The sequence below is a fragment of the Comamonas sp. CAH-2 genome, from assembly GCF_009668305.1.
Taxonomy (GTDB): domain Bacteria; phylum Pseudomonadota; class Gammaproteobacteria; order Burkholderiales; family Burkholderiaceae_C; genus Comamonas; species Comamonas aquatica.
In genome coordinates, this window is sequence record NZ_VSWF01000020.1 from 1 (window position 1) to 56,368 (window position 56,368).

Here is a 56,368-nt window from a genome sequence, read left to right on the forward strand (position 1 = left end):
CCGCCGCCTGCCTGGCCTACGACGGCTTCTGCGCCGGCTGAGCCAGAGCCAGAGCCAGAGCCAGAGCCAGAGCCAGAGCCAACCTGTGGACATGCATGCGGCATGCGCAAAAAACAGAGCTGTTCACGCCTGTCGTTGCTGGGCTAGGCCACGAAAAGAAGGGTGGTGCGGTGATGCTGCGCACAGCGCACAGCGCACAGCGCACAGCGCACAGCGCACAGCACACAACGCAGAACGCAGAACGCAGAACGCAGAACGCAGAACGCAGAACGCACGGCGTCTGTCTGCATGGGGGCTGCCGCAATGGCGTCGCGGCAGGCGCAGCAGCGGAGGGGGAGGGATGCCCCGCTGCGCGCTCTGCAGCGGCTTGCTGCACATGACCGAGGTCTCGGCGTGGTGGTCGTGGTGGTGCAACCCATGTGCGCTTGAAGGCTGCAGTGCTGCGCCGCCGGGTGCTTGGGGCTGTCGTCCGCTGTGGGACCATGCGCATCGTTGGGCAGGCTGCCAGGCCGCAGTTCCTCGCCTTGGTGCGTGGAACCCATCGCCAGCGATGCGGTATGCCCGCCAGCCGGGCTGGAGGTTTCGCAGCAGGGAAAGCCTTCAGATCGTCGAACCGGGGATTTCTGGCGTTTGTGCTGCGCCTGCAGGTCGCGCTCTTTCAAAGGTCGGGGTGGGGGCGAAGGTCCACTGGGTGTGATCGCCCTGCAGCCCCGAAGGTGGGTTGCGCGGGTGCTGGAGCGGCCTGGCGCTGGCTCAGCCGGCGCAGAAGCCGTCGTAGGCCAGGCAGGCGGCGGCCAGGTCCTCCAGTGCGCTGCCCACGGATTTGAACAGGGTGATCTCGTCCGCGCTGCGGCGGCCGGGGTGCTGCTGGCGGCACAGCTGTTCCAGCGTGGCGGCCAGCTGGTTTGTCGACCAGGCGCCTTCGGCGATGGCGCCCAGCAGGTCGCCGGCCTTGAGCAGGGCTTCGGTGGTGTCGGTGAACACGGTGGCGCGGCGCAGGCACTCGCCATCGCTTTCGCGCATGGCGGGGGTGAAGCTACCGATCAGATCCAGGTGCGTGCCCGGCTGCAGCCAGGCGCCCTGGATCAGCGGGGCGGTGGACAGGGTGGCGCAGCTGACGATGTCGGCGCGGCGCACGGCGGCTTCCAGGTCGGGCGCGTGCTGCGCCGGCAGACCCTGGGCACGCAGGTCGTCGACCAGGGCCTGGGCGCTGGCGGGGCTGCGGCTCCAGACCTCCACCGTGTCCAGCGCGCGCACGCAGCGGTAGGCCGCAGGCAGCAGGCGGGCAACGCGGCCGCTGCCCACCACCAGCAGGCGGCGCGCGTCCGGGCGGCTGAGCCAGCGTGCCGCCAGGGCCGAGGCCGCGGCCGTGCGGCGCGAGGTGATGGTGTCGCCATCCAGCACGGCCAGCGGCTGGCCGGTGCGCGCGTCGTAAAGGATGTAGACCGAGTGCAGGCCGGGCAGGCCCTGGCGGGCGTTGCCGGGGAAGATAGACACGGTCTTGACGCCCAGGCGCTGGCCGGTCTGCCAGGCGGGCATCAGCAGCAGGATGCCGTCTTCGTCGGCGCTGCGCCCGGGGATGGCGTGGTGGTGGCGCAGCGGCACTTCGCAGCCGGTGGTGAACATCTGCTCCAGCGCCGGCAGCAGGGCGGTGAAGGGCAGGTGGTGCTCGGTCTGGGGCTGGGTGAGGATCAGCATGGCGGTGGTGCGGTAAATTTTCGTTTACGAAATATTAGGTGGCATGGCGCGCTGGGGGCAGGGGACTTACCCGGTGCGCACGGCGGGCTTCGCCCTACACTGGGGGCGCCCGCGCCGGGTTGCTGCCGCCGTCCTGCCATGACCTCACCCCACCCCGAAGCTGCCGCCCCTGCCGGCACGACCAGCACCGCGGTGCTGGCGCACAAGCTGCGCCTGCTGCGGCGTGCGGCGCATCTGACCTTGCAGCAGCTGGGCGCGCGCAGTGGTATCGCCACCTCGACCCTGTCGAAGATCGAGAACGGCCAGCTCTCACCCACCTACGAAAAGATTGCCGCCCTGGCCCAGGCGCTGCAGGTGGAGGTGGGCGAGCTGTTCAGACCCAGTCCGCCGGACGCTGGCGGCCCGCGCCGCAGCGTGACCCGGGCCGGCCAGGGGGTGGTGCACCGCACCGATCCGTATGTCTACGAGCTGCTGCACACCGACCTGGCGGACAAGCGCTTTGTGCCCCTGCTGGCCACCCTGCGGGCGCGGGAGGTGGCGCAGTTCCCGCAACTGCTGCGCCACGCGGGCGAGGAAATGGTCTATGTGCTGCGCGGCACGGTGCACCTGCACACCGAGGGCGAAGCGCCGTTGGTGCTGCAGCCGGGCGATTCCTGCTACTTCGACAGCCGGCTGGGCCATGCCTGCGTGGCAGGCAGCGAGGGCGAGGCCCAGGTGCTGTGGGTGTCCTCGCACGGATTGACGCCGGACGCGGGCTGAGCGCCGGCGGCCTTGGCGGTGGGGCACTAACGCCCGGATGGGGCGCACTTCAAGCTTGCCACTACAGGATCTGTGCGCCTGATGGTGGTCAGGGCCGCCTCTGGCTGGGCGCTGCGGGCCAGGCGGTTGGCGTGCCGTTTGGCGATGGGCGGCCTGGGCGCCAGCGTGCAAAACGCCCGCAGCGTGCGGCGTTTTAGCAATGCCCGGCCCGGAACTTGAAGCACTGTGGTGCCGCAACCCGCGCTGGGGGGGGCGCGCCAGACCAGGAGGTGGTCTGTGTTCCGGCTGCCCCCCGCAGGTGCTGCCGGTGCGGGCTTGGAGCGGCCCTGCCAGCCGCGTGGCCCACCCGGCCCAGGCTGCGTGCAGCGTGAACAGCACGGCGCGGCAGGCGCGGTGACACAGCTGCGTGTAGGAACCAAGGCCCATGCTGGGGACCGTGCGAGAGGTTTTAAAAGCAGAGCTGCCAGCGCTTGCAGGGCAAGGGCTGGCAGCGTTTTTGGGCAAAAACCTGGATCAGAAGCTGCCGCGGTGCACGGCCAGTCCGCCAAAGGACTGTTGCACCGGCATGATCTCGATGGCGTTCACGTTCATGTGTTTGGGCGCCTGGGCCACCCACAGCGCGGTGTTGGCGATGTCTTCGGGGGTGATGAAGTCCACGCCCTCATAGACCTTGGCGGCCTTGGCATCGTCGCCAAAGCGCACGTTGGAGAACTCGGTGCCGCCGCACAGCCCGGGCTCGATGTTGGTCACGCGCACGGGGGTGCCGAACAGGTCGGTGCGCAGGTTGCGGCTGAACTGCTGCACAAAGGCCTTGCTGGCGCCGTAGACGTTGCCCCCGGCATAGGGCCAGTTGCCAGCGGTGGAGCCGATGTTGATGACGTGACCACGCTTGCGCTCGACCATGCCGGGCAGGAAGGCGCGGGTCATGTGGACCAGGCCCTTGCAGTTGGTGTCGATCATGGTGTCCCACTGCGCCAGATCGGCCTGCTGTGCGGGGCCCAGGCCCAGGGCCAGACCGGCGTTGTTGATCAGCACGTCCACCTGCGCCCAGTCGGCGGGCAGTTGGGCGGGCAGGGCGGCCACGGCGGCGGCATCGGTGACGTCCAGTTCGATGGGCAGCAGCTGCGCGCCCAGCTCGGCCGCCAGGCTGTCCAGCTTGGACTTGCGGCGGGCGGTGGCGATGACGCGGTGACCGGCCTGCACGAAGCTGCGGGCCATGGCGGCGCCGAAACCGGCCGAAGCGCCGGTGATTAAAACGATCATGGTGTGGTTCTCTCTCATCAATGCCAGGGATGGGACATTGTCTCCAGTGGACCCCGGTTTGGGCAAGCGCGCCGCGTCGCGATGGGGGTATGGCGCAGATGCGAGGGGGCTCGTCAGGTGCCGAAGCGCGTACCAGGACTAGGGGTCAGCAGGTGCACGCGGTTGCGGCCGTCGGCCTTGGCGTGGTAGAGCGCCTGGTCGGCCTGCAGCACGATGTCCTCCAGCGTCTGCCCGTCGCCCGGCAGGCAGACATGCAGGCCGACGCTGATGGTGATGGGCCAGGCACTGGTGTCGTGGTGGGCCGAGACGGCGCTGCGCACCTGGGCGCACAGGCGCTCGGCCAGCACCTGGGCCTCGGCGCTGGCGGTGTGCGGGCAGGCAATCACGAACTCTTCGCCACCGTAGCGGCCGACGATGTCGCTGGGGCGCACATGGGACTGCAGCACACGGCTGATCTGGGCCAGCACCTTGTCGCCCTCGGGGTGGCCGCAGGCGTCGTTGACGCGCTTGAAGTGGTCCACGTCCACCATCAGCACGCTCAGCGGCGTGTGGCAGCGCTGGCATTGCTGCCAGACATGCTCCAGGCTGTGCATCAGGGCCCGGCGGTTGGGCAGCTCGGTCAGCACGTCCACGTTGGCCATGCGGTCCAGCAGCACCTGCTTGCGCTCGTGGCACATCATCAGAAAGCCGGTGGACTTGAAGTGCATGGCGATGCTGAGGATGACGAAGGACAGCAGCAGCGGCGGGGTGGAGGCTGCCGTGTCGCGCAGCGTGAGCGACACCACCGGGGTGTGCAGGCGCAGCAGCAGGGCTGCGGCAAACATCAGGGTGCCCACGATCAGCACCATGGTGCCGCGGTTCATGGCTTCGGCGCGGCGCACGGTCAGCAGGTACAGGGCCCAGACTTCGTAGCCCAGGAACAGGCTGCTGATGAGCTGCACGCGCAGCGACGCGGAGATGCTGTCCAAGGACAACCCCAGCACGGAAACGATGGGCAGCACCACCAGCAGCGCGTACGGTGGGCGCAGTTGGTGGAAGCGGTGCAGGGCCCAGATCCAGCAGCTTTGCCCGCAGGCAAAGAAGCCGTAGGCCGCCAGAAACCAGCGCACGTGCCCGGCCGACGCCATCAGGCTGATCGACAGATAGGTCATGCCGTAGCACACCAGGGTGGCGGCCGTCTGCGGAGCGCCCTCGTGCCGGTGGGTGCGCCCCACGAATGCCACCATGCCGGCCGCAGTCACCGAGGACAAGGCGATCATGAAGGCAATGGTCATCAGATCCGGCATTTGCAACTCCCTGGCGCCGCAGACGCCAGCAAGGGTGGGGTGACACGCGTGTTCCGGCCATATCCAGGGTCAGGGCGTTGCCGGTCCGGCCTCCGGCGGCGCCAGGGAACTGCCAGCGCTTTGACGGCCTGGCCTGGGATCCCGTACCGCATGCTCAGGGTCCAACTGCGGTCGCAGGGCCCTTCATCCCGTCGACGGCTGGTGCTGCACGCCTTTCACCACAGACCCCGCAGTTCAGAAACCGAATGTGAACACGCACTACGCGATGTTTCCAGATTAGATTTTGTTTCTAAATGTGTCAATCGATGCGATGTAGTGAAAAGTCTTGACTTCACATCAGCCAGCACAGCGATTTGCCTCTGTGGCCTTGAACTGCACCGCCCACCCACCGCTCACCGGCAGGCGCGCGGCGTGGCAGGTTGGCCTGGCTGCGGCCCGCGTTGCCGTTGTCCATAGCCGGGCTTACTGCGCCTGGGCCACAAAGATGTCGATGCGGCGGTTTTTGGCACGGCCCCAGGCGGATTCGTTGGAGGCCACAGGCTCGCGGGCGCCCCGGCCTTCGGTCTGGATGCGCGGGCCGCGCACGCCCTGGTTGAAGATGTAGTCGCGGGCGGCGTTGGCGCGATTCAGGGACAGTGGGTCGTTGATGTGCGCGCCGCCCGTGCTGTCGGTGTGGCCGACGATGACGACGTGGGTGCCGGGATTGCGCCGCAGGCTGTCGGTAAAGCTGTTGAGCACCGGGCGGAACTGGCTCTTGATGGTGGCGCTGTTGCTGTCGAACGAGATGTCGCTGGGAATGGCCAGCTGCAGCTGGTTGTCCGCCGTGCGCGACACCGTCACGCCGGTGCCGCGCGTGGCAGCTTCCAGTTCCTGGCGCTGGCGTTCCATGTTGGCCGACCAGATGTAGGTGCCCACGCCCCCCACGGCCGCACCGATCAGCGCGCCCGTACCGGCCTTGCCGCCCGTGGCCTTGGCGATGCCGGCGCCTGCCAGCGCGCCAATGCCCACGCCCAGGGCGGTGTTGCGCTGGGTGTCGGTCATGGTTTCACACCCGGTCAACGCAACGGCGGTGGCCAAGGCCAGAACGGCAGCGGTGGTATTTCGCAATGTATTTCTCCCTGTTACAAAATCGAAGAATCAAAATGTATAGCAATTCACTTCGAGCCAATAACAAAAAACCGCGGATTGACCAGGGGTTGGATGGGCCTCGGTGGCGCAGGGAATCGGTTTGACGGCGGGCAATGCGCTGACATACATTGCTTTCAAACCTCGCTAGAGGGGGGAAGGGAGGCCGTGCATGCACAAGCAACATGAACACCATGTCCAGCCCGAAATGGCCTGGACCGACCTGTGGCCCGTGAATGCGCCTGCCAGGGCCACGGGCTGGAGCGAAACACTGCCTCCGGGGCTGTGCGTGGTGGTGGACGACACCGGCGACGAAGCCGCGCGCTGGATGCCGGTGCTGGCCGGCTATGCGCTGCCCGCCCACGGCCAGGTGCGCTGCGCCGGCGTCTGCAGCCAGGAAGACCCCCAGGCCTACACGGACCAGGTGTACTGGCACAACCCGCGCCAGCCGCTGCACGACCGTGAGATGTCCGCCCAGCAATGGCTGCAGACCCTGGCCAGCCACTGGCCTAACTGGAGTGATGCGGACTGCCGCCAGCATTGCGAAGGCTTTGCCCTGCAAGCCCACCTGTCCAAACCGCTGTGGCACCTGTCGACCGGCAGCCTGCGCAAGCTGGGGCTGGTGGCGGCCCTGTGTTCGGGCGCGCGCCTGACCCTGATCGAAGAGCCGATCGCTGGTCTGGACAGCGACGGCATCCACTACCTGTGCCAGGCCCTGGACGCGCTGGAAGACCGCCTGGCCGATCCGGCACAGCCGCCGCGCTGGGTGCTGGTGGCGCACTGGGAGCCACTGCCACATGTGCTGTGGGACGAGGTGCTGGCTTTCCCGCTGCTGCCCGAGGCGGACAGCTCCCCGCAGGCCGGGCCGGGCGATCTGCACCGGCAGCAGAACCTGTTGTTCGACGAAAACCCCTGAGGAACCAACCGCCGCCTGCGCTGCGACCTCAGCCGCAGGCTTGGGGCGTCATGGCACGACGTAGCCCAGCACCGCGACGTAGTGGGCTAGGCTGCCGGCAATCACGAACAGGTGCCAGATGCCATGGAAATGGCGCACGCGCCCATCCAGCACGAAGAACACCACGCCGACGCTGTACAGCGCCCCGCCAGCGGCCAGCCAGGCAAAGCCCGCAGGGCCCAGCGCCTGCAGCAGCGGGCCGGTGGCCACCAGGGCGACCCAGCCCATCACTGCATAGATCACCAGGGAGCGCACGCGTGCCGCGTTGCGGGGCTTGATTTCCTGCAGCATGCCCAGCACGGCCAGGCCCCAGACCACGCCAAACAGGCTCCAGCCCCAGGCCCCGCGCAGGCTGATGAGGCAAAACGGCGTGTAGCTGCCGGCAATCATCAGGTAGATGCTCAGGTGGTCGCACTTGCGCAGGATGCGCTTGGCCCGCCCGCGCACGCTGTGGTAGACGGTGGAGATGGCATACAGCAGCACCATGGCCGTGCCGTAGATGGCCACGCTGGTGATGGCCTGGGCGTCGGCACGCAGGCTGGCGGTGACGATCAGCCACGTCGCCCCCGTCAGCGCAAACACGGCGCCGACCAGGTGGGACCAGGCGTTGAAGCGTTCTCCGGGGTACATGCCTGCCATCTTGGCGGCGGCTGCCAGAAATGCAAGCCGGGCAAGAGACCATCACGCTGTCAGTGTTAGGCCAGGGCGCTTGGCCGTGCAGGCATGACAGCCGCACAAAAAAGCCCGTGCAAGGCACGGGCCGTGTCAGGGACGGATGCGGGTCTTAGAGGCTGAGGGCCAGCACATCGCTTTCCACGCAGACACCGTTGTCCAGGCTGGCGCGCACGACGAAGCCTTCGTCGATGGCCACCAGCTGTGCGCTGTCGACGTGGAAGCCCTGGTGGCCCTGGGCACTTTGGAATGTGAAGTGGCCGCGCAGCGGCAGGTCGGCGGCGCATTCCATGTCGACCTGGGCATGCTGCCCGGCCAGCCACTGGCGGGCGGATTGCAGCGTGGCAGCCACGGGCAGGCAGTCGGCAGGGATGTCGATGTGGGCGGTGCGGGTGGTGGCGTCACCGCTGAGGCCCTCGAGTTCGCCGATGGTGAAGAACGCCAGTTCAAAGCTTTGCGTGGACATGGAGGCAATCAGATGCTATTAAAAAGAGTGCATTGTGCGTCCACTGAATGCGCGCTGCAGCCTGGTTGGAGTGAAATTGCTAGGTCCACAAAGCACACAGCCCCGGCGCAAGCGCACGGGGCTGTGGGGCGGCCCAGGCTGGTGGCCTGGGCTAGGAAGCGGCGGACGCTTAGGCGCCCAGCTTCAGGACACCCTTCATGATGAAGGAGTGACCGGGGAAGGAGCAGAAGTAGGTGTAATCGGTACCGGCCTTCAGCTTGGCCACGTCGATGGTCATGCTGGTGGTCTCGCCGCCGCCGATCACCTTGGTGTGGGCGATCACGCGGGTGTCACCGGCCTTCACGTAGTCGGCTGCAGCGCCGGCCTTCATGCCGTCGGCGGCCGTGGCGGTGGCGTCGGCGGTGGTGGTCAGTACCATGTTGTGGCCCATGGAGGACTTGGGCATCTTGCCCACGTGCTTCAGGGTCACGGTGTAGCTCTTGCAGGACTTGGGCACTTCAATGTTCTTCACATTGAATTGCATTTGGTCGTTACCTTCGACGGTCACGGCGCAGTCGGCAGCCATGGCAGGTGCAGCAATGCCACCAGCGGCCAGCAGGGCCAGCGTCATCAGAGTCTTTTTCATAGCGCGAATCCTTCCGAATCAATCAGTGAAGTGAGAGGTGCTCGGCAGACGTGAAGCCAGGGCTCCAGCTGTCCAGTCAACACTTATTTTGATGCTGAATTTACAGGTTTGGGTGAAATAGCCGCCTGCAGACTTAGATCGGGTCGATTTTTACCCCGGGACATGACGCGGATCAATAAATGCCGACCCCAGGGTGTCGAATCGCCGGTGTGGGGTATTGATAAGTGAGCGTGCTGCGCTTACCCATTCAAGGTTTGGCAGCATTTCGTCAGTGAAACCAAGGTTTTGAATGCGCTAAACGCTCATCTTTTTAATAGCCTTTATGCGAATGCTGTTTCTGCACGGGCTTCCGGGGTGGTGCGGGCGCGGGCCAGGGCCTGGATGCGCGCCTGGGTGGAGGCGAGGTCGAAGGGCGGGGCATCGGCGCCATCGCTGCCGCTGTCGGGCTGGCAGGTGTTGCGACCGTCCAGGCACAGGGGCAGGTTGCCCAGCGCTTCGGGGCCGGACAGCGGGGTGCAGGCTTCCAGCTTGATGCGGTGCAGCCATTCGTCTGCCAGGTTGTAGACGTAGCGCATGGGCAAGGCCTGGCCTTGCAGCAGCTGGCCCAGGCTGTAGCGGCGGGCGTCCATGGTCGGGTCTTCGGGCCAGTCGGGGTTGGGCTGGCCGTAGCGCTGGTCGGCGATCTCGAACAGGTAATCGTGGCGCGGGCTCCAGCCCATGGCGGCCTGGATCAGCCGGTGCAGTTGCGCCAGGTTGGTGCAGTCGCTGACCACCAAGCGGCGCCAGATGGCGGGTTTGATGTCGCACAGCTGGATGTGCAGTTGGTAGCTGTGGCGTATTTTGGGCATGGTCCTCTCCTCCTGGGGCGTGGCGGCGGTGCTGCGGCCTCGCCCGTGTGTCGGTTGTACCCCAGGCATGCAAGGCCGGTGGCGACTGCGGGTAAGTACTGGCTGCCGGTGTACTGGGGTTTGGCGCGACCCTGTGCACGCAGCTAGCGCTTGTGCTTGTGTTTGCGCACGGCCGTGCGCTGAATGGGATAGATGGTGCCTGGGGGCGGCTGGCCTGGCCCAATACCGGGTGCAAAAAAAGGCACCCGCAGGTGCCTTGGTCCGCTGTGCGGGCGACGGTGTCAGTCGACGCTGGCGCCGGAGGCCTTGACCACGGGTTCGTACTTGGCGCGCTCGGCGGCCATGAAGTCACCGAACTGCTTGGCCGTGGTGGGCACGGGCTCGGCCATCAGGGTGGCGAAGCGCTTCTGGGTTTCGGGGTCCTTCAGGGCTTCGGTGAAGGCCTTGTTCAGCTTGTCGATCACGTCGGCCGGGGTGCCGGCCGGTGCCACCAGGCCCCACCAGGTGTCGATGGCGAAGCCGGGGATGCTCTTGGACAGCGCGGGCACGCCGGGCAGCAGCGGGCTTTCGGCGGCGGTGGTCACGGCCAGGGCCTTGAGCTTGCCGGACTTGATGTTGGCCGAGGCCGCAGCCAGGTTGTCGATGTTGAAGTCCACCTCGCGCGCCAGCAGGGCCAGCTGCGCGGGGTTGGCGCCACGGTAGGGAATGTGCACGGCGGTAAAGCCCAGGCCCTGCTTGAACATTTCACCGGCCAGGTGGCCCGAGCTGCCATTGCCGCCGCTGCCGTAGCTGAGCTTGCCAGGGTGCGACTTGGCGTAGGCGACCAGTTCGGCGACGGAGTTGATGTTCAGTTCCTTGGCGCGTTCGGCGTTCATCACCAGCACATTGGGCACGCGCACCATCTGGGTGATGGGGGCAAAGTCCTTGGCGGCGTCGAAGGGCAGCTTTTTGTACAGCCAGGGGTTCACGCCGTGGGTGGCGGTGGCAGCCAGACCGATGGTCTTGCCATCGGGGGCGGCCTTGGCAATGGCGTCCACGCCGATGTTGCCGCCGGCGCCGGGCTTGTTTTCCACGATCACGGTGCCCAGGCTGTCGCGCACGCGTTCGGCCAGGGCCCGCGAGGTGACATCCAGCGGACCGCCAGGCGCATAAGGCACGATCAGGCGGATGGGCTGCTCAGTTGCTTGGGTCAAAGGAGAGGCCATTGCTGCGGCAAGGGCCACGGAGGACAGCAGGATGTTTCGACGGTTCATGTCGGACATTGTGCAGGATTCATGTCGTCCAGTGATGGCGCGCAACGGGTTTTGGCTTTTTGTTGCAAGCGATTCGAGGAAGTCGCGCGTTTTGTGCGTGATGCGACGGTCTGCGCACTTTTGGTGCGCGCTACTACCAAGGCCCTGCGTTGTCCAGTACGGGGTTTTGTAAGTAATCGTAAGGTGCAGCAAAAAGGCCGCCACGGGCGGCCTTGGTGTAGCGCGGTGGCCCCGGATCAGTGGTCGGCGGCGCTGGTGAAGGCGTCGGCGAAGAAGGCCTCTTCGGGCAGGGCGCGCTGGCCGATGTAGCTGGTGCGCGCCGCATCCACCACCACGGGGGCGCCGCAGGCATAGACCTCGTGCCCGGAGAGGTCGGCAAAGTCATCCAGCACGGCCTGGTGTACATAGCCGGTGCGGCCAGTCCATTGGTCTTCGGGCAGTGCGTCGGACACCACGGGCACATAGCGCAGATGGGGCATGCTGGCCTGCAGGGCCAGCAGCCAGCTGTGCATGTACAGGTCCTCGGGGCGGCGGCCACCCCAGTACAGGCTGACGGGGCGGGTGATGCCCTGGTGCTGCATGTGCTCCAGCAGTCCCTTGATGGGCGCAAAGCCGGTGCCGGAAGCCAGGAACACCAGGGGCTTGTCGGAGTCTTCGCGCAGGAAGAAGCTGCCGAACGGGCCTTCAACCCGCAGGATTTCCTTTTCCTTCATGCCGCCGAACACATGGTCGGTGAACAGGCCGCCCAGCATGTGGCGGATGTGCAGTTCCACGCCGGGCGTGGTGGCCTGCACGTGGGGGGCGGTGGCCATGGAGTAGGCACGGCGCGAGCCATCGCGCAAGATGAACTCCAGGTACTGGCCGGCCAAGTACTTGAACACGGTGTTGGCGGGCAGTTGCAGCTGCACGCGCATGACGTCGTGCGACAGCTTGTCCAGCGCGCTCACGCGCACGGGCATCTTCTTGATGGGCGGGGCGTTGACATCCGTCACCTGGCGCGACTCCAGCACCACGTCGCTGTGCGCTGTGGCGCGGCAGGTCAGCACATAGCCATCGGCCAGTTCCTGGGCGGACAGCGCCTTGTCGGAGTGGCTGTCGTGCGTGACCTCGCCGCTGAGCTTCTTGCACTTGCACGAACCGCAGGCACCATCCTTGCAACCATAGGGCAGGCCCACGCCGGCACTGATGGCGGCAGCCAAAATGGTCTCGCTGTCGGTGGCTGCAAATGCGCGGCCGCTGGGTTGCACGGTGATCTGGAAGGCGGGGGCAGTCATCTTCTGGCTATCCTTGGTGGTTGCTCCGCCAGCACCTGCGTTGCAGGGGGCTGGCCTACGACAGACGTTACAAATGCAAGGGGCCGCAATGGTTGCGGCCCCTGCATGGCTTATCTATGGGGATGCCCGATTTTGCCTCCAAACCAATTTCCTCCGCGCGCACTGCCTGCCCGTTTTCGCCGCACGCGCGTGCTGATTGTCGGCTGCGGTGATGTCGGCCAGCGCGTGGCACGCCAGTGGCAGGCCCAGGCCGGGCACACCGGCCGGCACGGGCCGCGGGTGCTGGCGCTGACGTCGTCGCCCGACAAACGGCCGGCCCTGCAGGCCCTGGGCATCACGCCGTTGCTGGGCAATCTGGATGATGCGCGCAGCCTGCGCCGCCTGCGCGGCGTGGCGCAGCGTGTGATTCACCTGGCGCCCCCGGCCAGCCAGGGCGCGCACGACGTGCGCACGGCCCGCCTGCTGCGGGCGCTGGGCCCGGCACCGCAGGTCCTGGTCTACGGCTCGACCACCGGGGTCTATGGCGATTGCGGCGGGGCCTGGGTGGATGAAACCCGGGCGCTGCAGCCGGGCACCGAACGCGCGGGCCGCCGTGTGGATGCCGAGCAGCAACTGCGTGCCTGGGGGCGGCGCAGCGGTGCGCGGGTGAATGTGCTGCGCATTCCTGGCATCTACGCGCCGGACCGCGAGGGCGGCACGCCGCAGGGCCGCCTGCGCAAGGGGCTGCCGGTGCTGCGCCCGGCGGACGATGTGTTCACCAACCACATCCACGCCGACGATCTGGCGCAGGCCCTGCGCGCTACCCTGTGGCGCGGCCGGCCCCAGCGCGTCTACAACGTCTGCGACCACACCGAGTTGCGCATGGGCGACTACTTTGACCTGGCGGCACAGATCTACGGTCTGCCGCAGCCTGTGCGCCTGTCGCGCCAGGAGGCACAGCAGGTGCTGCCGCCGATGATGCTGAGCTTCATGAGCGAATCACGCCGGCTGCGCAACACGCGCATGCTGCGGGAGCTGCGTGTGCGCCTGGCCTGGCCCACGGTGGCCGAGGGGCTGGCGGCTGGTCAGGGGCGGGGGTAGGTGTTGCCCTTGCCGTCGTAGCAACGGAACACATTGCAGTTGTAGCCGTCGGCCTTGGTGTCGGGCGGCTGCGGCCGTGGGGGTGGCGGAGGCCGCCCATGCGGTGGCCGCGGCGGGTAGAACGGCCCATAGCTGGGCACCACCACCGGCGGACTGCTGGGCGGCACCTGCACGATGACCGGCGGCTGGGGGCGCTGGGCCGCCTGCTCGGCCGCGCGGGCGGCGTCGCTTTGGGCCTGGGCGGCTTCGCGCTCGGCCTGCAGCGCCTGCTCGGCGCGGCGGCGTTCCAGGGCCTGCTGGTACTGGGCTTCCTGCTGGGCGCGCTCTTCCGGGGTCGGGGCGGGCAGCACCTCCTTGCCGCTCTGGCTGGGCGCACAGGGGGTGCCGGTGTAGGTGATGCGCCCCTGGGCATCGGTGCAGCGGAACACCTGGGCCTGGGCGGGCCCGGCGATCCAGGCGCCCGCCAGGGCGCACAGCAGTGCCACGCCAGGGCGGCGGAACAGCGAAGCGGCAGGTGGGCACATTGACATAGATCGAACTTTCACCTGGAAACCCGGCGAGGGCAACAGAGAAGCACGGCATCTGCTGTCAGTGCGATGCCTTGCAGGGGTGTCGGTCAATGGTATCGTCAAGCGCTGGATGTGATGTTGTTTATGAATCTCTGCACGGCGCGCGGCCGTGCAGGGGCAGGAGTTTTCGCGTATGGCCGACAAGCCCACCCCCAGCAATTCCCAATCCGAGGCGCCCCCGGCCGAGCACGGCAAGCGCAAAGCCGCCGCCGGCGATGTGGCGGTGGGCCAGGATGCCAAGTCGATCGAGCAGTTCGTGGCCGGCCAGGCCACGCAGGCGGCGCAAAAGCGCCGGGTGGCTGCGGTGCTGAGCGTGCTGGACGCGCCGGGCACCGACAAGGAGCGCGCCAAGGCGCTGCGCGCGCTGCTGGAAGGCTCCGATCCCGACGACCAGAAGGCGCTGCGCAAGGCCTTGAACAAGCTGGACGGCACCGGCAAGAAGGAGCCGCGCCCCAACCCGGACGAGGAGCTGGCCAAGGACTGGAAGGAGGGCGGCTATCCGTATGCCAACCTGCTGCGCCGCTCGGTCTATGAAAAGGAAAAATTCCGCCTGCAGGTGGAGCTGCTGAAGCTGCAGGCCTGGGTCAAGGAGACCGGCCAGCGCGTGGTCATCGTCTTCGAAGGGCGCGACGCGGCCGGCAAGGGCGGCAGCATCAAGCGCTTCATGGAGCACCTGAACCCCCGCGGTGCGCGCGTGGTGGCGCTGGAAAAGCCTTCGCCGACCGAGCAGGGCCAGTGGTACTTCCAGCGCTACGTGCAGCACCTGCCCACGGCGGGCGAGATCGTGCTGCTGGACCGCAGTTGGTACAACCGCGCCGGCGTGGAGCGCGTGATGGGCTTTTGCACGGACGCGCAGTACCGCCAGTTTATGCAGGATGCGCCGCAGTTCGAGCGCATGCTGGTCAACAGCGGCGTGCATGTGATCAAGTTCTGGTTCAGTGTCAGCCGCAAGGAGCAGCGTCGCCGCTTCAAGGAGCGCGAGACGCACCCGCTCAAGCAGTGGAAGCTCAGCCCCATCGACCAGGCCTCGCTGGACAAGTGGGACGACTACACGCGCGCCAAGGAGGCGATGTTCTTCGAAACCGACACCGCCGATGCGCCCTGGACGGTGATCAAGAGCGACTGCAAGAAGCGCGCGCGCCTGAATGCCATGCGCTATGTGCTGCACAAGCTGCCCTACAAGAACCGCGACCTGGACAAGGTCGGCAAGCTGGACTCGCTGATCGTCGGCCGCGCCTCGGCCGTGTACGAGCGCGGCGAGAAGGTCGCGAACTGAGAGACTGCAAAAACAAGAGCGGCTGGCGCTTGTTCTGCAAGCATTTCAATGGGTTAAGTCTTTGAAGTGCGCGCGGTTCAAGTGCTACCTGCTATCAATTTTTTCTAACCACCCACAGCACCGGCCACGGTGCTGTTTGTTTTGGTGCGCAGCGGTGCAGGCTCAGCGCAGCGTGCCGTTCAGCTGCGCAAAGTAGGCCTGCAGCTCGGCAATCGCCTGGCGCACCTTGGCGGGTTGGGCATCGCGCTGCGGCGTCACGGCCCAGATGTCGAGCATGCCCATCTCCCAGTCGGGCAGCAGGCGCACCAGGTGGCCGTCGCGCACGCGGTCGGCCACGTCAATGGCGGACAGCAGGGCCACGCCCAGGCCGGCCTCGCACAGCTCCTGCACGGCCATCTGGTGGTTGCTGTGCAGGTGCGGCAGCAGCTGCAGGCTGTACAGCGCCTGCGTGCCGCGGTGGCGCCACTGCAGGGTGCGCAGGGCATCGCCGGAGCGGTGCAGGGCCAGCCAGTGCGCGCTGCTCAGCTGTTCCGGGTGCTGCAGCGGCTGTGGCTGCGCGGCCACCCAGCGCGGCGCGGCGCACAGCCAGTTGGGGGTGCTGGCCAGTTTGCGCGCCACCCAGCTCGAATCGGGCAGGTGGCCAAAGCGCAGGGCCACGTCCACCCGCGCCTGGATCAGGTCGATGGTGGCATCGTCCAGCAGCAGGCCCAGGCGCAGCTGCGGAAAGCGCGCCAGCCAGGCGCCCAGGGCCGGGGCCGCATGCCGGGCAAAGCCGACCGGGGCGGACAGGCGCAGCTCGCCGCTGGGCTGCTGGCGTTCGGCCACCAGCTCGGCCCGGGCGCGCTGCGCGGCATCGGCCAGGGTGGCGCACTGCACGTAAAAGCGCTGGCCGGCATCGCTCAGGGCGATCTGGCGGGTGGAGCGGTGCAGCAAGGTGACGCCGGCCTGGCGCTCGAGCTGGCGGATGTGCTGGCTCACGGCCGAGGGCGTCATGCCCAGCTGCCGGGCGGCGGCCGTCATGCTGCCCGCCTGCACCACGGCGGCGAACACGGCCATGCGTTTGAGGTCTTCCATGCCGCTATTGTGAAGCTGTGCTTCAAAGTGTTGGTGCAATCTGCGTGGTTTTTGCCGGTTTCAGGCCTTTAAGCTTTAGCCATTGTTCAATTGCTAGGAGATAGCACATGCAAGTTGCTCTGATTGGTGCCACCGGTTTCGTGGGCTCGGCCCTGCTGGAAGAATTGCTGCAGCGCGGCCACGACGTGGTGGCCCTGGTGCGTGACACCGCCAAGCTGGCACCGCGCCCGCACCTGAAGGTGGTGCAGGCCGATGTGCTGGACGCCGCCGCCGTGCGCGAGGCCGTGCGTGGCACGCAGGCCGTGCTCAGCGCCTACAACGCGGGCTGGACCAACCCGAACATCTACGAGGATTTCATGCGCGCCAGCCGTGCCACGCTGCAGGGCGTCAAGGACGCGGGCGTGTCGCGCTTTCTGGTCGTGGGCGGCGCGGGCAGCCTGTTTGTGGCGCCTGGCGTGCAACTGGTGGATACGCCGGAATTCCCCGCACCCATCAAGGCCGGTGCCACCGCGGCCCGCGATGTGCTGACCCTGCTGCAGACCCAGGACACCGGCCTGGACTGGAGCTTCCTGAGTCCCCCCATCGGCTTCCATGGCGGCTCGGCCGCCCAGTCCCAGGGTCGCACCGGCCAGTACCGCACCGGCCAGGATGCCCCGCTGATGCAGGCCGATGGCACACCGGGCGACATCTCGGCCGCCGACCTGGCCGTGGCCCTGGTGGATGCGCTGGAGCAGCAGGCGCATGTGCGCCAGCGCTTCACCGTGGCCTATTGATCGCTGCCGGCCACCGCGCGGGCCGGTCCCTGTGTTTGGCGCACCGCAGCGGCCCGCACCCTGTGGCCGTGCGCGGGTGCGCGCCCCCTGTTTGAACCCATGAATCTCTCCATGTTGCAACGTCGCCATTTCCTGCAAATGACCGCTGTGGGCTTGGCGGCCCCGTCGCTGGCGGTGCAGGCGGCCCAGCCGGCTGCCCTGCAGTGGACCCACTTCCCCGCCGATGAACACGGCTTCTCGCGGGCGCCCGTGCTGCTCAGCGGGGCCCGGGACGCCATCTTGGTGGACGGTGGCTTCACCCTGTCCGATGGCCGGGCCGTGGCCCAGGCTATTGCGGCGACGGGCAAGACGCTCCAGGCCATCTACATCAGCCAGAGCGATCCCGACTATTACTTTGGCCTGGCCCCCATCCGCGACGCCTTTCCCCAGGCGCGGATTCTGGCGGCCTCCGAGACCATCGCGGCGATTGCGGCGAATGTGGACAAGAAACTGGCCGTCTGGGGGCCGCAGCTCAAGGACAACGGCCCGCAGACCCGCGCCGATGTGGTCTTCGCCCAGCCGATGGATGCGCCGGTGCTGATGCTGGAAGGCCAGCGCATCGAGATCGTGGCCGCACAAGGCCTGGCCAACCGGCGCTACCTGTGGGTGCCGTCGCTGCAGGCCATCGTGGGTGGGGTGCTGGTGTTTTCGGACCTGCATGTCTGGACGGCCGACACCCCCAGCGCTGCGGCACGCCGGGCCTGGCGTGACAACCTGGACGCCATGCTGGCGCGCCAGCCGCAACGGGTGGTGCCCGGCCACATGGGGCCCCAGGGCGTGCTGGATGCAGGGGCCCTGCGCTTCACGCGGGACTATCTGCAGGCGTTCGAAGAAGCGCTGGCCCAGTCCTCCGGCAGTGCCCAGTTGATCGCCCACATGCTGCAGCGCTACCCGCAGCTGCAGGGCAAGGTCTCGCTGGAAATCGGCGCCAAGGTGGCTCTGGGGGAAATGGCCTGGGGCTGAACATGGGTGCGCAGGCCGGCGCCCCCGGCGCCCGGCACAAGGGCTAGACTGCGGGACCGGGCGGCCTTGTGCACAAGGCCGCCGCGTGTTGACCATCAAGCACCCTGCGGGGTGCATTTTCATTTCTGTCCTGCGCATGTCTTCCCCTGTTTCCCCCGTTTCCAACCTGCGCGCCTGGCTGAGCGTGTGCGCGCTGGCCTTGGGCGCCTTCATTTTCAACACCAGCGAGTTTGTGCCGGTCGGCATGCTCGGCGACATTGGCGCCAGCTTCGGCATGCCGGCCGAGCACGTGGGCCTGATGCTGACCATCTATGCCTGGATCGTGGCCCTGGCCTCGCTGCCCTGCATGCTGCTGACGCGGCACATGGAGCGGCGCAAGCTGCTGATGGGGGTGTTCGCCGTGTTCATCGCCAGCCATGTGGTGTCGGGGCTGGCGAACAGCTTTGCCATGCTGGTGCTCAGCCGCGCGGGCGTGGCCTTCTCGCACGCGGTGTTCTGGTCGATCACGGCGGCCCTGGCGGTGCGCGTGGCCCCGCCGGGCAAAAAGGCCCAGGCCCTGGGCCTGCTGGCTACGGGCACCACGCTGGCCATGGTCATGGGCATTCCGCTGGGGCGCGTGGTGGGGGACTGGCTGGGCTGGCGCACCACGTTCTGGGCGATTGGCGCCCTGGCGGTGGTCGTCATGCTGGCGCTGGCGCGCAACCTGCCGCAGCTGCCCAGCGAGAACGCCGGCTCGGCCTCCAGCATCCCGGTGCTGCTGCGCCGCCCTGCGCTGATGGCCCTGTACCTGCTGCTGGTGTGTGTGGTGACGGCGCAGTTCACGGTCTACAGCTACATCGAGCCTTTTGTGCAGGTCGTGGCAGGCCTGGACGCGCATGTGACCACGGTGGTGCTGCTGCTGTTTGGCGGCATGGGGATTGTCGGCAGCCTGCTGTTCAGTGCCTACGGCCTGCGCTTGGCGCGCAGCTTCCTGCCGCTGGCGATTGCCGGCATGGCACTCAGCCTGTGCCTGCTGGGCCCTGCCAGCGCCCAGGTGCCGCTGCTGTACGCGGTCTGCGTGGTCTGGGGCATTGCCATGATGTGCATGGCCCTGGCCATGCAGGCCAAGGTGCTGAGCCTGGCCCACGATGCCACGGACGTGGGCATGTCGCTGTTCTCGGGCATCTTCAACATCGGCATCGGCGCCGGGGCGCTGCTGGGCAGCCAGGTGAGCCTGCATGCCGGCATGCAGCACATCGGCTGGGTCGGCGGTGCGCTGGCCACGCTGGGGCTGGTGTGGTGTGTCTGGTCGCAGCGGCGCTGGTCGGGCAGGCCTTAATCTTTAATCCAGTCCAAGGGACCAACGGTTGTCTTGTGTCAATTAATGAGAATTATTCGCATATAATGCGCGCACAGCCAGCCACCCCCAGGTCGTTTTCGTTCTTCCTAGGTTCGCCAGCGTTTGGATATCACCAAATGAAGGAAGAGAGAACGAGCTATGACACAGTTGTGGGGAGGCCTGCGCCCAGTGGCGTGCGCGGCCATGTGGGCTGGGGTGTGTGCAGCAGCGCAAGCGGCCGAGCCGCAGTTGCCGACGACGGTGGTGACCGAGCAAGCCTCGGAGCTGTCCACCACCTATGGGGTGGAGTCCCTGAACCAGGCCGATCTGGAGCGCCAGCAGGTGCTGGACATCCGCGATGCGACCCGGGACATGGTGAACGTGGAGGTGCCACGCCAGCCCAAGCGCGGCACCGGCATCTCGGGCACCACCGGGCGCGAGGGCAATACCGGGTTTGAAATCCGCGGCCTGGGTGGCAACCGGGTGCAGATGCTGATCGACGGCATTGCCCAGCCCGAGGCCGACAGTTTCATGAACAGCCACAGCTTCGGCCGCGACCATGTCGACCCGCTGACCCTGTCGGCCATCGAGGTGCACAAGGGCGTGTCGCCGGTCAGCCTGCCGGCCGGCGGGATTGCCGGGGTGGTCCATATGCGCACCCTGCTGCCGGCCGACCTGCTCAAGGACGGCAAGACGCTGGGCGGACGGGCCCTGCTGGGCTGGCGCAGCGAAAACCAGGGCCTGACCGCTGGCGCCGCGCTGGCGGGCAAGGCCTCGGCGCAATGGCAGTGGCTGCTGTCCGTCAACGGTGAGTGGAGCGACGAGATCGACAACATGGGCACCGTGGGTGGCACGGGCCTGCAGCGCACCCAGCCCAATCCGGAAGACAACCGCCGCCAGTCGGTGCTGGCCAAGCTGGTCTTCCAGCCCGATGCCAACCAGACCCATGTCTTCACGGCCGAACACCGCCGCCAGGACGTGCATGTCAACAACCTGCACGACTTCGCCAACGGCACCACCCGCAGCCACATTGACGACAACGACAGCACGCGCAGCCGGGTGTCGCTGAAGTCGGACTTCCGGGTGCACAGCGCGGCCGCCGACCTGCTGAGCAGCTACCTGGCCTGGCAGGACAGCAGCAACCGCCAGCAGCTACGGCTGGACACCAGCACGGCGAATGGCATGCGTGTGCGCGACCACCATTACGACGAACGCATGCTGCAGGCCGGCGTGCAGGCGCGCAAGCAGTGGGGGGCGCATGCGCTGCACTATGGGCTGGACCTGAGCCGCCTGGACAACGATTTCGACAGCCTGTCCACCGACAACGGTGTGACCACCTCGGTGCCCAAGGGGCCGGACACCCGCACTACGCGCTGGGGCGCCTTCGTGCAGGACAACATCGAGCTGGGCGCCTTCCTGGTCAAGCCAGGCCTGCGCTACGAATCGGTCGATATCGACGCCGACGCCGGCAGCATCCACATGGGGGCCTCGGGGGCCACGCCGGTGTCCAAGCGCTTCGATGCCTGGCTGCCGCAGCTGGGCACGCAGTGGAACCTGGCCGGGGGCCTGCAGCTGTATGCCAACTATGCGCGCGGCTTCCGTGCACCCACGGCGGGCGAGCTGAACAACTTCTTTGGCAATGTGACGCCGTTCTATGGCTACTACATCCTGCCGAATCCCAACCTCCAGGCGGAAACCAGCAACAACTTCGACCTGGGCCTGCGCCAGACCGAGGGCGCCTTCCAGTGGGAGGCCGCGGCGTTCTACGGGCGCTACCGCAACTTCATCGAACGCTATGCCAACGCCGGCTCGGTGGGCACCTCCCCGGTGATCAGCCTGCAGCAGTCGCGCAACCAGGCGCAGGCCACGATCAAGGGCGTGGAGCTGAAGGCCAAGGCGGAGCTGGGCCAGGCCTGGGGCGGGGCCTGGCATTTGCGCGGTGGCTATGGCTACACCAAGGGCACGGGCGAGGACGGCCAGGGCCTGGAAAGCATCTCGCCCCACCAGTTGAAGCTGGGCCTGGGCCAGAAGGCGGCGCGCTGGAACTGGGAGCTGGCGGCCACCTACACCGCGGCCAAGAAGCCGCGCGATGTGCCGTCCAGCAGCACGGCCCTGTTCCTGAGCCCTGCGTCCACGGTGCTGGACCTGAGCGGCCAGGTGGAGCTGCGCAAGGGCGTGCGCCTGAACCTGGGCCTGTTCAACCTCACCGACAAGAAGTACTGGAACTGGTCCGATGTGCGCGGCGTGACGACGGCCACCGAGCGTGCCGCCATCGACGCCTACAGCAACCCGGGGCGCAACCTGCGCGTCTCGCTGGTCGCCGACTTCTAAGGCCGGTTCGGCCAGCCCCCTCGCCATACCGCACGGTCGGCATGGCGCCCGTTTTTTCCCAACCAGGAGCAACACCATGAACGCCGTAGTGGAACAACCGTTGGCCGATCACGCCGCGATACGCCAGGCCTTTGCCCAGGCGCGCGCCCAGGGGCTGCGCGCCAAGGACGCCGCCCAATCCGTGGGCCTGAGTGAGGGGGCGGTGGTCGCCGCCCACGTGGGGGCGCATGCGCAGCCCCTCAAGGCGCTGGCGCTGGCGCCGCAGTGGTTCGAAATCCTGTCGGCGCTGGCGCCTTGCGGCACACTGATGGCCTTGACGCGCAACGAGTCCGTCGTCCACGAAAAGGATGGCATCTACCAGGGCTTCAGCCGCGAGGGGCAGGTGGCCCTGTGCAACAACGACGACATCGATCTGCGCATCTTCTTCTTCCAGTGGCATGCCGGTTTCGCCGTGACCGAGCCGGGCCAGGGCGGGGCAGCGCAGCGCAGCCTGCAGTTCTTCAACCAGCATGGCGTAGCGGTGCACAAGATCTATGTGCGCCCCAGCACCGACCTGCAGGCCTGGGAGGCCGTGGTGCAGCGCTTTGCCGATGCACAGCAGGACTATGGCTTCGTGCCGGCCAAGCCGCGGGCCGTGGTCAAGGACGATGCCAGCATCGACGCCGCAGGCCTGCGCCAGGCCTGGGCGAACATGCAGGACACGCACGAGTTCTTCGGCATGCTGCGCCACTTTGAGTGCGAGCGCCAGCAGAGCTTTCGCCTGACCCGGGGGGAGTTCTGCGAACCGCTGCACCTGGGGGCCGAGACCCCGCTGCTGCAGCAGGCCGCGGCGGCGGCCGTGCCCATCATGGTGTTCGTCGGCAGCAAGGGCTGCATCCAGATCCACTCCGGGACCGTGCACCACATCAAGCCCATGCAGACGCCCGGTGGCGCGGACTGGATCAATGTGCTGGACACTGGCTTCAACCTGCACCTGCGCCGCGACCTGATCACGGCGGCCTGGCTGGTGCGCAAGCCCACCAGCGACGGCGTGGTGACCTCGGTGGAACTGTTTGATGCGTCCGGCGATGTGGTGGCCATGTTCTTCGGGGTGCGCAAGCCGGGTGAGCTGGAGCTGCCCGCCTGGCGTGATCTGGCCGAAAGCCTGCCACGTGCCTGAGGGGAGACGGGAAATGCACCCACAGTTCGCACCGCAGACCTGGCCGCGCCGCCAGTGGCTGGCGGCCCTGGCCGCCTCGGGCATGGCGGCGGCCTGGCCGGCGTGGGCGCAGCAGCGTGGCCGGCCCGTGCGCCGTCTGATCAGCGTGGGCGGCGCTCTGACCGAAGTGGTCTACGCCCTGGGGGCGCAATCGCTGCTGGTGGCCACGGACACCACCAGCCTGTACCCCGAGGCCGCCACCCGCACGCCCAAGGTGGGGTATTTGCGCCAGCTGTCCGCCGAGGGGCTGCTGTCCCTGCAGCCGGACGCCCTGGTGGGCGCGGCCGATGCCGGGCCGGCCGTGGTGCTGGAGCAGGTGCGCGCGGCCGGGGTGCGGGTGGAACTGGTGCCTGCGCAGCACAGCTTCGAGGAAGTGCTGCGCAAGGTCGAGACTGTTGGCCGGGTGACCGGGCGCGAGGCCCAGGCTGCGCAACTGGCCCAGCGCCTGCAGCAGGAATGGGCCCAGGTGAGCCGGCAGGTGGCCCAGGCCACGCGGCGTCCGCGCGCCCTGTTCATCCTTTCGCACAATGGATCGCCCATGGTGGCGGGCACGGACACCGCCGCCCATGCCCTGCTGACACTGGCCGGCGCCGACAACGTGGTGACGGCATTCGCCGGCTACCGGCCCCTGACGGCCGAGGCCATGGCCGCAGCGGCGCCGCAGGTGATCATCAACAGCACCCAGGGGATTGAAGCCCTGGGCGGGGTGGTGGTGTTCTGGCAGCGGCCGGAGCTGGCCCTGACCCCGGCGTTTGCCCACAAGGCCCTGGTGACGATGGAGGCCAGCCATCTGCTGGGCTTCGGTCCGCGCCTGCCTTCGGCCGTGCAGGCCCTGCACCGCCAGATGCTGCAGGTGACGGCATGAGGCCGCATGCGGGCGTGGCCGGGCGCCTGCCGCCCGCGCTGGCGGTGGGCGGTGGCGTGGTGCTGGCCTTGCTGGCCTTGCTGTGGGGCGGCGCGCAGGGGGCGTATGCCATCAGCCCACTGCAGATTCTGGTGGTGTTGCGCGATGCCCTGGGTGGGCACGCCGCGCAGGGGCCGGAGCACCTGGTGTTCCTGAACATCCGCCTGCCCCGCTTGCTGCTGGGCGCGGCCGCTGGCGCAGGCCTGGGGGTGGCCGGCGCGCTGATGCAGGGCCTGTTTCGCAACCCGCTGGCCGACCCCGGCCTGATCGGCGTGAGCAGCGGCGCGGCCCTGGCTGCGGCCGGGGCCATCGTGCTGGGGCCGCAATGGTGGCCCGACCTGGGGTTCAAGCTGGGCAGCTGGACCCTGGCATGCAGCGCCTTTGCGGGCGGCATGCTGGTGACCGGGCTGATCTATGGGCTGGCGCAGACCCTGGGCAGCACGCGCATCGCGCTGATGCTGCTGGCCGGGATTGCCATCAACGCCCTGGCCGGGGCGGGCCTGGGATGGCTGAGCTATGTCTCCAACGATGAGCAGTTGCGCAATGTGCAGCTGTGGCTGATGGGCAGCCTGGGCCAGTCGCGCTGGCCCACGGTGCTGCTGGTCGGCGGTGCCGTGGCGGTGTGCCTGGCGGCAGCGCTGCTGCTGGCCCGGGCGCTCAATGCCCTGGCGCTGGGCGAGGCGCAGGCCCAACTGATGGGCGTGGCGGTGGAGCGCACCAAGCGCTGGGCCATCGTGGTCGCGGCGCTGGCCGTGGGTGTGGTGACCTCGGCGACCGGCGTGATCGGTTTCATCGGCCTGGTGGCCCCGCACGGGGTGCGGCTGCTGGCCGGGCCGGACCACCGGGTGGTGCTGCCGTGCTCGGCCTTGCTGGGGGCGGCCCTGGTGCTGGCGGCCGATGCCCTGGCGCGCACCCTGGTGCAGCCGGCCGAGATGCCGCTGGGCGTGCTGACGGCCTGCATCGGCGTGCCGCTGTTCCTGTGGATGCTGCGCCAGTTCCGGGGGCGGGTATGAGCGGGCCGGCGGCATCGCAGGCGCTGGTGTGCGCCGGACTGCAGGTGCGGGCCTCGGCCCACGGGCCGCTGCTGGCGACCGTGCAGGCCGCGCTGGCACCAGGGCGGCTGACGGCCATCGTCGGCCCGAATGGGGCCGGCAAAAGCACCCTGATGGCCGTGATGGCAGGTTTGCGCCCGCCGGCGGCGGGCCGGGTGTGCCTGGGGACGGAGCCCTTGCACCGGCTGCCGGCGGCCCAGCTGGCGCGGCGCATGGCCTTCATGGCGCAGGAAACCCAGGTGGCCTTTGCCTTTTCCGCGCAGGAAGTGGTGGAGATGGGGCGCTACCCCCACCGCCAGCAGCCTTCGCACCAGGAGGCGCAGATCGTGCAGTCCGCCATGGACAGCATGGGCGTGGCCCACCTGGCACGGCGCGAAGTCACCACCTTGTCCGGCGGCGAGCGTGCGCGCGTGCAGCTGGCGCGGGTGCTGGCCCAGCTGTGGCAACCCCACGGCCTGGGCAGCCAGTGGCTGCTGCTGGACGAGCCGACCGCTGCGCTGGACCTGCAGCACCAGCACCAGGTGATGGCCTTGCTGCGCATCCGGGCGCAGACCCAGGGCCTGGGGGTGGTGGCGGTGCTGCACGACCTGAACCTGGCGCTGCGCTATGCGCACGAGGTGCTGCTGGTGCCCGGCCAGGGGCGGGCGGCCGAGCTGGGTGCCGTGTCCGACATCCTGACGCCGGACTGCATGGCCCGGGTCTGGGGCATCCACAGCGAAGCGGTGCGCATGCAGGATGGGGCACTGCAGTACCTGTTTGCCCCGGCATCCCGTCCTGGGGCCGAGGTCTGCTTGTAAAAAAATAGCTGCCAGCGATTGCTGTATGCGCGCTGGCAGCTGTTTTCATGCGGAATGTGAAGACGGCGGGGCCGGGCAGGGCGCCGCCTGCGGGCCTCAGCCGTGGCCGTGTCCCATGCCCAGGCGGTGGGGCAGCACTTCCTGCAGGATGGTGGTCGAGATTTCCTCGATCGACTTGGTGGTGGTCGACAGCCAGCTCACGCCGGCGCGGCGCATCATGGCCTCGGCCTCGTGCACTTCGTGGCGGCAGTTCTCCAGGCTGGCGTAGCGCGAGTTGGGGCGGCGCTCGTTGCGGATGCTGGACAGGCGCACGGGGTCGATCGTCAGGCCGAACAGCTTCTTGCGGATGGGCTCCAGCGCCGGGGGCAGCTTCTTGCGCTCGAAGTCCTCGGGGATCAGCGGGTAGTTGGCCACCTTCAGGCCGAACTGCATGGCCAGGTACAGGCTGGTCGGGGTCTTGCCCGAGCGGCTCACCCCCACCAGCACCACGTCTGCGCCACTGAGGTCGTGGTTGGTCTGGCCGTCGTCGTGGGCCAGCGTGTAGTTGATGGCCTCCATGCGGTCCAGGTATTCCTTGCTCTGGCTGATGTCCGAGAAGCGGCCCACGCGGTGCTGGCTCTTCATGCCCAGCTCGTCTTCCAGCGGCTGCACAAAGGTACCGAACATGTCCATCAGCAGGCCCTTGCAATGGGCGTTGATGATGGTGACCACCTCCTGGTTGACCAGGGTGCTGAACACGATCGGCTTCTTGCCTTCCACATCCCCCGTGTGGTTGATCTGGCGCACCGCCTGGTGGGCCTTGTCCACGGTGTCAACAAAGGGGATGCGCACGATGCGGGGCTTGATGTCGAACTGGGTCATCAGGGCGGTGCCAAAGGTCTCGGCAGTGATCCCTGTGCCATCCGAAATAACGAATACGGTGCGCGTGTGCATGGGCAGGCTTATCCAATCAGATCAAACACCCGGGGTCACGGCGGAAATCGTGCCCCGGGCCTACAATGGCGCCCATTATTCCCAAATTTCGCTCGCATGCAGGCCGACCGCCGACAACCAGAACATCCAAGATGTGGTGGGCAGGCATGTGGGACATACCGGTTTTTAACTTTGGAGCCTTCCCATGTCTAACCGTTTCGAAGCGACCGCTCTGGTCGTGCCTTTCGAACAACTGCGTATGAGCGACGTCGAAGTCGTAGGCGGCAAGAACGCCTCGCTCGGCGAAATGATTTCCCAGCTGCCCCAGGGCGTGCGCGTGCCCACGGGCTTTGCCACCACGGCCCACGCCTTCCGCGAATTCCTGGCCTACGAAGGCCTGGCCGACAAGATTTCCGCCAAGCTGGCGGCGCTGGACGTCGAAGACGTGCGCGCCCTGGCCCAGGTGGGTGCTGAAATCCGTGCCCTGGTGGAAGCACAGCCTTTCCCGGCCGACCTGGAAGCCGCCATCCGCGCAGCCTTCATCACGCTGCAAGGCGGTAACGACGCCGCTTCGTTCGCCGTGCGCTCCTCCGCCACCGCGGAAGATCTGCCCGACGCCTCGTTCGCCGGCCAGCAGGAAACCTTCCTGAACGTGGTGGGCATCGACGACGTGCTGCACAAGATGAAGGAAGTGTTCGCGTCGCTGTACAACGACCGCGCCATCTCCTACCGCGTGCACAAGGGCTTTGCCCACGACGTGGTGGCCCTGTCCGCCGGCGTGCAGCGCATGGTGCGCTCTGACCTGGGCGCGGCCGGCGTGATGTTCACCATCGACACCGAGTCCGGCTTTGAAGACGTGGTGTTCATCACCTCCAGCTATGGCCTGGGCGAAACCGTGGTGCAAGGCGCCGTGAACCCCGACGAGTTCTACGTGCACAAGCCCATGCTCAAGGCTGGCAAGAGCGCGCTGATCCGCCGCAACCTGGGCTCCAAGCTGATCCAGATGGTGTTCTCCTCGCCCGAAGAGAAGGCCGCCTCCGGCAAGCTGGTCAAGACCACCGACGTGGCCCCCGAGCTGCGCAACCGCTACTCGCTGACCGACACCGAAGTGCAGGAACTGGCCAAGTACGCGCTGGTGATCGAGCAGCACTATGGCCGTCCCATGGACATCGAATGGGGCAAGGACGGCACCGACGGCCAGCTGTACATCCTGCAGGCACGTCCCGAAACCGTGAAGAGCCAGTCTAAGGGCCAGGCCGAACTGCGCTACAAGCTCAAGGGCACCGGCAATGTGCTGGCCGAAGGCCGCGCGATTGGCCAGAAGATCGGTACCGGTCCCGTGCGTCTGGTGTCCGACATTTCGCAGATGGACCAGGTCCAGCCCGGCGACGTGCTGGTGACCGACATGACCGACCCCAACTGGGAACCCGTCATGAAGCGCGCCTCCGCCATCGTGACCAACCGTGGCGGCCGCACCTGCCACGCCGCCATCATCGCGCGTGAACTGGGCATTCCTGCCGTGGTCGGCTGCGGCGATGCCACCGCCCGCCTGAAGGACGGCACCCTGGTGACCGTGTCCTGCTCGGAAGGCGACACCGGCAAGATCTATGACGGCCTGATCGAGACCGAAGTGACCGAAGTCACCCGCGGCGAAATGCCCGAGATCAAGACCAAGATCATGATGAACGTGGGCAACCCCCAGCTGGCCTTCGACTTTGCCCAACTGCCCAACGCCGGCGTGGGTCTGGCCCGCCTGGAGTTCATCATCAACAACAACATCGGCGTGCACCCCAAGGCCATCCTGGACTACCCCGCCGTGGACCCCGACCTGAAGAAGGCCGTGGAATCCGTGGCGCGTGGCCATGCCTCGCCCCGCGCCTTCTACGTCGACAAGGTCGCCGAAGGCGTGGCCACGATTGCCGCCGCCTTCTGGCCCAAGCCCGTGATCGTGCGCATGTCGGATTTCAAGTCCAACGAATACCGCAAGCTGATCGGTGGCAGCCGCTACGAGCCCGAGGAAGAGAACCCGATGCTGGGCTTCCGCGGTGCCGCGCGTTACATCTCCGAAGACTTCGGCGAAGCCTTCAAGATGGAATGCGAAGCCCTGCGCCGCGTGCGTGAGGACATGGGTCTGACCAACGTGCAGATCATGATCCCCTTCGTGCGCACCCTGAAGCAGGCCGAGCGCGTGACCACCATGCTGGGCGACAACGGCCTCAAGCGCGGTGAGAACGATCTCAAGCTGATCATGATGTGCGAGGTGCCTTCCAACGCCATCCTGGCCGAGGAGTTCCTGGAGTACTTCGACGGCTTCTCCATCGGTTCGAACGACCTGACCCAGCTGACCCTGGGCCTGGACCGCGACTCCGGCCTGGAGTTGCTGGCCGCCGACTTCGACGAACGCGACCCCGCCGTCAAGAAGATGCTGGAGCGCGCCATCGACGCCTGCCTGAAGCAGGGCAAGTACGTCGGCATCTGCGGTCAGGGCCCTTCGGACCACCCCGACTTCGCCCAGTGGCTGGCGGACAAGGGCATCGTCTCGATCTCGCTGAACCCCGACACCGTGATCGACACTTGGCAGCAACTGGCGGGCTAAGACCGCGAAAGGCCTGTGATGCAGTTTTCTCACGACGATGTGCATGACAGGCCGGCGGCAGGCGGGGGGCAGATGCCGCCCGACCTGCACGACACCCACCACCTGTGGCTCAAGGCAATCTTGCTGGCGGTCTGGGTGGTGTTTTCGTTTGGCGTGTGCTTTTTTGCGCGGGACTTGCAGGCATGGGTGCAAGGCTGGCAGTTGGGCTACTGGATGGCCGCCCAAGGGGCTGTCCTGATGTTCATGCTGATCGCGCTGGTTTACTGTGTGGTCATGGACAGGTTCGAGAGCCACAGCGCCTCGGCACCTGATGCCACCTTGCCAGCTGCCCGTACCACCCATGCCCACCCCCTCCGGCGTTAGCGCCACTTCCTCCTCCTTGCGTGCCCGTGCCTACCGGTGGCGTGTCCATCGCTGGGTCGCCCTGTACAGCTTGGCCGTGATCGGCTTTCTGCTGCTGATGGCCTGGGCCGAAGAGCACGGCCTGTCGCGCCACTGGATCGGTCCCATCTTCCTTTTCGTCCCGGTCATGGTGTATGCCGCCATCGGCATCTGGGGGCGCACCAGCGATGCCGACGAATACTATGTCGCCGGCCGCCGCATTCCCCCGGTCTACAACGGCATGGCCGCCGCCGCCGATTGGATGAGTGCGGCCTCCTTCATCAGCCTGTCGGGCGCGCTGTACCTGCAGGGCTTTGGCGGCACCGCCGGCCAGCCGGGCGGCCTGGCCTATCTGCTGGGCTGGACCGGGGGCTTCTGCCTGGTGGCCATGCTGGTGGCCCCGCACCTGCGCGCCATGCAGCTGTACACCCTGCCGGATTTCTTCCAGGCCCGCTTCGGTGGCCGGTGGCCGCGCACGGTGGCAGCCCTGGCGTCGGTGCTGTGCTCGTTCACCTATGTGGTGGCGCAGATTTACGGGGTGGGGCTGATCGCCTCGCGGCTGACCGGGGTGCAGTTCGAGATCGGCATCATGCTGGGCCTGGGCGGGGTGCTGCTGTGCTCGTTCCTGGGTGGCATGCGCGCCGTGACCTGGACCCAGGTCGCGCAGTACGTGGTGATCCTGCTGGCCTTCCTGATTCCCGTGTCCTGGCTGGCGTACAAGCAGCTGGGCAATCCGGTGGCGGCCGTGGCCTATGCCAGCCAGCTGCAGAAGATCACCGAACTGGAGGATGCCCTGCTGCAGTCGCCCCATGAGCTGGCGGTGCGCCAGGCCTACCAGGCGCGGGTCGAGGCGCTGGAGGCCAAGCTGGTGGATGTGCCGCTGTCGCTGGAGCGTGACCGGCTGGTGCTGCACGAACGCATCCGCTACCTGCGCTCGGTCAACAGCGATGTGGGCCAGATCGTGGCCACCAGCCGCGAATACGCCAACCTGCCGCGCAACGCCCAGGAGGCCCAGCTGCGCTGGCGCCAGCAGCTGGAGGAGTACCGCGAACGCGCGCGGCCACTGTCCGGCCTGCCGCGCCACAGCCAGCCGTTTGGCGGCGACCCGGACGGCACGGCCGATGAGCGCGCGCAGTTCAACGACGAGCGCAACAACTTCCTGGCGCTGATGTTCTGCCTGATGGTGGGCACGGCCGGCCTGCCCCACCTGCTGGTGCGCTACTACACCGTGCCCTCGGTGTCGGCGGCGCGCACCTCGGTGGCGTGGACGCTGTTCTTCATCGCCCTGCTGTACCTGACGGCCCCGGCGCTGGCGGCGCTGATCAAGCTGGAGGTGATGAACAACCTGGTGGGCGTGCGCTTTGACGAGCTGCCGAACTGGATCGCGCAGTGGGCGCGGGTCGATGCCTCGCTGCTGTCGGTGGAGGATGTCAACGGCGACGGGGTGCTGCAGTTTGGCGAGCTGCGCCTGGGCGCCGACCTGATCATGCTGGCGACACCGGAAATCGGCGGCCTGCCGTATGTGGTGGCGGGCCTGGTGGCCGCCGGCGGGCTGGCGGCGGCGTTGTCCACGGCCGACGGCCTGCTGCTGACCATCAGCAACGCCCTGGTGCGCGACCTGTACTTCCAGGACCGGCCGCGCAAGACCTCGCCCGAGCAGCGGGTCATCGTCTCCAAGTTCGTGCTGATGGCGGTGGCGCTGCTGGCGGCGCTGGTGGCGGGGCAGCGGCCGTCCGACATCCTGCCCATGGTGGCGGCCTCGTTCTCGCTGGCGGCCTCGGCCTTTGTGCCGGCCATGGTGCTGGGCATCTTCTGGCGCGGCGTCACCCGCTATGCGGCGCTGGCCGGTATGCTGGCCGGGCTGGGCGTGGCGCTGTACTACATGCTGTCGCACACCGCCATGGTCCAGCACTGGCTGCCGTCCGTGCTGCTGGCCGATGGCCTGTGGTGGGGCATCCAGCCGGTGTCCTCCGGCGTGTTCGGCGTGGCGGCCGGCATGGCCGTGACCCTGCTGTGGAGCTGGGTGGGGCCGCGCGAATCGCTGCAACGATAGCTGCTAACGCTTACCTGGTGCGGTTTTCGGAATAAAAACGGCTGAAAACCAAGAGCTGTCGCGCGCAGCACGCTCATGTTTCCATGAGCGCCTGCTGTGCCCAGTCCCTGGATTGCCCCAATGGGGCCCGCTGCGGGCCTGTGCCATGCTGTCTCCCACAAGGGCAACGGAGGGATGCGCGATGGGACGGCGTTTGATCAAGACCGAGGCAGGCCAGCAGGCGTTCAAGGCGCGCAGCGCACAGCTGGCCGGCAAGCTGCGCTCGGCCTTTTTGCTGTTCGATGGATTGCGCACGGTCGACGAGGTGCTGCAGGCCACGCAAGGCCTGGGCCTGGGCGTGGCGGACATCGACACCCTGGTGCAGGCCGGCCTGCTGGCCGAGGCCCCGGACAGTTCGCCGGCAGCAGCGCCTGCCGCCAGCCCTTCGGCGCGTTCTGCCCAGGAGCGCTACCGCGACGCCTACCCGGTGGCCGTGGCGCTGACGGGGAAGCTGGGCCTGTCGGGCTTTCGTCTGAACCTGTCGGTGGAGGCCGCCACCAGCTTTGACCAGCTGGCCGCTGTGGCCCCCAAGATTCGCGATGCGGTCGGCCCCCAGGCCTATGTGCCGCTGGAGCAGGCGTTGTTTGCCTGAGGCCGTGGCGGCCACGGCATCTCTCTCTGGGGCATAAAAAACGGCCTGTCGATGACAGGCCGTGTTGTGCGGGGTGTGTGCGGGCTCAGACGGCCAGCAGTTCCACGTCAAACTTCAGCGTGGCGTTGGGCGGGATCACGCCGCCGGCGCCGCGGGCGCCATAGCCCATTTCCGGGGGGATGATCAGGGTGCGCTTGCCGCCGACCTTCATGCCTTCCACGCCCTTGTCCCAGCCCTTGATGACCATGCCCGCGCCCAGTTGGAACACGAAGGGGTCGTTGCGGTCCTTGCTGGAGTCGAACTTGGCGCCTTGCTGGCCGTCCTTGTACAGCCAGCCGGTGTAGTGCACGGTCACGCGCTTGCCGCGGGTGGCTTCGGCTCCTTCGCCGACCACGGTGTCCTCGATCTGCAGCACGGGGGCCGCCTTGGTGGACAGCAGCTCGACCTCGAACTTCAGCGTGGCGTGGGGCGGGATCACACCGCCCGCGCCATGCGCGCCATAGCCCAGTTCGGCGGGGATGATCAGGGTGCGCTTGCCGCCCACCTTCATGCCTTGCACGCCTTCGTCCCAGCCACGGATCACCATGCCGTCGTCCAGGGTGAACTCGAAAGGCTCGCGGCGGTCCTTGCTGGAGTCGAACTTGGCACCTTGCTCACCATCCAGGTACAGCCAGCCGGTGTAATGCACCTTGACGTCAGCGCCGCTGATGGCTTCGGCGCCCTGACCGACAACGGTGTCTTCGTATTGCAGGCCAGAGGCAGTGGTGGTCAGTGCCATGAAAAATTCCTTGTGTGGACGAAACAGAAAAACAAAAGGCACCGGCGGTCCAAAACCTCGGGTGCCTGTCGCGGTTGCCGCAGCGGCAGCGCGTAGATTACTTCTTCGCGCGTGCGGCTGCCCAGCGTGTGGCAAAAGCCTGCAGATCGCTCAGGCGCTTGAGCAGGTCCTGGCCCGACGCGGTGACGGTGTAGCCGTCGTTGCCATGCTCCATCAAGCCTTCTTCGCGCAGTTCCTTGATGCGGGTGTTCAAGGTGTTGGGCGTGATGCCGCCCACGCTGTCCTGCAGCAAACGGAAGGTTTGCGGATGCCCATCACGCAGTGCCCACAGCACGCGCAATGCGTAGCGGCGCTCGAGTTTTTCGAGCAACTGGTTGATGGCGGCGTTTTCCTTAGAGCTCATGGACGCTTCTCCTTGCGCTGAGATGGGGGATGGGCCGGGCGGTAGGCTGGCCCCGAACCAACGTGAATCGACTATAGCTGTGAATGCTGTCTGCTACAAGTTTAGTAGCTCGGGACAAAGAATCGCTAGGCTGTAAAGCCCGAAAGTGCGCAAAAACGCTGCTTTTGTTGTAGCGCTGCCACGTTCCCACACCGGGGGAATCACGTTCCGGGATGCCCGGATTGCCCAAAACATGGGTGAAGGGCCCAGGGGGGCTTTCTAGAATGCCCGGATTCCAGGGGAAACCCTAGGCGCGGCCGTGCTGCGTCCATCTCTGCTATTTTTTTGTGAACATGACCGACACCACCCCCTCCGACCTAGCGCCGCACGGCGCCACCTCCACCCCTTCGAAGCCGCTGCCGTTGCAAGGCATTCGCGTGGTGGAGTTCAGCCACATGGTGATGGGGCCGGCGTGTGGCATGGTGCTGGCGGATTTGGGGGCCGAGGTGATCAAGGTGGAGCCGGTGGACGGCGACCGCACGCGCCACCTGCTGGGCGCCGGGGCGGGTTTCTTTCCCATGTTCAACCGCAACAAGAAGAGCGTGGCCATCGATCTGCGCCAGCCCGAGGGCGTGCAGGCTGCCATCCGGCTGGCTGCGAGTGCCGACGTGGTGCTGCAGAACTTCAAGCCCGGGGTGATGAAGAAGTACGGCCTGGACCATGCCAGCCTGTCGCGGCTCAACCCGGGCCTGATCTATGTGAACCACACCGGCTTTCTGCCTGGCCCCTACGAGCACCGCACCGCGCTGGACGAGGTGGTGCAGATGATGGGCGGGCTGGCCTACATGACCGGTCGCCCGGGCGATCCGCTGCGCGCGGGCAGCAGCGTGAACGACATCATGGGTGGCATGTTCGGCGCCATCGGCGCCATGGCTGCGCTGATGCAGCGCGCGCAAACCGGCCAGGGTCAGGAGATCGATGCGGCGCTGTTCGAGAACAACGTCTTCCTGGTCGGACAGCACATGATGCAGTACGCGGTGACCGGCCAGCCGGCAGCGCCCATGCCCGAGCGCATCTCGTCCTGGGGCCTGTACGACGTGTTCAGCGTCCAGGACGGGGCGCAGATCTTCCTGGCGGCCGTGAGCGATGCGCAGTGGCGCACTTTCTGCACGGCCATGGGCTTTGATGACCTGCTGGCCGATCCGGCGCTGCAGACCAACAACGACCGCGTGCGTGCACGTGCGACGCTGATGCCCGATTTGCGCCAACGCCTGGCGCAGCACAGCGCGGCGCACCTGGCCCAGGTGTTTGAAGACCACCAACTGCCCTATGCCCCGATCTCGCGGCCCGAGCAGTTGTTTGACGACCCGCACCTGCTGGCCACGGGTGGCCTGGCAGAGGTGGTGCTCAGCGATGGTGACAAGGCGGGCCAGACGGCCAAGACCACCTTGCTGCCGCTGCGCATGGATGGCGAGCGCCTGCCGGTGCGCAGCAACCCGCCCAAGGCGGGCGAGCACACGGCCGAGCTGCTGGCCAGCCTGGGTTACAGCGCAGTAGAGATCGAGGTGATGCGCCAGCAGCAGGCCGTGGCCTGATGCCCGTGTTGGGCATGTGAACGAAATCGGCCTGCAGCGCCGATGCAGCCAGCGCCGACTGCTATGGTTTGAGTGAGTAGGCATGAAAAAAGGAGACCCGCGGGTCTCCTTTGGTTTGGGCGCCACCTGCCGCGAGGACAGGTGGGTTGCGCCGTTTGGGCCGTACGCGCTTACAGCGAATCGATGAAGCTGCGCAGCTTGTCCGAACGGCTGGGGTGCTTGAGCTTGCGCAGCGCCTTGGCCTCGATCTGGCGGATGCGTTCACGCGTCACGTCGAACTGCTTGCCCACTTCTTCCAGCGTGTGGTCGGTGGACATCTCGATGCCGAAGCGCATGCGCAGCACCTTGGCTTCGCGCGGGGTCAGGCCATCCAGGATGTCCTTGACCACGTCGCGCAGGCCGGCCTGCATCGCGGCGTCGATCGGCGCGGTGTTGGCCTGGTCTTCGATGAAGTCGCCCAGGTGGCTGTCGTCGTCGTCGCCGATAGGGGTTTCCATCGAGATGGGTTCCTTGGCGATCTTCATGATCTTGCGGATCTTGTCCTCGGGAATCTCCATCTTCTCGGCCAGGATGGACGCATCGGGCTCAAAACCAAACTCTTGCAAGTGTTGGCGGCTGATGCGGTTCATCTTGTTGATGGTCTCGATCATGTGCACCGGGATACGGATCGTACGGGCCTGGTCGGCGATCGAGCGCGTGATGGCCTGGCGGATCCACCAGGTGGCGTAGGTCGAGAACTTGTAGCCGCGGCGGTATTCGAACTTGTCCACGGCCTTCATCAGACCGATGTTGCCTTCCTGGATCAGGTCCAGGAACTGCAGACCGCGGTTGGTGTACTTCTTGGCAATCGAAATCACCAGGCGCAGGTTGGCCTCGATCATCTCCTTCTTGGCGAAGCGGCTGTTGCGCTCGCCTTCGTTCATGCGCTTGTTGATGCTCTTGAGCTCTTCCAGCGGCACGACCACGCGGGCCTGCAGATCGATCAGGTTCTGCTGCAGCTCCTGCACGGGCGGGATGTTGCGCGACAGCACATTGCTCCAGGCCTTGCCGGCCGAGGCGTGCTCTTCCACCCACTTCAGGTTCAGCAGGTTGGGCGGGAATTCCTTGATGAAGATTTCCTGCGGCATGCGGCACTTGTCGACGATGATCTTGCGCAGCTCACGTTCCTTCTTGCGCACATCGTCCACCTGGGCGCGCACCAGGTCGCACAGCTTCTCGATGGTCTTGGCCGTGAAGCGGATGGTCATCAGCTCGTCGGTGATGGCCTTCTGCACCTTGTTGTACGCGGGCGAGCCCCAGCCGTCCTTGTCGTAGGCCTTGCGCAGCTTCTCGAAATGCTCGGCGATCTTGTCGAAGCGCGACAGGGCTTCGTTCTTCAGCTCTTCGAGGCGGCGGGTCATGGCCTTGGAGCCACCCTTGCCGTCGTCGTCGTCCTCTTCGTCGTATTCGTCGAAGTCTTCTTCGGCCACGTAGTCGTCGTTTTCGTCGGCGTTCACGAAGCCGTCAACGATGGCCGAGATCACGACCTTGCCTTCGCGGATTTCGGCGGCCATGCCCAGCACTTCGGCGATGGTGGCGGGGGAGGCGGAGATCGCCTCCATCATGTCCATCAGGCCGCCTTCGATGCGCTTGGCAATCTCGATTTCGCCTTCGCGGGTCAGCAGTTCCACCGTACCCATTTCACGCATGTACATGCGCACTGGGTCGGTGGTGCGGCCGAATTCCGAGTCCACGGTGGACAGGGCGGCTTCGGCTTCCTCTTCCGCTTCCTCTTCGGTGGTGGCGGACTGGCCGGTGTTGTTCAGCAGCAGGGTTTCGGCGTCGGGCGTCTGCTCGTACACCGCCACACCCATGTCGTTGAGCATGGAGACCACGACTTCCAGCGTTTCCGCATCGACCAGCTTGTCGGGCAGGTGGTCGTTGATTTCTGCGTGGGTCAGGTAGCCGCGGGTCTTGCCCAGCTTGATCAGCATCTTCAGACGCTGGCGGCGGGTGTTCATTTCCTCTTCGGTCAGGACGGTTTCGTCCAGGCCGAATTCCTTCATCAAGGCGCGTTCCTTCGCCTTGCTGATCTTCATGCGCAGGGGCTTGGCCTTCTCGGTGGTGCCGGTCTCGACCACTTCAGTCTCGACTTCCACTTCGGTCTCGGCATCCGCTTCTATGTCGGCATCGGCGTCGAAGTCACCCAGATCTTCGTCGATCTCGGACTCTTCCTTGGCCTTGGGCTTGCGGCCGCGCTTGGCGGGCACCTTGGCTTCGGCGGGGGCCTTGGCGGCCTTGGCCGGGGCCTTCTTGGCGGCCGCGGGCTTGGCTTCTACGGCCTCGGCCTTGGGGGCCGCTGCTTTCTTGGCAGCAGGCTTCTTGGCGGCGGGGGCCTCGTCGCCTTCGGCCGCTTTCTTGCGACCGCGTTTCGGAGTGCTTTCGGCCAGCAGGGCGTCGGCCATGGCTTTCAGTTCAGCTTGGGACAAAGTCGCCATATCGGAATCTTTCTTGGAAGCGGCTGCCTGGGTGTAGGTGGCAGCAGACTTCTTCACGGTGGCTGCCGTGCTGGCAGCGGCCGTGGTTTTGGAAGTTTTGGGCTTCGCGGTAGCGTCGGGCGCCTGCTTGGACATCTTCGCGGACTTTGCAACGGGCATGAAAACCTCTTGGTGAAAAGCGGACACACAAAGGAAAAATGCAAGCGCCACCTAACCCGGCGCACAAGCATGCCTGGGGCATGCCGGGAGCGAACAGCTCCCAAGGCAAGATGTCTGGGCGATCATTTGGTGTGCAGTCCTTGCGGGAATTGGGCCATGCAGTTGCTGCTGACACGTGACGTCTATCACGGGGCCCGGACCGGAGGTGCTGCTGTCGCTCTTGCCGATGAATGCCTAATTATAGCGTTTGCGCCAAATTGCAAGAGGTTGGCGCGTATTTTCTGTAAATATTTTTCGCACCCCGGCCAAAGCGGTGGCTGTCAGAGGGAGATGCAGGAAAAACAAAGACTAATTTTCAAAAATAAGAGCTGCCGGCGCTTGTCAATCCATCATTTTCTTATCGAATCAATTGGAAATGAAGCTTTCACAAGCGCTAACAGCTCTGCTTTTGGAAGTCGAAAGGGCCGAGTGCCCTTACTCAGGTCTGGAGGTGACACGATCCCGCAGCAGCTTGCGGCGTTCCACCAGGGCCAGGTAATGGGCCTTGATGGCGCTGTCCGACGGGTTGGCGGCGTAGGCTTTCAGGGCTTCGGTCTCCAGGATTTCGATGCGCTTGGCCAGCAGCGGCGCCAGGATGTTGCGCAGCTCCTGCAGTTGTTCCGCTTCCTCGCCCTCGGGGTGGCCGTGCGGCCCTTCCATCAGCTGCAGCGCAAAGGTGCCATGCACGCTGTCGCGCAGGCGCTCCTGCAGCACGGCCCAGGGCTGGGGGCCATGTTCCTGGAACTGGCTCTCGATCCAGGCGAACAGCGGGCCGTGCGGCGCCGGCTGGTGGGCCAGGGTGTCCAGGTCGTCGTTGTCCAGCTGTTCGAGGAACTTCATCTGCGACAGCAGCAGGCGCACCGCCTGGTCGGGGGCGGTGGACGGCGCCACGCGCGGCCCCAGGGAGGGCGCGGGCCAGCTGTCCTGCGGGCGGCCGAACTTGCTGCCACGCTTCCATTCGCCGCGGGGGGCGCCGTTGCGGTTGCCGTTGCCCGTGCCGCGCCAGCGGTCGCCGTAGGTGTTTACATGGCCGCTGGGGGCGAATTCCTGCACCCAGTCGGGCGCGGCCGGGGCATGGGGCGGTGCGTCGTACGGGCTGTGGCTGGGTGTGGGCCGGGCGCCGCCGCGCTGGAAGCGCTTGTCCTGGGCTTCGGCCTGGGCCCACAGCTCCGACAGCTCGCGCGTGTCGATCTGGATCTTGGCGGCCAGCTCGCCCAGCACCAGGCGCTTGAAGGCGCCGTCGGGCAGCAGGTTCCACAGCGGGCGGGCCTGGCTGGACAGCTTGGCGCGGCCCTGGGCCTGGCCCAGGTCGCACTCGGCACTGGCCGCCTCGAGCAGGAACTGGCTCAGTGGCAGGGCGTTGGCGACATGGCGGGCGAAGGCGTCGCTGCCGTGCTCGCGGATGAAGCTGTCGGGGTCGTGCTCGGCCGGCAGGAACAGGAACTTCACGCTGCGCGTGTCGTTGGCGTAGGGCAGGGCGGCTTCCAGCGCCTTGTGCGCGGCGCGGCGGCCGGCGGCATCGCCGTCAAAGCTGAAGACCACGGAGTCGGTGAAGCGGAACAGTTTCTGCACATGGTCGTTGGTGCAGGCCGTGCCCAGGGTGGCCACAGCATTCGGAAAGCCCAGCTGCGCCAGGGCGACCACGTCCATGTAGCCTTCGGTGACCAGCACGTAGCCCATGCTGCGCAGGGCGTCGCGCGCCTCGAACAGGCCGTACAGCTCGCGCCCCTTGTGGAACAGCGGGGTTTCGGGCGAGTTCAGGTATTTGGGTTTTTCGTCACCCAGCACGCGCCCGCCAAAGCCGATGCATTCGCCCTTGACGTTGCGGATGGGGAACATGATGCGGTCGCGGAAGCGGTCGTAGCGCTTGTCGTCGTCCTCGCCGACGATGACCAGGCCGCTTTCCTGCAGCTGCGGGTCGTCATATTCCGGGAACACGCTGGCCAGGTTGCGCCAGCCCGGCGGGGCATAGCCCAGGCCGTACTTGCTGGAGATGGCGCCCGAGACACCGCGCTGCTTGAGGTACTGCACCGCGTGCGCGTGCTCCTTGAGCTGGTGGCGGTAGGCATTGCCGGCGCGTTCCAGCACGTCGTTCAGGGTGGCCTGCTTGAGCTTGGCGGCAGCCTGGCGCTCGCGCTCCTGCGGGCTGATGTCCTCCTGCGGCACGACCATGCCGACCTGTCCGGCCAGGTCATTCACGGCTTCCACAAAGCCCATGCCCGCATGCTCCATCAGAAAGCCGATGGCATTGCCGTTCTTGCCGCAGCCGAAGCAGTGGTAGAACTGCTTGGAGGGGCTGACGCTGAAGGAGGGGGACTTTTCGCCGTGGAAGGGGCACAGCCCCATGAAGTTGGCGCCGCCTTTTTTGAGCTGCACGTAGCGACCCACCACGTCGACGACATCGACGCGGGACAACAGCTCTTGGATGAAGGATTGGGGAATGGACACGGGCGCTATTGTCCCGTATGCGCCTGGCGCGCGTCACGGGCGGCGGGCATGCCCACGCAAAAAGCCGACAGCCTGCGGGGGCGATGGCGCAAAAAAAGCCCGGCATGGCCGGGCTGTCAAAGAAGGGGAAAGGATTGCGGCTGCGGATCAGTGCAGCATCAGGGCGCCTGCGCTCTTGCTCTTGCCAGCGCGGGCGGGTGGGTTGCACAGGCCACACTCGAAATGGCGGGCGTTTTCATACAGTTCGGAGACAAACATGCCACCGCACTTGCTGCACTTGGTGCGGGTCAGCATGTTGGCGTCCACGAACTTCACCAGGCGCCAGGCGCGGGTGAAGGACAGCAGGCAGTCCAGTTGCGAGGCCGTGACCTGCTCGGTGTACAGGCGGTAGGCCTTGGTCAGCACCTCGACAGGGTCGGCATCCACGCCCTTGGACAGGTATTCATAGATGTTCAGGAACAGCGAGCTGTGGATGTTCTCCTGCCAGGTCAGGAACCAGTCGGTCGAGAAAGGCAGCTGGCCTTTGGAGGGCGACTTGCCGGCGATCTCCTTGTACAGGCGGATCAGGCGTTCGTAGGACAGCGTGGTTTCCGACTCCAGCACCTGCATGCGGGCACCCATCTGGATGAGCATGGCAGCACGTTCGATTTGCTTGGATTCGTTCAGAACACTTTTGGCGGGCGCGGACATGGCGAGACTCCGTAGGCGGTGATCGGTCGAAGCGGCTTACAGCACTTCGGAGACGCGGCTGGCCATCAGGATGTTGGCGTGCAGGGCGTTGGTGGCTTCGTTGCCGATCTTGTTGCTGCTGTGGTTGGTCAGCAGGTTCCAGACCATTTCATCGTCAACGCGGAAGCTGCACAGCAAGGTGTTGCGGGAGGCAATCTTCAGCACTTGGGCTGCGGACAGGGTGCCCAGAATGTCACAGGCTTCTTCGCTCAGACCCAGGCGGAACACGGCTTCGGCCTTGTCCTTGCGGATCATTGTCTGCGCCAGCATCAGGTAGGTGAGGTTGGCTTCGCGGATCTCAGCGAGCAGTTGTTCGTCATTCATGGCTACATCCTTTTCCAGTTTCCAGCTTCAAATGGGCCTCGAGGGGCTGCCGCCTGTGCTTGCAAGCAAGTGGCGATCTGATGGAATGAATTCTGCGGCCGGGCCTGCAGGAAATGGAGTCGGGGTGCGCCGGTGCGCAGTGTCTGGTTGGCATCCAGACCATGTCTGGTTGTTGCCAACAGGATGTAGGATTTTTTCTTACACAAAACCCTGCACATGGCGTGCAGTGCAGTAAATGTAACTGTTTTGTGACACTTTTGAAGTGGCAATCAAACGGGGAAAAAGCCGCTTTCCAAACGCTTCAATTGTTAACCACGTTTAATCAGTGCATACGTGTATGGTGCCCTATTTTGCAGGGGGTAATGCTCCTGAAAAAGGTGCAAACACCCCCCTGTTCCACAGGGAAAAAGTTGTTAACCTTTGGCGACCGGGCGTGCTGGATGGCTGCACCATTCGCTCCAGCTGCCGGCAAACAGCCGTGTCGGTGGAAATCCTGCAATCTCCATCGCCAGCAGGTTGGGCAGGGCGCTGACACCGCTGCCGCACTGGTGGACCACCGTGGCCGGGTCACGGCCTTGCAGCAGGGCATCGAACTCGGCCTTGAGCAGTGCCTGGGGCTTGAAGCGGCCATCCAGGGCGATGTTCTCGGAGAAGGGGCGGTTCAGCGCGCCGGGAATGTGGCCGGCGACAGGGTCCAGGGGCTCGACCTCGCCACGGTAACGGGCCGGGGCGCGCGCATCGATCAGGGTCTGGCGCTCGGGCTGCTGCAGGTGGGCTTCGACCTCGTCGGCCGTCACCAACTGGCGCAGGCTGTCGTGCAGGGCAAAGTTGGACTGGAAGTGCGAGGGCTCGTCGCCCTGGCTGGTGGCGCCGCCTGCGGCGGTCCAGGCTGGCAGGCCGCCATCCAGCACGGCCACGGCGTCATGGCCGGCCCATTTGAGCATCCACCACAGACGGCCACAGAAGTTGCAGCCTTGGCGGTCATAGACCACGGCCTGCATGTCGTTGCGAAAGCCGATGGACGACAGCCACTGGGCGAAGCGCTCGCGGCTGGGCAGGGGGTGGCGACCGCCGGAGGCGGGCTGGTCGGTGGCCGCCGTGTGCACCTGCCCGTCCTTGCCGGGGGCGCCGTGGCGGGCGCTCAGGTGCTGGTCCAGATCGGCGTGCACGGCGCCCGGGATGTGGGCCTGCAGGTATTGCTGCCGGCTGGCTGGCGGGTTGCCCAGATCAAAGCTGCAATCGAACACCATGTGGGGTTGATCGCTGGCTGCCAGGGCTTGCAGTTGGGCCGGGGTGATCAGGGTGGTATAGGTCATGAGCGTGTTCTCAAAGTTCTGCCAGCGCACATTGTGGGACGGAATCGGGCCTGCGGCACAGGCCTTGGGTTCACCGGCTTGCGGCCTTGGCTGGCGCTGCTGCGCCGCGTGCGCGGAAGATGGTGGCTGCGATGCCGCTGGCCACAATCAGCAGCATGCCCAGCCAGCCCTCCCAACCCAGGTTGTCGTGGAACCAGAACAGGCTGTACAGGCCGGCAAACACAATGCCGGAGTACTGCAGGTTGGCCACCACCAGGGTGCCGCGTGCGGTCTTGGCCTGGGCATAGGCGCGCGTCATGCACAGCTGGCCGCCGGCGGCCAGCAGGCCGATGGGCAGCAGCCACAGGCTGGCCTGCCAGCCGGGCCAGGCGGAAAAACCGGTGATGCCGCTGGCGACCAGGCCCAGCAGGGTGCAGCCCAGACCAAAGAAGAACACGGTGCGCGATTCGGGCTCGCCCATGCGCGACAGCGCCACGACCTGCATATAGGCCATGGCCGACAGCACCCCGGAACCCAGGCCGATCAGCGCGGCGGTGGTCTGCTCCTGGGCAAAGCTGGGCTGCAGCATCAGCACCACGCCCACAAAACCCGCCACGATGGTCAGCAGCAGCGGCACATTCAGCGGTTGCGGTGTGCGGCCGCTGCGCGGGTGCCGCGACCACAGGGCACCGGCGAGCAGGAACACGGCAATCCAGATGCTGCTCATGTAGTTGAGGGTCATGGCGCTGGCCAGCGGCATCTGGGTGATGGCGTAGAACCAGCAGCCCATGGCCGTGACGCCGATCAGGCTGCGCCAGGCGTGCATCCAAGGGTGGCGGGTTTTCAGGGATACGCCTTGGGAGGCGCTGAGCAGCCACATGGCGAGCATGCCGATCAGGCCACGGTAGAACACGATTTCTGCGGTGTGGAAATGCACCGCCGCGTACTTGATGCAGACCCCCATGGTGGCGAACAGAAACGCCCCCACCACCATCCATAGCACTTGCATGAGCGCCGTCCCTGACTGTTGTGTTGTGCAGAACGGCCCGCCGTTCTTGCCTATGAAAAAAGCTGCCAGCGCCCGACGGACGGGCGTTGGCAGCTCTGGAGAGCGTAGCAAAAAAGCTCAGCGCTGTGGCAGGTGCGCGCCCATTGTTTGGCGATACCACTCATGGAAATGCTGCATGCCATCTTCCATGGGGCTTTGGTAGGGGCCGACCTCGTTGTCGCCCCGTTCCATCAGGGCGCGGCGCCCGGCGTCCATGCGTTCGCCGATCTCATCGTCCTCGATGGCGGTTTCCATGTAGGCCGCCTTCTGCGCTGCGATGAATTCGGGCTCGAAGGCCGCGATTTCCTCGGGGTAGTAGAACTCCACCACGTTCATGGTCTTGGTGGGGCTGAGGGGGTGCAGGGTGGAGACCGTCAGCACGTGCGGATACCACTCCACCATGATGTGCGGGTAGTAGGTCAGCCAGATCGCGCCGCGCTCGGGCAGCTCCCCGTTGCGGTACTGCAGCAGCACGTCGTGCCACTTCTTGTACACCGCAGAGCCGGGCTTGCCGAAGGTCGGGGCCACGCCCACGGTCTGTACCGAGTACTCCTTGGCGAACTCCCACTGGAGGTCGTCGCAGGTCACGAAATTGCCCAGGCCGGGGTGGAAGGGGCCGACGTGGTAGTCCTCCAGGTAGACCTCGATGAAGGTCTTCCAGTTGTAGTGGCACTCGTGCATTTCCACGTGGTGCAGCACCAGCCCGTCAAAGCTCAGCTGCTCGCGCAGTGCCATGCCGGCCAGGTCGGCGGCCACGTCGCGGCCGTTGTCCTCGAACAGCATGCCGTTCCACTCGCGCAGCTTGTAGTTGTTCAGGTGCAGGCAGGGATCGTGGCTGAAATGCGGCGCACCCAGCAGCTCGCCGCTGGTGCTGTAGGTCCAGCGGTGCAGCGGGCAGACGATGTTGCCGCCGGCGTGGCCCTTGCCTTCGGTTTTCAGGTTGCCCCGGCCCTTGAGCATGACCGCCTGGCGATGGCGGCAGATGTTGGAGATCAGCTCGATTTGGCCCTGGTCGTTGCGGACCAGGGCGCGGCCTTCGTGTTCCTGCGGCAGGGCGTAGTAGTCGCCGATCTCCGGCACCGACACACTGCTGCCGACGTAGCGGGGCCCTTGCTGGAAGATGGTTTCCATCTCGCGCTGGAACAGCGCGGCATCGAAATAGCTTGAAACTGGTAGTTGGCTTGCGGCCTGCTGCAGTTGAAGACTTAAATCAGACATGGGTGACCTGACCTAAAGACTCCCCACAGGGAGGTGCATCGTGCACGGGTGAAAAAATAAAACCGGCCATGCCACAGCGCAACAGGACAGATGCATGAAGCTTTGTCCGTCAATGCACAAGGCGGAGGGCCGGTTGGACGGGAATGGGATTGTAAGCGGTGGGGTTATTCCCGCCGATCGGTTATGTGTATTTATATCAACCGCTTGGGCCGTGGCACGGTCAAATTTCGCTCCCGCGGGCTGGGGTGTATGTTCTCCAGGGTGGTCGCACGCCTTGGCAGCCTAAAATCAAAGGCTTTCCAATCCCGCGAACATCCCCATGCCCAAGGCGAAGACCAAAGCCGTCTCCGAGATATCCACGCCACCTGAAAGCTACGAGCTGGCGCTGGCGGAGCTTGAAGAACTGGCCGTGGCCATGGAGTCCGGTCAACTGCCCCTGGGGGAGATGATGCAGGGCTATCGCCGCGCCTCTTTCCTGCTGGAGTTCTGCCGGCAGCAACTCGATACCGTGGAGGCGCAGATCCGTGCCCTGGACGAGGGGCAGATCAAGCAATGGTCGCAGGATTGACGGCCAGACATGGAACCACAGATTTTGACTACTTCCCCTCGCTTTTCCCCCGCGGCTTCCGAGTTCGACTTCACGTCCTGGATGGAGGCGCAGCTGCACCATGTGGAGCAGGCACTGTCCCAGTGGGTGGGCGTGGATACCCCGGCAGATTTGGGCGATGCCATGCGCTATGCCGTGCTGGATGGTGGCAAGCGCCTGCGCCCCCTGCTGGTGCTGGCGGCCGCCCAGGCAGTGCAAGGGCTGCCGCAGGCCGCCACCCGCGCGGCCTGCGCGGTGGAGTTGATCCACGCCTATTCCCTGGTGCATGACGACATGCCTTGCATGGACAACGATGTGCTGCGCCGTGGCAAGCCCACGGTGCACGTGCAGTTCGGCGAAGCCCGGGCCCTGCTGGCCGGCGACGCCCTGCAGGTGCTGGCGTTCGAGCTGCTGACGCCCGCCGATGCGCAGGTGCCCGCCAGCATGCAGGCCCAACTGTGCCGTTTGCTGGCCCGTGCTGCAGGAGCGCATGGCATGGCAGGGGGGCAGGCCATCGACCTGGCCAGTGTCGGCCAGTCGCTGACGGAGGCGCAACTGCGCCGCATGCACAGCCTCAAGACCGGTGCCTTGCTGGAAGCCAGCGTGGCCATGGGCATGGCCTGTGGATCGGTCTCTGATGCGGCCCAGCAAGCCTTGATGCGCTACGCCCAGTTGCTGGGTCTGGCCTTCCAGGTGGTCGATGATGTGCTGGACGTGGTGGCAGATGCCGCCACGCTGGGCAAGACCCCGGGCAAGGATGCCGACAATGAAAAACCGACCTATGTCTCCCTGATGGGGCTGGAGCCTGCGCGGGCCTACGCGCAGTCCCTGTACCAGCAGTCCTTGCAGGCCCTGGCGGACAGTGGCCTGCAGAATGTGCAGGCCTTGAGTGCCCTGGCCCACATGGTGGTGGGGCGCTCGCATTGAGTGCGTGCCTGCCAACGTCGAATTTTTCCTATTGATTGGTGGCGCAGGTCTGCACACACTGTGCGCCATGCCCTCCGCCGCCTACCCCTGATGAGCCGATGACCACAAACGCTTACCCTTTGCTGCAGAAAGTGAATGCACCGTCTGACCTGCGGACCCTGTCCCGCAGCGAGCTCAAGGCGCTGTCCGAGGAACTGCGGGCCTATGTGCTGGACAGCGTGTCCAAGACCGGTGGGCACCTCAGCTCCAACCTCGGCACGGTCGAGCTGACGGTGGCCCTGCACTATGTGTTCGACACTCCGCACGACCGCGTGGTGTGGGACGTGGGCCACCAGACCTACCCGCACAAGATCCTGACCGGTCGCCGTGACCGCATGTCCACGCTGCGCCAACTGGGCGGTATTTCCGGATTCCCGCTGCGCAGCGAAAGCGAGTACGACACCTTTGGCACGGCGCATTCGTCGACCAGCATTTCTGCGGCCCTGGGCATGGCCATGGCCGCCAAGCGCAAGGGCGAGGATCGCCGGGCGATTGCGGTGATCGGCGATGGGGCGATGACTGCGGGCATGGCGTTCGAAGCCATGAACAACGCCGGGGTGCTGGATGGCAACCTGCTGGTCATCCTGAACGACAACGACATGAGCATCAGCCCGCCGGTGGGGGCGCTGAACCGCTATCTGGCGCAGCTCATGAGCGGTCAGTTCTACGCAGCGGCCCGCAATGTCGGCAAGAATGTGCTCAAGCAGGTGCCTCCGCTGCTGGAGCTGGCCAAGCGGCTGGAGCAGCATGCCAAGGGCATGGTGGTGCCGGCCACCATGTTCGAGAACTTCGGCTTCAACTACATCGGTCCGATCGACGGCCACGACCTCGATTCCCTGATCCCCACGCTGGAAAACATCCGCAGCCTGGACGGTCCGCAATTCCTGCATGTGGTGACCAAGAAGGGCCATGGCTACAAGCTGGCCGAAGCCGATCCAGTCACCTACCACGGCCCCGGCAAGTTCGACCCCAAGGTCGGCATCGTCAAGAGCGGCGCACCGGCCAAGCCCACCTTCACCCAGATCTTCGGCCAGTGGCTGTGCGACATGGCGGCCCAGGACGAGCGCCTGGTCGGCATCACGCCTGCCATGCGCGAAGGCTCGGGCATGGTGGAGTTTGAAAAGCGCTTTCCCGATCGCTACTACGACGTCGGGATTGCCGAGCAGCACGCCGTGACCTTTGCGGCCGGCATGGCCTGCGAAGGCGTGAAGCCCGTGGTGGCGATCTACTCCACCTTCCTGCAGCGCGCCTATGACCAGATGATCCATGACGTGGCCCTGCAGAACCTGCCCATGGTGTTTGCGCTGGACCGTGCCGGTCTGGTGGGGGCCGATGGTGCCACGCACGCCGGGGCCTACGACATCGCCTTTGTGCGCTGCATCCCGAACATGAGCATGGCCTGCCCCGCCGATGAGCGTGAGTGTCGCCAACTGCTGACCACGGCCTACGAGCAGGACCACCCGGTGTGCGTGCGCTATCCGCGTGGCGCCGGCGTGGGCGTGGAGCCTTTACTGGATCTGTCCGCGCTGCCGTTCGGCAAGGGCGAGGTGCGTCGCCACAGTGCGGCACCACGCCAGACCGAGCCAGGCGCGGCGCCCCGCATCGCCATCCTGGCGTTCGGTACCCTGCTGTACCCGGCCCTGGAGGCCGGTCAGTCGCTGGATGCGACGGTGGCCAACATGCGCTGGGCCAAGCCGCTGGACGAGGCGCTGGTGCGGGAGCTGGCACAGGACCACGATGTGCTGGTGACCGTGGAGGAGGGCTGCATCCCCGGCGGTGCGGGTGCGGCGGTGTCTGAGGCCCTGGCGGCCGCCGGTATCACCCTGCCGGTGCTGCACCTGGGCCTGCCGGATCGCTTCATCGAGCACGGGGATCCCGCCAAGCTGCTGGCCTTGCAAGGGCTGGATGCCGCAGGGATCGAGCGGGCCATCCGCCAGCGCTTTTTGCACACCCAAGCCTAAGGTGTCCGGAGGGCCGCGCGGGTCCATGCCTGTCTGACATTTGGCTGAAGACTCGCCGGCTTCGGGGGTTTACCCCCAACGGTTTTCTCCTTTTCCCTTCCTAGAATTTTGCACACCCCCTGGGCCGTTTGCGCACAGGGGGCAGCTTTGCCTGCGGCAGCTGTGTTTGCGTATCTAAGGAGAAAAAATGGACCGTCGTTCCCTCATCAAAAATGCTGGCATTGCTGGTGTCCTGGCTGCCGCTGCAGCACCAGCCGTGCATGCGCAACAAGCCGTGCGCTGGCGTCTGGCATCGAGCTTTCCCAAGTCGCTGGACACCATCTTCGGCAGTGCTGAAAAATTTGCCCAAACCGTCAAGGCCTTGTCCGGTGGCAAGTTCGAAGTGTCGTTGCACGCAGCTGGTGAGTTGATGCCCGCCTTTGGCGTAGTGGACGCGCTGGAAAACAGCACCATTGAAATGGCGCAGACCGCGCCTTACTACTTCACCGGCAAGAACTCGATCTTCGCCTTTGGCTGCGCCGTGCCTTTTGGCCTGACAGCCCGCCAGATGGATGCCTGGATGGAGCACGGCAACGGCCGCAAGCTGTTCGATGCCTTCTGCGCCAACTACAACATCAAGAGCTACAGCGCAGGCAATACCGGCACCCAGATGGGTGGCTGGTACCGCAAGGAAATGAAGTCCGTGGCCGACCTCAAGGGCCTGAAGATGCGCCTGGGCGGCGGCCTGTTCGGCGAAGCCATGGCCAAGCTGGGTGTGGTGTCGCAGAACATGCCGGCCGGCGATGTGTACCAGGCACTGGAAAAGGGCACGCTGGACGCCACCGAGTTTGTCGGCCCGCACGACGACCAGAAGCTGGGCTTCAACAAGGTCGCACCTTACTACTACTACCCCGGCTGGTGGGAAGGTGGCGCCGAGCTGGAGTTCTTCGTGAACGCCAAGGCCTATGCCGCGCTGTCGCCCGAGTTCAAGGAAATCGTCGATGTCGCCACCCGCGTGGCTGCGCGCGACATGACCGCCAAGTACGACGCGTTCAACCCGATCGCGATCAAGAAGCTGGTGGCCGACAAGACCCAGCTCAAGGCTTTCCCCAAGGACGTCATGGACGCCGGCTTCAAGGCCTCGATGGAAGTCTTTGCCGAGCACGAGGCCAAGTCGCCCGAGTTCAAGAAGATCCACCAGGACATGCGCGCCTTCCAGCGCGACCAGCTGTTGTGGGAGCGCTTCTCGGAGCTGCGCTACAACCAGTACATGACCTCGGTCAAGCTCTAAGCATGTGATATCCGCTGCCAAGCTATGAATACCCTCATGCATTGGCAGCCTTCCCGGAACCGGCGGATATGCGCGCCCTGGCGCGACAGCACCGGTTTTTTTTCGCCTGTACATCGCCAAAGAAGCGATGCAGGAGGGAGAGGTTCGTTTTACAACCCCTAAGGAGACCCCGAATGGATCGTCGTTCCATGCTCAAAAATGCCGGTATCGCCGGTGTTCTGGCTGCCGCCGCAGCCCCAGCCGTGCACGCACAACCTGCACTGCGCTGGCGCATTGCCTCCAGTTTCCCCAAGTCGCTGGACACCATTTATGGTGCGGCCGATGTGTTTGCACAATCGGTCAAGGCGCAAACCGGCGGTAAGTTTGAAATCTCTGTCCACCAGGCTGGCGAGCTGATGCCCGCGTTCAACGTGGTGGATGGCGTGCAAAACGGTTCCGTGGAAGCGGCGCACACGGCGCCTTACTACTTCTTCGGCAAGAACGAAGTGTTTGCGATTGGCGGTGCGATTCCCTTCGGCATGAACTCGCGCCAGCTGACCTCGTGGATGGTCGATGGCAACGGCGGCAAGCTGATGCAGGAGTTCTACGCCAAGTACAACATCGTGCCTCTGCCATGCGGTAACACGGGCGCGCAGATGGGCGGCTGGTTCCGCAAGGAAGTCAAGTCCACCGAGGACATCAAGGGCCTGAAGTTCCGCGTGGGCGGCTTTGCCGGCAAGGTGATCGAGCGCATGGGCGGCGTGCCCCAGAACATTCCGGCCGGTGAAATCTACCAGTCGCTGGAAAAGGGCACCATCGATGCGGCCGAGTGGATCGGCCCCTACGACGACCTGAAGCTGGGCCTGAACAAGGTGGCTCCTTTCTACTACTACCCCGGCTGGTGGGAAGGTTCGCTGAACCTGTCGCTGTACATCAACGACAAGGCCTTCAACAGCCTGAGCAACGAGTACAAGGCCATCGTGCGCGCTGCCGCCATGGAGGCGCACGTGACTTGCCAGGCGCGTTACGACTCGCGCAACCCCGGCGCGCTCAAGCAGCTGGTGGCGGCCAAGGCCAAGGTGCTGCCCTTCCCGCAACAGGTGCTGGAAGCCTCGTTCAAGAGCGCGATGGACCTGTACGCCGACCTGGACAACAGCAACCCCGACTGGAAGAAGATCTACGCCGACTACCGCAACTTCCAGCGCGACCAGGTGCTGTGGTTCCGCTTTGCCGAAGGCCGTTTCGACAACTTCATGTCCACCCAGAAGCTGTAATGGCGACGGGATCCGGCATACAAAAAGGCAGCCATCTGGCTGCTTTTTTTTGACCCTGCTGTTATAAAAAAGAAGCAGTCAGCGCTTGTCAATAAACACTTTCAGCTTCAAAGCAGCGGGAAAGCATCGAATGACCAGCGTAGCGTGCTCATGATCGTGGAGCGTCCTGGGCGGCGGCGCTGCGCTGGGACCACCACCACACCAGCATGCCGCACACCACGGTGATGCACTGCCCCAGCGCCAGGGCCAGGCCGCTGTGGAACAGCTGGGGCACCACGGCCCCGGCCATGATGGCGAACACGCTCATCTGCGTGAAGCCCTGCAGCGACGAGGCCAGGCCGCGCATGCCGGGGAACAGGGCCATCACCTGCAGCGACAGGATGGGCATCAGCAGCGCCAGCCCCAGGGTGTAGCAGGCGATGGGCAGCACCGCCCAGGGCACGACCGGCATGTCGGTCAGCAGGTGGTAGAGCACATTGCTGGCACAGCCCAGCAGCAGGGCGCCGTAGCCGATGCGCTGCTGCACCCGGGGTGCGATCTGCTTGGCCAGCACGCCGGAGATGGCCGAGCCCAGCATGGAGCCGCCGATCAGCGGGATGAACAGCCAGCCGAAGGAGGTTTCCTCCAGCTTGAGTATGCCCATCACGAACTCGGCGGCCGCGCTGATGTAGATGGCATTGGCCCCAGCCATCAGGGCCAGGCCGGCCACCATGCGGCGGAACTGGCGGTGCCGCAGGGCGGTGAGGTAGTTGCCGGCGATCACCCGCAGGTGCAGCGGCACGCGCTTGTCGGCGGGCAGGGTCTCGGGCAGCACGCGCCAGCACAGCAGCGTCAGCAGCAGGCCAAAACCGGTCAGAAAGAAGAAGGCTGCGCGCCAGCCGCCGTGGGCTTGCAGCCAGCCGCCAAACACCGGTGCAATCGCCGGCGCCAGGCCAAAGCAGAACATCACCATGCTCATCATGCGCTGGGCGTCGGCGCCGTGGAAGCGGTCCTGCACGATGGCGCGCGCAATCACCATGCCGGCGCCGGCCATGGCCCCCTGGGCGCAGCGCACTGCGATCAGGGCCTCGATGCTCTGCACCAGGGCCGCCACGGTGGAGGTGATGGCAAACCCCAGGCTTGCGAAGACCAGCACGCGGCGGCGGCCGAAGGTGTCGCTGAGCGTGCCGTAGAACAGCATGGTGATGGCCATGGCCAGCACGTACACGCTCAGGGTCTGCTGGACGGCTGCGGGGCCGACGGCAAACTCCTGCGCGATGGCGTGGAAGGAGGGCAGGTAGGTGTCGATGCCCAGGGCACCCATCATGGTGCACAGCGCGAGAACAAAGGTCAGAGAGAGGTTACGTGGCATGCAGAGCGGTTGGCGGTGGCCCCGCGATTGACGGGGCCCCAAGAAAAAAGGCACATGCGCCGCATGTGCCTGGGTGGTCAGGTGCTGGGTCGCAGTTTACGACGGGCGCACGCGCTGGGCGCTTTTGGGGCGGAAGGCTTTGCACACGGTGTCCTGGGTTTCCAGGTAGGGCCCGCCGATCAGGTCGATGCAGTAGGGCACGGCGGCAAAGATGCCGGGTACCAGTTGCTGGCCGCTGCTGTCCTTGAGGCCTTCCAGCGTTTCGGCAATCGCCTTGGGCTGGCCGGGCAGGTTGATGATCAGGCTGCGGCCGCGGACCACCGCCACCTGGCGCGACAGGATGGCCGTGGGTACGAACTTCAGGCTGATCTGGCGCATCTGCTCGCCAAAGCCGGGCATTTCCTTGTCGGCAATTGCCAGCGTGGCTTCGGGCGTCACGTCGCGCAGTGCCGGGCCCGTGCCGCCGGTGGTCAGCACCAGGCTGCAACCGGCATCCACCAGCTCCACCAGCGTCTGGCTGATGGTGGCCTGCTCGTCGGGGATCAGGCGCGCGTCGAAGGTGATCGGGTTGTGCAGTGCGCGTGTCAGCCAGTCCTGCAGCGCGGGCAGGCCCTGGTCGGCGTACACGCCGCTGCTGGCACGGTCGCTGATCGAGACGATGCCGATCTTCACTGCGTCGTGCAGGCTCATGCCTCGTCCTCGTCGTCCAGGAGCGCATCATCCACGGCGGGCTCTGCGGTGCCGGCCGTGCCGTTGATGTGTGCCAGCAGCAGCTGGAACAGTTCGCGGTAGGCCTTGCCCTTCTTGGCCGGCGGCAGGATGTGGCCCTTGGCCTCGGCCTCCTTGGCCTTGGCGATGGCAGTGGCATCGTCCTTGCGCACCTGGCGCATCAGCGTGCGCAGCTGCTGCACATCGGTGGCGGGGAACTGGTCCAGCCAGACGCCCAGGTGGTCGTCGCTGACGATCAGGCGGTCGCGCCACTGCTCGGCCACCAGGATGTGGGTCTGCTCGCGGCTGACGCCGGTGCGCTGCTCTTCCAGCGCGGCTTTGACAGCTTCGACCTGGGATTCGTCCAGCTTGCGCATCAGCTTGCCGATGAACTGCATCTGGCGGCGCTTGGCTTCAAAGTTGGTCAGGCGCTTTTGTTCGGCCAGGGCATCCACCAGCTTTTCCGGCAGTTGCAGGCGTTCCAGCAGCTTGGGGCGCAGGCCCAGCAGGGCTTCGCCCAGGTCTTGCAGGGCGTCGCTTTCCTTCTTCAGGTCGGTACGGGTCGCGTCCCATGTGCCTTTGAGTTCGGCCTTCAGTTCCAGGTCGCGGTCGCTGCCTTCGGCAACGAAAACGCCTTTGACGTAATAGCCTTTTTTGGGTTTGCGTGACATGTTGTGTCTGGGGGAATGAGGGTGGCAGCGCAGGGTGCGCCGCAGTGCTGGGTATCATATCCGCCGCTATGAATAAACCTCGCTCCCGCGCCACAAGCTCCACCGCCGCACAGGCCGATTCCGGCTTCAGCTACAGCCGTTCGTTTTTTGAGGGTCTGGTGGACCAGGCCCTGGCCCATGCCAAGAAGCTGGGCGCCACCGATGCCGGGGCTGATGCCTCGGAAGGCTGTGGCCTGAGCGTGAGCGTGCGCAAGGGCGAGCTGGAAACCGTGGAGCGCAACCGTGACAAGTCGCTGGGCGTGACGGTCTACATCGGCCAGCGCCGCGGCAATGCCAGCACCTCGGACTTTTCGGAAGCCGCCATCCAGCAGACGGTGCAGGCGGCGTATGACATCGCCCGCTTCACGGCCGAGGACCCCACGGCCGGCCTGCCCGACGCGGATGACATCGCCCCGCGTGCCACGCACCGTGAGCTGGACCTGTTCCACCCCTGGGACGTGAGCAGCGAAGAGGCCGCACGCATTGCGGTGGAGTGTGAGGCCGCCGCCATGGCCACGCACAAGCGCATCACCAACAGCGAGGGCGCCAGCGTCTCGGCCCAGCAAAGCCATTTCTTCAGCGCCCACACTCGGGGCTTTGCCGGCGGCTACGCCAGCTCGCGCCACAGCGTGTCGGTGGCGCCGATCGCCTCGCTGCCCGGTCGCCATGGCGAGATGCAGCGCGACTTCTGGTACAGCTCCATGCGCAATGCGCAGGACCTGGCCTCGCCCGAGGCGATTGGCCGCTACGCCGCGCAGCGCGCCCTGAGCCGCCTGGGCAGCCGCAAGATTCCCACCACCGAATGCGCGGTGCTGTTCGAGTCGCCCCTGGCCGCGGGCCTGCTGGGCGGTTTTGTGCAGGCGGTCAGCGGTGGCTCGCTCTACCGCAAGAGCTCCTTCCTGCTGAACTCCCTGGGCAAGCAGATCTTCCCCAAGCACATCCAGATCGAGGAAGACCCCTTCATCCTCGGCGGCAAGGGCAGCTCGCCCTTCGATGACGAAGGCGTCAAGGTGCAGCAGCGCATGGTGGTGGAAGACGGCCGCGTCCAGGGCTACTTCCTGTCGAGCTATTCGGCGCGCAAGCTGGGCATGAAGACCACGGGCAACGCCGGGGGCTCGCATAACCTGACGCTGACGTCCACGCGCACCAAGCCGGGCGACGACCTGGACGCCATGCTGAAGAAGCTGGGCACCGGCCTGCTGGTGGTCGAGCTGATGGGCCAGGGCGTGAACTATGTGACTGGTGACTACTCGCGCGGCGCCTCGGGCTTCTGGGTGGAGAACGGCGAGATCGCCTTCCCCGTGCAGGAGATCACCATCGCCGGCAACCTCAAGGACATGTACAAAGGCATTCAGGCCGTGGGGGCCGATGCCTACAACTACGGCGCCAAGACCGTGGGCTCCATCCTGATCAATCGCATGAAGGTGGCCGGCAGCTGAGCCTGCGCTGCCCGCCTCTCCCCCAGCAGCCTGCGGGCTGCTTTTTTCATGCCGGCCGTGGGCTGGCAAATCCTCCAAGCCTGTGCAAAAAAAGGAGCTGCTGGCGCTGATCCAGCAAGCGCTGGAGGCTGTTTTGATCAAAATTTCTGCCCGACCCGGACAGCCCCGCTGCGGGGTGGGCACCGGACGGGCGCCACCTGGGTGACTGCGGCTGCGGCCGGGCAGGGCCTGGCCGGGTGATACTCATGCCTTGGTTTTTGCGTGCGTGCACAGGTGTCCTCTCTATGTCTTTGGCTTCCCCCCTCCCTTCTGCCGGCATGAGCCAGCGTGACTGGCTCAGCGCCCTGGTCGTCATCGTCGTCTGGGGGCTGAACTTCGTCGTCATGAAGTGGGGCCTGGCCACGCTGTCGCCCCTGCTGCTGTGCGCGCTGCGCTTTGTGGCGGCGTCCTTGCCGTTTGTCTGGTTCGTGCGGCGCCCGCAGGCGCTGCCGTGGTGGCTGCTGGCCGTCTATGGGCTGGTGCAGGGGGTGGGCCAGTTCGGTCTGCTGTTCACGGGCATGAAGCTGGGTATGCCGGCGGGCATGGCCTCGGTGGTGCTGCAGGTGCAGGCCTTCATCACCATGCTGCTGGCGGCCGCCTTCATGGGCGAAAAGCCGCAGCGCTGGCAGTGGTGGGGCCTGGTGTGCGCGATCGCCGGGCTGGCGCTGATCGGTGCCGCTCACGGCGACAGCCCGGCCGAGATGACGCTGGCCGGTTTTCTGATCACCGTCGGGGCCGCCGCCATGTGGGCCAGCTCCAACCTGCTGACGCGCAAGGCCGCACAATACGGGGCCTACACCCCGGTGGGCTTCATCGTCTGGACCAGCCTGTTCCCCATCGTGCCGCTGCTGGCGCTGTCGGTGGGGGTGGACGGGGTGGATGCCGTGGCGCAGCAGCTGCAGGGCATCGGTTGGCGCGAGCTGGGCGTCATCGCCTATCTGGCGCTGCTGTCCACCTTGTTGGGCTATGGGCTGTGGACGCAGTTGTTGCAGCGCTATGCGGCCAGCACCGTGGCCCCGCTGTCCTTGCTGGTGCCAGTCATCGGCCTGCTGTCGGCTTTGCTGCTGCTGGGCGAGCGTCCCACCATGTGGCAATCGGTGGGCACGCTGGGGGTGCTGGTCGGCATGGTGGTCAACCAGTTTGGCGGCCGCTGGCTGCGGCGCTGATCGCCGGCACGCGTTGCCGTATTCACCCTTCCAGCCTGGCGGCCTGCGTGCCCCGGGCTTTTTTTGTCCCCCGCAAGGCACGGCGTGGGGCCTGCCCAAGCGGCAAATCCGACTGTTTCATACTGTTGCTCACAGGTGGTTCGTCCTTATTATGGAGCCCTCAACCGGGGAGGCCGCTTCGGGCACCTGCACGCAGGGGCCTGGTGACAGGGCTCGCAACAAAGACAAAAAAACCAACAAACTCAAGGAATTGGCG

Annotated in this window: 49 protein-coding genes and 1 pseudogene; 24 read left to right on the top strand and 26 right to left on the bottom strand. The window is 66.0% G+C overall.

All coding sequences use genetic code 11. From position 1 onward, the window contains the following. Nucleotides 1-753: 753 nt before the first annotated feature. A complete protein-coding gene (locus FYM52_RS11915; protein ID WP_154164253.1) occupies nt 754-1,698 on the bottom strand; it encodes an ornithine cyclodeaminase family protein in 945 nt (314 codons plus the stop codon). Nucleotides 1,699-1,836: 138 nt separating this feature from the next. Between FYM52_RS11915 and FYM52_RS11920 the strand changes: the two genes are divergently transcribed. Beyond that, entirely contained in the window at nt 1,837-2,457 is a 621-nt protein-coding gene (locus tag FYM52_RS11920; protein ID WP_154164254.1) for a helix-turn-helix domain-containing protein, read from the top strand. Between the two features lie 513 nt (nt 2,458-2,970). Here FYM52_RS11920 and FYM52_RS11925 read toward each other — a convergent pair. From FYM52_RS11925 to FYM52_RS11935, 3 genes are all read right to left on the bottom strand, one after another. Continuing rightward, entirely contained in the window at nt 2,971-3,720 is a 750-nt protein-coding gene (locus FYM52_RS11925) for an SDR family NAD(P)-dependent oxidoreductase (RefSeq protein WP_154164255.1), read from the bottom strand. Nucleotides 3,721-3,833: 113 nt separating this feature from the next. After that, nucleotides 3,834-5,006, bottom strand: coding sequence for a GGDEF domain-containing protein (locus FYM52_RS11930; RefSeq protein WP_154164256.1), 1,173 nt, complete (start codon nt 5,004-5,006; stop codon nt 3,834-3,836). A 462-nt stretch (nt 5,007-5,468) separates the two neighbouring features. Further along, a complete protein-coding gene (locus FYM52_RS11935) occupies nt 5,469-6,047 on the bottom strand; it encodes an OmpA family protein (RefSeq protein ID WP_154164257.1) in 579 nt (192 codons plus the stop codon). A 256-nt stretch (nt 6,048-6,303) separates the two neighbouring features. Between FYM52_RS11935 and FYM52_RS11940 the strand changes: the two genes are divergently transcribed. After that, nucleotides 6,304-7,047: an ABC transporter ATP-binding protein gene (locus FYM52_RS11940; protein ID WP_154164258.1), complete on the top strand. Its 744-nt coding sequence runs from the start codon at nt 6,304-6,306 to the stop codon at nt 7,045-7,047. A 48-nt stretch (nt 7,048-7,095) separates the two neighbouring features. On the opposite strand, the gene FYM52_RS11945 is transcribed toward FYM52_RS11940, so the two are convergent. The 6 genes from FYM52_RS11945 to FYM52_RS11970 all read right to left on the bottom strand — a co-directional run bounded on the left by FYM52_RS11945 (nt 7,096) and on the right by FYM52_RS11970 (nt 12,224). Then, entirely contained in the window at nt 7,096-7,716 is a 621-nt protein-coding gene (locus FYM52_RS11945; RefSeq protein ID WP_045267771.1) for a hemolysin III family protein, read from the bottom strand. 154 nt (nt 7,717-7,870) lie between these two features. Beyond that, the gene (locus tag FYM52_RS11950; protein WP_154164259.1) at nt 7,871-8,224 is read right to left on the bottom strand and encodes a hypothetical protein; all 354 of its coding nucleotides are present in this window, start codon (nt 8,222-8,224) and stop codon (nt 7,871-7,873) included. 169 nt (nt 8,225-8,393) lie between these two features. Beyond that, the gene (gene azu / locus FYM52_RS11955; protein WP_043387552.1) at nt 8,394-8,849 is read right to left on the bottom strand and encodes an azurin; all 456 of its coding nucleotides are present in this window, start codon (nt 8,847-8,849) and stop codon (nt 8,394-8,396) included. A 320-nt stretch (nt 8,850-9,169) separates the two neighbouring features. Next, on the bottom strand, nt 9,170-9,697 hold the full coding sequence (locus tag FYM52_RS11960) for a plasmid pRiA4b ORF-3 family protein (protein WP_162524713.1): 528 nt from the start codon (nt 9,695-9,697) through the stop codon (nt 9,170-9,172). A 281-nt stretch (nt 9,698-9,978) separates the two neighbouring features. Next, nucleotides 9,979-10,950, bottom strand: coding sequence for a tripartite tricarboxylate transporter substrate binding protein (locus FYM52_RS11965; protein ID WP_042415575.1), 972 nt, complete (start codon nt 10,948-10,950; stop codon nt 9,979-9,981). 236 nt (nt 10,951-11,186) lie between these two features. Further along, nucleotides 11,187-12,224, bottom strand: a complete 1,038-nt coding sequence (locus FYM52_RS11970) for a CDP-6-deoxy-delta-3,4-glucoseen reductase (protein WP_154164261.1) — start codon at nt 12,222-12,224, stop codon at nt 11,187-11,189. Nucleotides 12,225-12,356: 132 nt separating this feature from the next. On the opposite strand from FYM52_RS11970, the gene FYM52_RS11975 reads away from it, so the two are divergent. Continuing rightward, on the top strand, nt 12,357-13,304 hold the full coding sequence (locus FYM52_RS11975) for an SDR family oxidoreductase (protein ID WP_370513837.1): 948 nt from the start codon (nt 12,357-12,359) through the stop codon (nt 13,302-13,304). Here FYM52_RS11975 and FYM52_RS11980 read toward each other — a convergent pair. Further along, entirely contained in the window at nt 13,289-13,834 is a 546-nt protein-coding gene (locus FYM52_RS11980; protein WP_238826195.1) for a DUF4124 domain-containing protein, read from the bottom strand. The genes FYM52_RS11975 and FYM52_RS11980 overlap by 16 nt on opposite strands. A gap of 172 nt (nt 13,835-14,006) precedes the next feature. Here FYM52_RS11980 and ppk2 point away from each other — a divergent pair, with 172 nt between their 5' ends. Continuing rightward, nucleotides 14,007-15,149, top strand: coding sequence for a polyphosphate kinase 2 (gene ppk2 / locus FYM52_RS11985; protein WP_154164263.1), 1,143 nt, complete (start codon nt 14,007-14,009; stop codon nt 15,147-15,149). Nucleotides 15,150-15,311: 162 nt separating this feature from the next. Here the strand turns inward: ppk2 and FYM52_RS11990 are convergent, their stop codons facing one another. After that, nucleotides 15,312-16,223, bottom strand: coding sequence for a LysR family transcriptional regulator (locus FYM52_RS11990; protein WP_154164264.1), 912 nt, complete (start codon nt 16,221-16,223; stop codon nt 15,312-15,314). Nucleotides 16,224-16,330: 107 nt separating this feature from the next. Here FYM52_RS11990 and FYM52_RS11995 point away from each other — a divergent pair, with 107 nt between their 5' ends. The 8 genes from FYM52_RS11995 to FYM52_RS12030 all read left to right on the top strand — a co-directional run bounded on the left by FYM52_RS11995 (nt 16,331) and on the right by FYM52_RS12030 (nt 25,598). Next, nucleotides 16,331-16,996 carry an NAD(P)-dependent oxidoreductase gene (locus tag FYM52_RS11995; protein ID WP_154164265.1) on the top strand — a complete coding sequence of 222 codons (666 nt, stop codon included), beginning with the start codon at nt 16,331-16,333 and terminating at the stop codon, nt 16,994-16,996. Nucleotides 16,997-17,107: 111 nt separating this feature from the next. Beyond that, entirely contained in the window at nt 17,108-17,998 is an 891-nt protein-coding gene (locus tag FYM52_RS12000) for an MBL fold metallo-hydrolase (protein ID WP_154164266.1), read from the top strand. 136 nt (nt 17,999-18,134) lie between these two features. Continuing rightward, nucleotides 18,135-19,316 (top strand): sugar transporter, encoded by a 1,182-nt coding sequence (locus FYM52_RS12005; RefSeq protein WP_154164267.1) that lies wholly within the window; start codon nt 18,135-18,137, stop codon nt 19,314-19,316. Nucleotides 19,317-19,475: 159 nt separating this feature from the next. Beyond that, the gene (locus tag FYM52_RS12010; protein WP_154164268.1) at nt 19,476-21,647 is read left to right on the top strand and encodes a TonB-dependent hemoglobin/transferrin/lactoferrin family receptor; all 2,172 of its coding nucleotides are present in this window, start codon (nt 19,476-19,478) and stop codon (nt 21,645-21,647) included. Between the two features lie 76 nt (nt 21,648-21,723). Beyond that, a complete protein-coding gene (locus FYM52_RS12015; RefSeq protein WP_154164269.1) occupies nt 21,724-22,806 on the top strand; it encodes a hemin-degrading factor in 1,083 nt (360 codons plus the stop codon). Between the two features lie 13 nt (nt 22,807-22,819). Beyond that, nucleotides 22,820-23,710, top strand: coding sequence for a hemin ABC transporter substrate-binding protein (locus FYM52_RS12020; RefSeq protein ID WP_370513838.1), 891 nt, complete (start codon nt 22,820-22,822; stop codon nt 23,708-23,710). Then, nucleotides 23,707-24,762, top strand: coding sequence for an iron ABC transporter permease (locus FYM52_RS12025; RefSeq protein WP_154164270.1), 1,056 nt, complete (start codon nt 23,707-23,709; stop codon nt 24,760-24,762). Before FYM52_RS12020 ends, FYM52_RS12025 begins: the two co-directional genes overlap by 4 nt. Further along, nucleotides 24,759-25,598 (top strand): heme ABC transporter ATP-binding protein, encoded by an 840-nt coding sequence (locus FYM52_RS12030; protein ID WP_154164271.1) that lies wholly within the window; start codon nt 24,759-24,761, stop codon nt 25,596-25,598. The genes FYM52_RS12025 and FYM52_RS12030 overlap by 4 nt, the downstream gene beginning before the upstream one ends. A 96-nt stretch (nt 25,599-25,694) precedes the next feature. Here FYM52_RS12030 and FYM52_RS12035 read toward each other — a convergent pair whose 3' ends face one another. Next, nucleotides 25,695-26,531 (bottom strand): pyruvate, water dikinase regulatory protein, encoded by an 837-nt coding sequence (locus FYM52_RS12035; protein ID WP_042415487.1) that lies wholly within the window; start codon nt 26,529-26,531, stop codon nt 25,695-25,697. A gap of 184 nt (nt 26,532-26,715) precedes the next feature. Between FYM52_RS12035 and ppsA the strand changes: the two genes are divergently transcribed. The 4 genes from ppsA (at nt 26,716) to FYM52_RS12055 (ending at nt 32,171) form a co-directional block, all read left to right on the top strand. Continuing rightward, nucleotides 26,716-29,106, top strand: a complete 2,391-nt coding sequence (gene ppsA / locus FYM52_RS12040; RefSeq protein ID WP_045266398.1) for a phosphoenolpyruvate synthase — start codon at nt 26,716-26,718, stop codon at nt 29,104-29,106. Between the two features lie 18 nt (nt 29,107-29,124). Then, nucleotides 29,125-29,469 (top strand): DUF4212 domain-containing protein, encoded by a 345-nt coding sequence (locus tag FYM52_RS12045; RefSeq protein WP_051519615.1) that lies wholly within the window; start codon nt 29,125-29,127, stop codon nt 29,467-29,469. Beyond that, nucleotides 29,447-31,540 carry a VC_2705 family sodium/solute symporter gene (locus FYM52_RS12050; RefSeq protein WP_154164272.1) on the top strand — a complete coding sequence of 698 codons (2,094 nt, stop codon included), beginning with the start codon at nt 29,447-29,449 and terminating at the stop codon, nt 31,538-31,540. Before FYM52_RS12045 ends, FYM52_RS12050 begins: the two co-directional genes overlap by 23 nt. A gap of 181 nt (nt 31,541-31,721) precedes the next feature. Then, entirely contained in the window at nt 31,722-32,171 is a 450-nt protein-coding gene (locus FYM52_RS12055; RefSeq protein WP_154164273.1) for a hypothetical protein, read from the top strand. 85 nt (nt 32,172-32,256) lie between these two features. Here the strand turns inward: FYM52_RS12055 and FYM52_RS18915 are convergent, their stop codons facing one another. From FYM52_RS18915 to FYM52_RS12065, 3 genes and pseudogenes are all read right to left on the bottom strand, one after another. Beyond that, a complete protein-coding gene (locus FYM52_RS18915; protein ID WP_225890510.1) occupies nt 32,257-32,610 on the bottom strand; it encodes an FKBP-type peptidyl-prolyl cis-trans isomerase in 354 nt (117 codons plus the stop codon). Beyond that, nucleotides 32,605-32,949, bottom strand: a pseudogene (locus FYM52_RS18920) (FKBP-type peptidyl-prolyl cis-trans isomerase); the annotation flags it as partial. The gene FYM52_RS18915 and the pseudogene FYM52_RS18920, both read right to left, overlap by 6 nt. Nucleotides 32,950-33,046: 97 nt before the next feature. Then, a complete protein-coding gene (locus FYM52_RS12065; RefSeq protein WP_042415506.1) occupies nt 33,047-33,352 on the bottom strand; it encodes a helix-turn-helix domain-containing protein in 306 nt (101 codons plus the stop codon). A gap of 332 nt (nt 33,353-33,684) precedes the next feature. Between FYM52_RS12065 and FYM52_RS12070 the strand changes: the two genes are divergently transcribed. Continuing rightward, nucleotides 33,685-34,926 (top strand): CaiB/BaiF CoA-transferase family protein, encoded by a 1,242-nt coding sequence (locus tag FYM52_RS12070; protein ID WP_154164274.1) that lies wholly within the window; start codon nt 33,685-33,687, stop codon nt 34,924-34,926. Nucleotides 34,927-35,096: 170 nt separating this feature from the next. On the opposite strand, the gene rpoD is transcribed toward FYM52_RS12070, so the two are convergent. The 7 genes from rpoD to FYM52_RS12105 form a co-directional block, all read right to left on the bottom strand. Beyond that, nucleotides 35,097-37,562, bottom strand: coding sequence for an RNA polymerase sigma factor RpoD (gene rpoD, locus FYM52_RS12075; protein WP_154164275.1), 2,466 nt, complete (start codon nt 37,560-37,562; stop codon nt 35,097-35,099). Between the two features lie 474 nt (nt 37,563-38,036). Next, a complete protein-coding gene (gene dnaG / locus FYM52_RS12080) occupies nt 38,037-40,049 on the bottom strand; it encodes a DNA primase (protein ID WP_162524714.1) in 2,013 nt (670 codons plus the stop codon). A gap of 147 nt (nt 40,050-40,196) precedes the next feature. Continuing rightward, complete coding sequence (flhC, locus tag FYM52_RS12085) at nt 40,197-40,739, bottom strand: flagellar transcriptional regulator FlhC (RefSeq protein ID WP_042415514.1); 543 nt, start codon at nt 40,737-40,739, stop codon at nt 40,197-40,199. Nucleotides 40,740-40,775: 36 nt separating this feature from the next. Then, entirely contained in the window at nt 40,776-41,102 is a 327-nt protein-coding gene (gene flhD, locus FYM52_RS12090; RefSeq protein WP_043385911.1) for a flagellar transcriptional regulator FlhD, read from the bottom strand. A 413-nt stretch (nt 41,103-41,515) separates the two neighbouring features. Next, complete coding sequence (locus FYM52_RS12095; RefSeq protein ID WP_154164276.1) at nt 41,516-42,418, bottom strand: sulfurtransferase; 903 nt, start codon at nt 42,416-42,418, stop codon at nt 41,516-41,518. A gap of 70 nt (nt 42,419-42,488) precedes the next feature. Further along, entirely contained in the window at nt 42,489-43,406 is a 918-nt protein-coding gene (locus FYM52_RS12100) for a DMT family transporter (RefSeq protein WP_154164277.1), read from the bottom strand. Between the two features lie 117 nt (nt 43,407-43,523). After that, complete coding sequence (locus FYM52_RS12105) at nt 43,524-44,663, bottom strand: aromatic ring-hydroxylating dioxygenase subunit alpha (protein ID WP_154164278.1); 1,140 nt, start codon at nt 44,661-44,663, stop codon at nt 43,524-43,526. 319 nt (nt 44,664-44,982) lie between these two features. Here FYM52_RS12105 and xseB point away from each other — a divergent pair, with 319 nt between their 5' ends. The 5 genes from xseB (at nt 44,983) to FYM52_RS12130 (ending at nt 50,699) form a co-directional block, all read left to right on the top strand. Beyond that, on the top strand, nt 44,983-45,231 hold the full coding sequence (gene xseB / locus FYM52_RS12110) for an exodeoxyribonuclease VII small subunit (protein WP_043385897.1): 249 nt from the start codon (nt 44,983-44,985) through the stop codon (nt 45,229-45,231). 9 nt (nt 45,232-45,240) lie between these two features. Beyond that, the gene (locus FYM52_RS12115) at nt 45,241-46,176 is read left to right on the top strand and encodes a polyprenyl synthetase family protein (RefSeq protein WP_154164279.1); all 936 of its coding nucleotides are present in this window, start codon (nt 45,241-45,243) and stop codon (nt 46,174-46,176) included. 98 nt (nt 46,177-46,274) lie between these two features. Beyond that, on the top strand, nt 46,275-48,176 hold the full coding sequence (gene dxs / locus FYM52_RS12120; RefSeq protein WP_154164280.1) for a 1-deoxy-D-xylulose-5-phosphate synthase: 1,902 nt from the start codon (nt 46,275-46,277) through the stop codon (nt 48,174-48,176). A 187-nt stretch (nt 48,177-48,363) separates the two neighbouring features. Next, nucleotides 48,364-49,446, top strand: a complete 1,083-nt coding sequence (locus FYM52_RS12125) for a TRAP transporter substrate-binding protein (RefSeq protein WP_042412474.1) — start codon at nt 48,364-48,366, stop codon at nt 49,444-49,446. 173 nt (nt 49,447-49,619) lie between these two features. Further along, nucleotides 49,620-50,699: a TRAP transporter substrate-binding protein gene (locus tag FYM52_RS12130; protein WP_042412472.1), complete on the top strand. Its 1,080-nt coding sequence runs from the start codon at nt 49,620-49,622 to the stop codon at nt 50,697-50,699. Nucleotides 50,700-50,847: 148 nt separating this feature from the next. On the opposite strand, the gene FYM52_RS12135 is transcribed toward FYM52_RS12130, so the two are convergent. The 3 genes from FYM52_RS12135 to yjgA form a co-directional block, all read right to left on the bottom strand. After that, nucleotides 50,848-52,050 carry a multidrug effflux MFS transporter gene (locus tag FYM52_RS12135; protein ID WP_154164281.1) on the bottom strand — a complete coding sequence of 401 codons (1,203 nt, stop codon included), beginning with the start codon at nt 52,048-52,050 and terminating at the stop codon, nt 50,848-50,850. A gap of 96 nt (nt 52,051-52,146) precedes the next feature. After that, nucleotides 52,147-52,740, bottom strand: a complete 594-nt coding sequence (mog, locus tag FYM52_RS12140) for a molybdopterin adenylyltransferase (protein WP_154164282.1) — start codon at nt 52,738-52,740, stop codon at nt 52,147-52,149. Further along, nucleotides 52,737-53,429, bottom strand: a complete 693-nt coding sequence (gene yjgA / locus FYM52_RS12145) for a ribosome biogenesis factor YjgA (protein WP_043385875.1) — start codon at nt 53,427-53,429, stop codon at nt 52,737-52,739. Before yjgA ends, mog begins: the two co-directional genes overlap by 4 nt. A 68-nt stretch (nt 53,430-53,497) precedes the next feature. On the opposite strand from yjgA, the gene pmbA reads away from it, so the two are divergent. Next, on the top strand, nt 53,498-54,907 hold the full coding sequence (pmbA, locus tag FYM52_RS12150; protein ID WP_154164283.1) for a metalloprotease PmbA: 1,410 nt from the start codon (nt 53,498-53,500) through the stop codon (nt 54,905-54,907). A gap of 284 nt (nt 54,908-55,191) precedes the next feature. Continuing rightward, complete coding sequence (locus FYM52_RS12155; protein WP_154164284.1) at nt 55,192-56,112, top strand: EamA family transporter; 921 nt, start codon at nt 55,192-55,194, stop codon at nt 56,110-56,112. The last annotated feature ends 256 nt before the right edge of the window (nt 56,113-56,368 follow it).

Excerpts from the sequence above, each read along its gene's own strand:
- FYM52_RS11915 (WP_154164253.1), bottom strand. The coding sequence starts at position 1,698 with ATGCTGATCCTCACCCAGCCCCAGACCGAGCACCACCTGCCCTTCACC.
- FYM52_RS11920 (WP_154164254.1), top strand. The coding sequence starts at position 1,837 with ATGACCTCACCCCACCCCGAAGCTGCCGCCCCTGCCGGCACGACCAGC.
- FYM52_RS11925 (WP_154164255.1), bottom strand. The coding sequence starts at position 3,720 with ATGATCGTTTTAATCACCGGCGCTTCGGCCGGTTTCGGCGCCGCCATG.
- FYM52_RS11930 (WP_154164256.1), bottom strand. The coding sequence starts at position 5,006 with ATGCCGGATCTGATGACCATTGCCTTCATGATCGCCTTGTCCTCGGTG.
- FYM52_RS11935 (WP_154164257.1), bottom strand. The coding sequence starts at position 6,047 with ATGACCGACACCCAGCGCAACACCGCCCTGGGCGTGGGCATTGGCGCG.
- FYM52_RS11940 (WP_154164258.1), top strand. The coding sequence starts at position 6,304 with ATGCACAAGCAACATGAACACCATGTCCAGCCCGAAATGGCCTGGACC.
- FYM52_RS11945 (WP_045267771.1), bottom strand. The coding sequence starts at position 7,716 with ATGTACCCCGGAGAACGCTTCAACGCCTGGTCCCACCTGGTCGGCGCC.
- FYM52_RS11950 (WP_154164259.1), bottom strand. The coding sequence starts at position 8,224 with ATGTCCACGCAAAGCTTTGAACTGGCGTTCTTCACCATCGGCGAACTC.
- azu (WP_043387552.1), bottom strand. The coding sequence starts at position 8,849 with ATGAAAAAGACTCTGATGACGCTGGCCCTGCTGGCCGCTGGTGGCATT.
- FYM52_RS11960 (WP_162524713.1), bottom strand. The coding sequence starts at position 9,697 with ATGCCCAAAATACGCCACAGCTACCAACTGCACATCCAGCTGTGCGAC.
- FYM52_RS11965 (WP_042415575.1), bottom strand. The coding sequence starts at position 10,950 with ATGAACCGTCGAAACATCCTGCTGTCCTCCGTGGCCCTTGCCGCAGCA.
- FYM52_RS11970 (WP_154164261.1), bottom strand. The coding sequence starts at position 12,224 with ATGACTGCCCCCGCCTTCCAGATCACCGTGCAACCCAGCGGCCGCGCA.
- FYM52_RS11980 (WP_238826195.1), bottom strand. The coding sequence starts at position 13,834 with ATGTCAATGTGCCCACCTGCCGCTTCGCTGTTCCGCCGCCCTGGCGTG.
- ppk2 (WP_154164263.1), top strand. The coding sequence starts at position 14,007 with ATGGCCGACAAGCCCACCCCCAGCAATTCCCAATCCGAGGCGCCCCCG.
- FYM52_RS11990 (WP_154164264.1), bottom strand. The coding sequence starts at position 16,223 with ATGGAAGACCTCAAACGCATGGCCGTGTTCGCCGCCGTGGTGCAGGCG.
- FYM52_RS11995 (WP_154164265.1), top strand. The coding sequence starts at position 16,331 with ATGCAAGTTGCTCTGATTGGTGCCACCGGTTTCGTGGGCTCGGCCCTG.
- FYM52_RS12000 (WP_154164266.1), top strand. The coding sequence starts at position 17,108 with ATGTTGCAACGTCGCCATTTCCTGCAAATGACCGCTGTGGGCTTGGCG.
- FYM52_RS12005 (WP_154164267.1), top strand. The coding sequence starts at position 18,135 with ATGTCTTCCCCTGTTTCCCCCGTTTCCAACCTGCGCGCCTGGCTGAGC.
- FYM52_RS12010 (WP_154164268.1), top strand. The coding sequence starts at position 19,476 with ATGACACAGTTGTGGGGAGGCCTGCGCCCAGTGGCGTGCGCGGCCATG.
- FYM52_RS12015 (WP_154164269.1), top strand. The coding sequence starts at position 21,724 with ATGAACGCCGTAGTGGAACAACCGTTGGCCGATCACGCCGCGATACGC.
- FYM52_RS12020 (WP_370513838.1), top strand. The coding sequence starts at position 22,820 with ATGCACCCACAGTTCGCACCGCAGACCTGGCCGCGCCGCCAGTGGCTG.
- FYM52_RS12025 (WP_154164270.1), top strand. The coding sequence starts at position 23,707 with ATGAGGCCGCATGCGGGCGTGGCCGGGCGCCTGCCGCCCGCGCTGGCG.
- FYM52_RS12030 (WP_154164271.1), top strand. The coding sequence starts at position 24,759 with ATGAGCGGGCCGGCGGCATCGCAGGCGCTGGTGTGCGCCGGACTGCAG.
- FYM52_RS12035 (WP_042415487.1), bottom strand. The coding sequence starts at position 26,531 with ATGCACACGCGCACCGTATTCGTTATTTCGGATGGCACAGGGATCACT.
- ppsA (WP_045266398.1), top strand. The coding sequence starts at position 26,716 with ATGTCTAACCGTTTCGAAGCGACCGCTCTGGTCGTGCCTTTCGAACAA.
- FYM52_RS12045 (WP_051519615.1), top strand. The coding sequence starts at position 29,125 with ATGCAGTTTTCTCACGACGATGTGCATGACAGGCCGGCGGCAGGCGGG.
- FYM52_RS12050 (WP_154164272.1), top strand. The coding sequence starts at position 29,447 with ATGCCCACCCCCTCCGGCGTTAGCGCCACTTCCTCCTCCTTGCGTGCC.
- FYM52_RS12055 (WP_154164273.1), top strand. The coding sequence starts at position 31,722 with ATGGGACGGCGTTTGATCAAGACCGAGGCAGGCCAGCAGGCGTTCAAG.
- FYM52_RS12065 (WP_042415506.1), bottom strand. The coding sequence starts at position 33,352 with ATGAGCTCTAAGGAAAACGCCGCCATCAACCAGTTGCTCGAAAAACTC.
- FYM52_RS12070 (WP_154164274.1), top strand. The coding sequence starts at position 33,685 with ATGACCGACACCACCCCCTCCGACCTAGCGCCGCACGGCGCCACCTCC.
- rpoD (WP_154164275.1), bottom strand. The coding sequence starts at position 37,562 with ATGCCCGTTGCAAAGTCCGCGAAGATGTCCAAGCAGGCGCCCGACGCT.
- flhC (WP_042415514.1), bottom strand. The coding sequence starts at position 40,739 with ATGTCCGCGCCCGCCAAAAGTGTTCTGAACGAATCCAAGCAAATCGAA.
- flhD (WP_043385911.1), bottom strand. The coding sequence starts at position 41,102 with ATGAATGACGAACAACTGCTCGCTGAGATCCGCGAAGCCAACCTCACC.
- FYM52_RS12095 (WP_154164276.1), bottom strand. The coding sequence starts at position 42,418 with ATGACCTATACCACCCTGATCACCCCGGCCCAACTGCAAGCCCTGGCA.
- FYM52_RS12100 (WP_154164277.1), bottom strand. The coding sequence starts at position 43,406 with ATGCAAGTGCTATGGATGGTGGTGGGGGCGTTTCTGTTCGCCACCATG.
- FYM52_RS12105 (WP_154164278.1), bottom strand. The coding sequence starts at position 44,663 with ATGTCTGATTTAAGTCTTCAACTGCAGCAGGCCGCAAGCCAACTACCA.
- xseB (WP_043385897.1), top strand. The coding sequence starts at position 44,983 with ATGCCCAAGGCGAAGACCAAAGCCGTCTCCGAGATATCCACGCCACCT.
- FYM52_RS12115 (WP_154164279.1), top strand. The coding sequence starts at position 45,241 with ATGGAACCACAGATTTTGACTACTTCCCCTCGCTTTTCCCCCGCGGCT.
- dxs (WP_154164280.1), top strand. The coding sequence starts at position 46,275 with ATGACCACAAACGCTTACCCTTTGCTGCAGAAAGTGAATGCACCGTCT.
- FYM52_RS12125 (WP_042412474.1), top strand. The coding sequence starts at position 48,364 with ATGGACCGTCGTTCCCTCATCAAAAATGCTGGCATTGCTGGTGTCCTG.
- FYM52_RS12130 (WP_042412472.1), top strand. The coding sequence starts at position 49,620 with ATGGATCGTCGTTCCATGCTCAAAAATGCCGGTATCGCCGGTGTTCTG.
- FYM52_RS12135 (WP_154164281.1), bottom strand. The coding sequence starts at position 52,050 with ATGCCACGTAACCTCTCTCTGACCTTTGTTCTCGCGCTGTGCACCATG.
- mog (WP_154164282.1), bottom strand. The coding sequence starts at position 52,740 with ATGAGCCTGCACGACGCAGTGAAGATCGGCATCGTCTCGATCAGCGAC.
- yjgA (WP_043385875.1), bottom strand. The coding sequence starts at position 53,429 with ATGTCACGCAAACCCAAAAAAGGCTATTACGTCAAAGGCGTTTTCGTT.
- pmbA (WP_154164283.1), top strand. The coding sequence starts at position 53,498 with ATGAATAAACCTCGCTCCCGCGCCACAAGCTCCACCGCCGCACAGGCC.
- FYM52_RS12155 (WP_154164284.1), top strand. The coding sequence starts at position 55,192 with ATGTCTTTGGCTTCCCCCCTCCCTTCTGCCGGCATGAGCCAGCGTGAC.